The 55,739-nt window shown below is 67.4% G+C and carries 58 protein-coding genes (2 of these 58 cut by a window edge); 32 read left to right on the top strand and 26 right to left on the bottom strand.

Annotation, left to right across the window (positions count from 1 at the left end; translation table 11 throughout):
• The 3 genes from BLS81_RS01535 to BLS81_RS01525 all read left to right on the top strand — a co-directional run.
• On the top strand, positions 1-830 hold the 3' portion of the coding sequence (locus BLS81_RS01535; protein WP_093219842.1) for a LysR family transcriptional regulator. The gene continues 46 nt to the left of window position 1, outside the view; only the last 830 of its 876 coding nucleotides appear in the window; its start codon lies beyond the left edge, outside the window; it ends in the stop codon at positions 828-830.
• 283 nt (positions 831-1,113) lie between these two features.
• Positions 1,114-1,566, top strand: coding sequence for a MaoC family dehydratase (locus BLS81_RS01530; RefSeq protein WP_093219838.1), 453 nt, complete (start codon positions 1,114-1,116; stop codon positions 1,564-1,566).
• Complete coding sequence (locus BLS81_RS01525) at positions 1,563-2,444, top strand: HpcH/HpaI aldolase/citrate lyase family protein (RefSeq protein WP_093219836.1); 882 nt, start codon at positions 1,563-1,565, stop codon at positions 2,442-2,444. The genes BLS81_RS01530 and BLS81_RS01525 overlap by 4 nt, the downstream gene beginning before the upstream one ends.
• A gap of 7 nt (positions 2,445-2,451) precedes the next feature.
• Here BLS81_RS01525 and BLS81_RS01520 read toward each other — a convergent pair whose 3' ends face one another.
• From BLS81_RS01520 to BLS81_RS01510, 3 genes are all read right to left on the bottom strand, one after another.
• A complete protein-coding gene (locus tag BLS81_RS01520; RefSeq protein ID WP_176786976.1) occupies positions 2,452-3,579 on the bottom strand; it encodes a patatin-like phospholipase family protein in 1,128 nt (375 codons plus the stop codon).
• A 131-nt stretch (positions 3,580-3,710) separates the two neighbouring features.
• On the bottom strand, positions 3,711-4,811 hold the full coding sequence (aroB, locus tag BLS81_RS01515) for a 3-dehydroquinate synthase (RefSeq protein WP_093219831.1): 1,101 nt from the start codon (positions 4,809-4,811) through the stop codon (positions 3,711-3,713).
• On the bottom strand, positions 4,808-5,347 hold the full coding sequence (locus BLS81_RS01510) for a shikimate kinase (RefSeq protein ID WP_093219828.1): 540 nt from the start codon (positions 5,345-5,347) through the stop codon (positions 4,808-4,810). Before BLS81_RS01510 ends, aroB begins: the two co-directional genes overlap by 4 nt.
• Positions 5,348-5,431: 84 nt before the next feature.
• On the opposite strand from BLS81_RS01510, the gene BLS81_RS20605 reads away from it, so the two are divergent.
• From BLS81_RS20605 to BLS81_RS01495, 4 genes are all read left to right on the top strand, one after another.
• A complete protein-coding gene (locus BLS81_RS20605; RefSeq protein ID WP_176786975.1) occupies positions 5,432-5,569 on the top strand; it encodes a hypothetical protein in 138 nt (45 codons plus the stop codon).
• Positions 5,550-7,370, top strand: coding sequence for a hypothetical protein (locus BLS81_RS01505; RefSeq protein WP_093219826.1), 1,821 nt, complete (start codon positions 5,550-5,552; stop codon positions 7,368-7,370). The genes BLS81_RS20605 and BLS81_RS01505 overlap by 20 nt, the downstream gene beginning before the upstream one ends.
• On the top strand, positions 7,367-8,311 hold the full coding sequence (locus BLS81_RS01500) for a tyrosine-type recombinase/integrase (RefSeq protein WP_093219824.1): 945 nt from the start codon (positions 7,367-7,369) through the stop codon (positions 8,309-8,311). The genes BLS81_RS01505 and BLS81_RS01500 overlap by 4 nt, the downstream gene beginning before the upstream one ends.
• Positions 8,312-8,375: 64 nt before the next feature.
• Complete coding sequence (locus BLS81_RS01495) at positions 8,376-9,323, top strand: acetyl-CoA carboxylase carboxyltransferase subunit alpha (RefSeq protein WP_093219822.1); 948 nt, start codon at positions 8,376-8,378, stop codon at positions 9,321-9,323.
• 99 nt (positions 9,324-9,422) lie between these two features.
• On the opposite strand, the gene BLS81_RS01490 is transcribed toward BLS81_RS01495, so the two are convergent.
• Complete coding sequence (locus BLS81_RS01490) at positions 9,423-9,599, bottom strand: Flp family type IVb pilin (RefSeq protein WP_093219820.1); 177 nt, start codon at positions 9,597-9,599, stop codon at positions 9,423-9,425.
• Between the two features lie 248 nt (positions 9,600-9,847).
• On the opposite strand from BLS81_RS01490, the gene BLS81_RS01485 reads away from it, so the two are divergent.
• Positions 9,848-10,273, top strand: coding sequence for a (deoxy)nucleoside triphosphate pyrophosphohydrolase (locus tag BLS81_RS01485; RefSeq protein WP_256326018.1), 426 nt, complete (start codon positions 9,848-9,850; stop codon positions 10,271-10,273).
• 39 nt (positions 10,274-10,312) lie between these two features.
• Here BLS81_RS01485 and BLS81_RS01480 read toward each other — a convergent pair whose 3' ends face one another.
• The 14 genes from BLS81_RS01480 to BLS81_RS01420 all read right to left on the bottom strand — a co-directional run bounded on the left by BLS81_RS01480 (position 10,313) and on the right by BLS81_RS01420 (position 24,292).
• On the bottom strand, positions 10,313-11,482 hold the full coding sequence (locus tag BLS81_RS01480) for a pyridoxal phosphate-dependent aminotransferase (protein ID WP_093221684.1): 1,170 nt from the start codon (positions 11,480-11,482) through the stop codon (positions 10,313-10,315).
• A gap of 156 nt (positions 11,483-11,638) precedes the next feature.
• Positions 11,639-13,900 carry a glucans biosynthesis glucosyltransferase MdoH gene (mdoH, locus tag BLS81_RS01475; RefSeq protein WP_093219815.1) on the bottom strand — a complete coding sequence of 754 codons (2,262 nt, stop codon included), beginning with the start codon at positions 13,898-13,900 and terminating at the stop codon, positions 11,639-11,641.
• Positions 13,897-15,009, bottom strand: a complete 1,113-nt coding sequence (locus BLS81_RS01470) for a polysaccharide biosynthesis/export family protein (protein ID WP_093219812.1) — start codon at positions 15,007-15,009, stop codon at positions 13,897-13,899. The genes mdoH and BLS81_RS01470 overlap by 4 nt, the downstream gene beginning before the upstream one ends.
• Positions 15,006-16,184: a KpsE/RkpR family capsule polysaccharide export protein gene (locus tag BLS81_RS01465; protein WP_093219809.1), complete on the bottom strand. Its 1,179-nt coding sequence runs from the start codon at positions 16,182-16,184 to the stop codon at positions 15,006-15,008. The genes BLS81_RS01470 and BLS81_RS01465 overlap by 4 nt, the downstream gene beginning before the upstream one ends.
• Before the next feature lie 135 nt (positions 16,185-16,319).
• Complete coding sequence (locus BLS81_RS01460) at positions 16,320-18,779, bottom strand: TonB-dependent receptor (RefSeq protein ID WP_093219806.1); 2,460 nt, start codon at positions 18,777-18,779, stop codon at positions 16,320-16,322.
• Positions 18,755-19,723: a FecR family protein gene (locus tag BLS81_RS01455; RefSeq protein WP_093219804.1), complete on the bottom strand. Its 969-nt coding sequence runs from the start codon at positions 19,721-19,723 to the stop codon at positions 18,755-18,757. Before BLS81_RS01455 ends, BLS81_RS01460 begins: the two co-directional genes overlap by 25 nt.
• A gap of 24 nt (positions 19,724-19,747) precedes the next feature.
• Complete coding sequence (locus BLS81_RS01450; protein WP_093219801.1) at positions 19,748-20,269, bottom strand: RNA polymerase sigma factor; 522 nt, start codon at positions 20,267-20,269, stop codon at positions 19,748-19,750.
• Between the two features lie 75 nt (positions 20,270-20,344).
• The gene (locus BLS81_RS01445; RefSeq protein ID WP_093219798.1) at positions 20,345-20,869 is read right to left on the bottom strand and encodes a gamma carbonic anhydrase family protein; all 525 of its coding nucleotides are present in this window, start codon (positions 20,867-20,869) and stop codon (positions 20,345-20,347) included.
• Between the two features lie 57 nt (positions 20,870-20,926).
• A complete protein-coding gene (locus tag BLS81_RS01440; RefSeq protein ID WP_093219795.1) occupies positions 20,927-21,676 on the bottom strand; it encodes an HAD-IIB family hydrolase in 750 nt (249 codons plus the stop codon).
• Between the two features lie 104 nt (positions 21,677-21,780).
• Complete coding sequence (locus tag BLS81_RS01435) at positions 21,781-22,050, bottom strand: hypothetical protein (protein ID WP_093219792.1); 270 nt, start codon at positions 22,048-22,050, stop codon at positions 21,781-21,783.
• A 157-nt stretch (positions 22,051-22,207) separates the two neighbouring features.
• The gene (locus BLS81_RS01430; RefSeq protein ID WP_093219789.1) at positions 22,208-23,611 is read right to left on the bottom strand and encodes a M20/M25/M40 family metallo-hydrolase; all 1,404 of its coding nucleotides are present in this window, start codon (positions 23,609-23,611) and stop codon (positions 22,208-22,210) included.
• A 3-nt stretch (positions 23,612-23,614) separates the two neighbouring features.
• Positions 23,615-23,920 carry a PIN domain-containing protein gene (locus BLS81_RS01425; protein WP_143023264.1) on the bottom strand — a complete coding sequence of 102 codons (306 nt, stop codon included), beginning with the start codon at positions 23,918-23,920 and terminating at the stop codon, positions 23,615-23,617.
• Positions 23,874-24,050 (bottom strand): hypothetical protein, encoded by a 177-nt coding sequence (locus BLS81_RS20600; protein ID WP_176786974.1) that lies wholly within the window; start codon positions 24,048-24,050, stop codon positions 23,874-23,876. Before BLS81_RS20600 ends, BLS81_RS01425 begins: the two co-directional genes overlap by 47 nt.
• Positions 24,047-24,292 (bottom strand): hypothetical protein, encoded by a 246-nt coding sequence (locus BLS81_RS01420; RefSeq protein ID WP_093219784.1) that lies wholly within the window; start codon positions 24,290-24,292, stop codon positions 24,047-24,049. Before BLS81_RS01420 ends, BLS81_RS20600 begins: the two co-directional genes overlap by 4 nt.
• Positions 24,293-24,393: 101 nt before the next feature.
• Between BLS81_RS01420 and ettA the strand changes: the two genes are divergently transcribed.
• The 14 genes from ettA (at position 24,394) to BLS81_RS01350 (ending at position 39,207) form a co-directional block, all read left to right on the top strand.
• Positions 24,394-26,073 carry an energy-dependent translational throttle protein EttA gene (gene ettA, locus BLS81_RS01415; protein ID WP_093219783.1) on the top strand — a complete coding sequence of 560 codons (1,680 nt, stop codon included), beginning with the start codon at positions 24,394-24,396 and terminating at the stop codon, positions 26,071-26,073.
• Positions 26,074-26,280: 207 nt separating this feature from the next.
• A complete protein-coding gene (locus BLS81_RS01410) occupies positions 26,281-28,275 on the top strand; it encodes a lytic transglycosylase domain-containing protein (protein ID WP_093219780.1) in 1,995 nt (664 codons plus the stop codon).
• Positions 28,276-28,336: 61 nt separating this feature from the next.
• Positions 28,337-28,825 (top strand): GreA/GreB family elongation factor, encoded by a 489-nt coding sequence (locus tag BLS81_RS01405; RefSeq protein ID WP_093221681.1) that lies wholly within the window; start codon positions 28,337-28,339, stop codon positions 28,823-28,825.
• Positions 28,826-29,085: 260 nt separating this feature from the next.
• Positions 29,086-29,340 (top strand): acylphosphatase, encoded by a 255-nt coding sequence (locus tag BLS81_RS01400; RefSeq protein ID WP_371128237.1) that lies wholly within the window; start codon positions 29,086-29,088, stop codon positions 29,338-29,340.
• Positions 29,341-29,379: 39 nt separating this feature from the next.
• Positions 29,380-30,264, top strand: coding sequence for a 4-hydroxy-tetrahydrodipicolinate synthase (dapA, locus tag BLS81_RS01395; RefSeq protein WP_093219776.1), 885 nt, complete (start codon positions 29,380-29,382; stop codon positions 30,262-30,264).
• Between the two features lie 42 nt (positions 30,265-30,306).
• Positions 30,307-30,486 carry an antitoxin gene (locus BLS81_RS01390; RefSeq protein ID WP_093219773.1) on the top strand — a complete coding sequence of 60 codons (180 nt, stop codon included), beginning with the start codon at positions 30,307-30,309 and terminating at the stop codon, positions 30,484-30,486.
• Entirely contained in the window at positions 30,474-30,629 is a 156-nt protein-coding gene (locus BLS81_RS21005; RefSeq protein WP_256326017.1) for a type II toxin-antitoxin system RelE/ParE family toxin, read from the top strand. The genes BLS81_RS01390 and BLS81_RS21005 overlap by 13 nt, the downstream gene beginning before the upstream one ends.
• Positions 30,630-30,804: 175 nt before the next feature.
• Positions 30,805-31,287 carry an SsrA-binding protein SmpB gene (smpB, locus tag BLS81_RS01380; protein WP_093219770.1) on the top strand — a complete coding sequence of 161 codons (483 nt, stop codon included), beginning with the start codon at positions 30,805-30,807 and terminating at the stop codon, positions 31,285-31,287.
• Between the two features lie 2 nt (positions 31,288-31,289).
• Entirely contained in the window at positions 31,290-31,820 is a 531-nt protein-coding gene (locus BLS81_RS01375; protein ID WP_093219768.1) for a DUF2062 domain-containing protein, read from the top strand.
• A gap of 45 nt (positions 31,821-31,865) precedes the next feature.
• Positions 31,866-33,914, top strand: a complete 2,049-nt coding sequence (locus BLS81_RS01370) for a M13 family metallopeptidase (RefSeq protein WP_093219765.1) — start codon at positions 31,866-31,868, stop codon at positions 33,912-33,914.
• Positions 33,915-34,348: 434 nt separating this feature from the next.
• A complete protein-coding gene (locus BLS81_RS01365; protein WP_093219762.1) occupies positions 34,349-36,763 on the top strand; it encodes a hybrid sensor histidine kinase/response regulator in 2,415 nt (804 codons plus the stop codon).
• A gap of 16 nt (positions 36,764-36,779) precedes the next feature.
• Positions 36,780-37,133, top strand: coding sequence for a response regulator (locus tag BLS81_RS01360; RefSeq protein WP_093219759.1), 354 nt, complete (start codon positions 36,780-36,782; stop codon positions 37,131-37,133).
• 237 nt (positions 37,134-37,370) lie between these two features.
• Positions 37,371-38,459, top strand: coding sequence for a recombinase RecA (recA, locus tag BLS81_RS01355; RefSeq protein ID WP_371128236.1), 1,089 nt, complete (start codon positions 37,371-37,373; stop codon positions 38,457-38,459).
• A gap of 121 nt (positions 38,460-38,580) precedes the next feature.
• Entirely contained in the window at positions 38,581-39,207 is a 627-nt protein-coding gene (locus BLS81_RS01350) for a glutathione S-transferase family protein (protein ID WP_093219756.1), read from the top strand.
• Here BLS81_RS01350 and BLS81_RS01345 read toward each other — a convergent pair.
• Positions 39,198-40,514 carry a dicarboxylate/amino acid:cation symporter gene (locus BLS81_RS01345; RefSeq protein WP_093219754.1) on the bottom strand — a complete coding sequence of 439 codons (1,317 nt, stop codon included), beginning with the start codon at positions 40,512-40,514 and terminating at the stop codon, positions 39,198-39,200. The genes BLS81_RS01350 and BLS81_RS01345 overlap by 10 nt on opposite strands.
• Positions 40,515-40,588: 74 nt before the next feature.
• On the opposite strand from BLS81_RS01345, the gene BLS81_RS01340 reads away from it, so the two are divergent.
• A complete protein-coding gene (locus BLS81_RS01340) occupies positions 40,589-41,854 on the top strand; it encodes a M24 family metallopeptidase (protein ID WP_093219751.1) in 1,266 nt (421 codons plus the stop codon).
• A gap of 3 nt (positions 41,855-41,857) precedes the next feature.
• Here the strand turns inward: BLS81_RS01340 and BLS81_RS01335 are convergent, their stop codons facing one another.
• Positions 41,858-43,309, bottom strand: a complete 1,452-nt coding sequence (locus BLS81_RS01335) for a DUF1593 domain-containing protein (protein ID WP_256326016.1) — start codon at positions 43,307-43,309, stop codon at positions 41,858-41,860.
• Between the two features lie 148 nt (positions 43,310-43,457).
• Here BLS81_RS01335 and alaS point away from each other — a divergent pair, with 148 nt between their 5' ends.
• The 3 genes from alaS (at position 43,458) to BLS81_RS01320 (ending at position 47,490) form a co-directional block, all read left to right on the top strand.
• A complete protein-coding gene (gene alaS, locus BLS81_RS01330) occupies positions 43,458-46,118 on the top strand; it encodes an alanine--tRNA ligase (protein WP_093219745.1) in 2,661 nt (886 codons plus the stop codon).
• A gap of 225 nt (positions 46,119-46,343) precedes the next feature.
• Positions 46,344-46,565 carry a hypothetical protein gene (locus BLS81_RS01325; protein ID WP_093219743.1) on the top strand — a complete coding sequence of 74 codons (222 nt, stop codon included), beginning with the start codon at positions 46,344-46,346 and terminating at the stop codon, positions 46,563-46,565.
• 40 nt (positions 46,566-46,605) lie between these two features.
• Positions 46,606-47,490 (top strand): bestrophin family protein, encoded by an 885-nt coding sequence (locus BLS81_RS01320; RefSeq protein WP_093219740.1) that lies wholly within the window; start codon positions 46,606-46,608, stop codon positions 47,488-47,490.
• Positions 47,491-47,633: 143 nt separating this feature from the next.
• Here BLS81_RS01320 and rplI read toward each other — a convergent pair whose 3' ends face one another.
• From rplI to BLS81_RS01300, 4 genes are all read right to left on the bottom strand, one after another.
• Positions 47,634-48,224, bottom strand: a complete 591-nt coding sequence (rplI, locus tag BLS81_RS01315; protein WP_093219738.1) for a 50S ribosomal protein L9 — start codon at positions 48,222-48,224, stop codon at positions 47,634-47,636.
• A 12-nt stretch (positions 48,225-48,236) separates the two neighbouring features.
• Positions 48,237-48,461 (bottom strand): 30S ribosomal protein S18, encoded by a 225-nt coding sequence (gene rpsR, locus BLS81_RS01310; protein WP_010543816.1) that lies wholly within the window; start codon positions 48,459-48,461, stop codon positions 48,237-48,239.
• Positions 48,462-48,474: 13 nt separating this feature from the next.
• On the bottom strand, positions 48,475-48,903 hold the full coding sequence (gene rpsF / locus BLS81_RS01305; RefSeq protein WP_093219735.1) for a 30S ribosomal protein S6: 429 nt from the start codon (positions 48,901-48,903) through the stop codon (positions 48,475-48,477).
• Positions 48,904-49,057: 154 nt separating this feature from the next.
• The gene (locus BLS81_RS01300) at positions 49,058-49,441 is read right to left on the bottom strand and encodes an RcnB family protein (protein ID WP_093219733.1); all 384 of its coding nucleotides are present in this window, start codon (positions 49,439-49,441) and stop codon (positions 49,058-49,060) included.
• A 171-nt stretch (positions 49,442-49,612) separates the two neighbouring features.
• Between BLS81_RS01300 and fabD the strand changes: the two genes are divergently transcribed.
• From fabD to mltG, 6 genes are all read left to right on the top strand, one after another.
• Positions 49,613-50,548 (top strand): ACP S-malonyltransferase, encoded by a 936-nt coding sequence (gene fabD / locus BLS81_RS01295; protein ID WP_093219731.1) that lies wholly within the window; start codon positions 49,613-49,615, stop codon positions 50,546-50,548.
• Positions 50,549-50,630: 82 nt separating this feature from the next.
• A complete protein-coding gene (locus BLS81_RS01290) occupies positions 50,631-51,062 on the top strand; it encodes a GxxExxY protein (RefSeq protein ID WP_093219729.1) in 432 nt (143 codons plus the stop codon).
• A complete protein-coding gene (gene fabG, locus BLS81_RS01285; protein WP_093219726.1) occupies positions 51,062-51,799 on the top strand; it encodes a 3-oxoacyl-[acyl-carrier-protein] reductase in 738 nt (245 codons plus the stop codon). The genes BLS81_RS01290 and fabG overlap by 1 nt, the downstream gene beginning before the upstream one ends.
• Positions 51,800-51,917: 118 nt before the next feature.
• Positions 51,918-52,154: an acyl carrier protein gene (locus BLS81_RS01280; RefSeq protein ID WP_069207325.1), complete on the top strand. Its 237-nt coding sequence runs from the start codon at positions 51,918-51,920 to the stop codon at positions 52,152-52,154.
• Positions 52,155-52,289: 135 nt separating this feature from the next.
• Positions 52,290-53,549, top strand: a complete 1,260-nt coding sequence (gene fabF / locus BLS81_RS01275; protein ID WP_093221677.1) for a beta-ketoacyl-ACP synthase II — start codon at positions 52,290-52,292, stop codon at positions 53,547-53,549.
• A gap of 5 nt (positions 53,550-53,554) precedes the next feature.
• Complete coding sequence (gene mltG / locus BLS81_RS01270; protein WP_093219724.1) at positions 53,555-54,520, top strand: endolytic transglycosylase MltG; 966 nt, start codon at positions 53,555-53,557, stop codon at positions 54,518-54,520.
• Between the two features lie 345 nt (positions 54,521-54,865).
• Here mltG and eda read toward each other — a convergent pair whose 3' ends face one another.
• Both eda and BLS81_RS01260 read right to left on the bottom strand, forming a co-directional pair.
• Positions 54,866-55,474, bottom strand: coding sequence for a bifunctional 4-hydroxy-2-oxoglutarate aldolase/2-dehydro-3-deoxy-phosphogluconate aldolase (eda, locus tag BLS81_RS01265; protein WP_093219721.1), 609 nt, complete (start codon positions 55,472-55,474; stop codon positions 54,866-54,868).
• Positions 55,471-55,739, bottom strand: partial view of a glucokinase gene (locus BLS81_RS01260; protein WP_093221674.1) — the final stretch only. 700 nt of this gene lie beyond the right edge of the window; 269 of the gene's 969 nt are visible here — the last part of the coding sequence; its start codon lies beyond the right edge, outside the window — the gene reads right to left on this strand; it ends in the stop codon at positions 55,471-55,473. The genes eda and BLS81_RS01260 overlap by 4 nt, the downstream gene beginning before the upstream one ends.

Here is a 55,739-nt window from a genome sequence, read left to right as displayed (position 1 = left end):
GGCAGATCGCGCGCGCCGCCGTCCAGCTCGGCGTCGATGCCACGACGGTCACGCGGCGGATCCGCCGGCTCGAACAGGCGCTCGGCCACACGCTGTTCGAACAGCGCCGCGACGGGCAGCACTTGACCGAAATGGGCGAGCGGCTCGCCGCCAAGGCTGATGCGCTCGAGCGCGCGATGTCCGACGTGACCGAACAGGGCGCGCATCCGCTCGAAGGCGTGGTCCGGGTCAGCGCGTCGGAAGGGTTCGGCACGTGGTTCGTCGCGCCACGGCTCGGCGGGTTCAGCGCGGCCTATCCACGGCTGAACGTCGATCTGGTCGCGAACAGCGGCTTCCTCAGCCCGTCGCGGCGCGAGACCGACATTGCGATCGTGCTCGCGCGCCCGCGCAAAGGCCCGCTCGTCTCGCGGCGGCTGACCGATTATGCGCTGCGCCTCTACGCATCACGTGCCTATGTCGAGGGCGCGCCGATCGCCTCGAAGGCGGCGCTGCGCACGCATCCGCTGATCGGCTACATTCCCGATTTCCTCTACGCGCCCGAACTCGACTATCTCGAAGAGATCGATCCGCAATTGAGCCCGCGGCTGCGCTCGTCGAGCATCAACGCGCAGCATCGCATGGCGGCCGCCGGGGCGGGCGTGGCGGTGCTGCCCTGCTTCATCGGCGATACCGACCCCAACCTCGTCCGCGTGCTCGACGAGGTGCGAATCACCCGGTCGTTCTGGCTCGCCACCCATCGCGACGTGCTCGCGCTGCCGCGCACCCGCGCCTTTGTCGACTGGCTCGTCGGCGCGGCTACCGCCGATCGCGACGTGTTGCTCGGTCTCTGACGCGGTGGTTTGTTCAACTCCGTTCGTGCTGAGTAGGGATCGAGTAGCCCGCAGGGCGTATCGAGATCGCGTATCGAAGCACCGGGAGCCGCTCGCTGCTGTGCTTCGATACGGGCTCTCGATACGGCGCAAGCGCCTACTCGATCCCTACTCAGCACGAACGGTAAGGGGTCGCGATATTGGCTCGGGTGGAGAAGCAGCCCGATCGCCGCTATAGCTCGCGTTCAACACACATGAGGAGCAGGACCATGACCGGCAACCCAATCGCTGGAGGCCAGCGCTGATGGCCGGCCTGTGGTTCGACGAGTTGAGCATCGGCCAGGTCTTCCGCCACGCGATCCGGCGGACGGTCACGGAGACCGACAACCTGCTGTTCTCGACGCTGACCCACAACCCCGCGCAGCTTCACCTCGACGCCGAATATATGAAGGACAGCGGCTATGGCCGCATCCTCGTCAATTCGACCTTCACGCTTGGGCTGATGGTCGGCGTGTCGGTCGGCGACACCACGCTCGGCACCGCCATCGCCAATCTCGGCTGGGACGAGGTGCGCTTCCCCGCGCCGGTGTTCATCGGCGACACGCTGCGGATCGAAACCGAAGTCGCCGAACTGCGCGATTCGAAATCGCGCCCCGACGCCGGCATCGTCACCTTCCTCCACCGCGCCTACAACCAGCGCGACGAACTGGTCGCCTCGTGCCGCAGGTCGGGGCTGCAACGGAAAAAGCCGGTATGACGCCGCTGCGCTCGCTCCTGTTCGTTCCCGGCGATAACGATAAGAAACTCGCCAAGGTCGATGGCTGCGGCGCCGATGCGGTGATTCTCGATCTCGAGGATTCGGTCGCCCCCGCCAACAAACGCGCGGCGCGCGATCTGGTCGCCGCCTTCCTCAAGGCGCGCCCGCGCGCCGCTCGCACCGTGCAACTCTGGGTTCGCGTCAATCCGTTCGACACCGGCCTCACCGCCGACGATCTCGCCGCGATCGTCCCCGGCGATCCCGACGGCATCATGCAGCCCAAGATCGACGGCCCGGAGGATGTCCGTACGCTCTCCGGCCAACTCGACGCGCTGGAAGCCGGACACGGCCTTGCCGCCGGCACGATCCGCATCCTGCCGGTCGCGACCGAAACGCCGATTGCCCCGTTCCGGCTCGGTGATTTCGCCACCGCCGGGCTCGCGAGGCTGGCGGGTCTCACCTGGGGCGCGGAGGATTTGTCCGCAGCGCTCGGTGCCAGCACCAACCTCGGTCCGGACGGTACGTGGGCGTTCACCTATCAGATGGTGCGTTCGCTGACCTTACTCGCCGCGCATGCCGCCGGCGTTCCCGCCATCGACACGCTATACGTCGACTTCCGCGACGACGACGGGCTTCACGCCGCCAGCCGCGCCGCCCGCGCGGAAGGATTCTCGGGCCGCCTCGCGATCCACCCCGCGCAGGTCGCCGGCATCAACGCCGCCTTTTCGCCGAGCGACGAGGAGATCGCCTTCGCACGCCGCATCGTCGCGGCGTTCGAGGCCGAGCCGTCCGTCGGCACGATCGGGATTGACGGCAAAATGTACGACCTGCCGCACCTCAAGGCGGCGCGACGGACGCTTGCGATGGCGCGCGGCTGAGCCGGGATCAGGGCGCTTTCGCCGGTGCCTTCAACGACGCCGGCAAGTCCGCCCATGCCGTTCCCGCCACCATCCGCGCACGGCCAAGCTCGAACAGCGCCTGCATCGCCGGCTGGCGAAAGTCGAGCGACGAGGATGTCTCGTCAGGCGGCACCGCCGCAACGAAGGTCGCGACATGGTTCTGCTGGCCGAACGCCGCGACGGTGGCGAGCGAGGTGCGCTGGGTCGCCTTGCTCGCGGTGTCGAAGCTGCGCGATAGCAACGACAACAATGATCGCTTGGTGACCGCGAATTCGTCGTCCGCCTTGCCGTTGACCAGCACGTAGATGCTCCCGCCCGATGTCTGCCCGGGCGGCAGGATCAGCGCGGTGTCGGGCAGCGCGAAGAACGCGCCGATCGTGCTGCCATCAACATGGAGTTCGTGCGCGCGGTGGCTGCCCATCTGCGCGTCGATCATCACCGGCGGGAACACGCCGGGAATCGCCGCCGAGGCGGTGAGCACGGTCGCGAACAGGTCGCGCGCCGCCGGCCCGCCGCGCGCCGCGATCGCGCCCATGTCCCACACGACGAGATCCTGGCTGTCGAGATCGGTCGTTGCGACGAGCAGCCGCCGCCCGCGCGCCTGTTCGCGCGCCACCGCCGCCATCAGCGCGGGCGTGATGAAGCTGTCCACCAGCACGCGCAGCCGTTTGCCGGTGTAGATGCTGTCGCGGAACAGCGGGTGGACGAACGGAAACGGCAACAGGTGCGATGCCTCGCCGTCAGTGAAGCCCTTCCTCAGCTCGGCATCCCACTTCGGCCCGAGGAACGCGAACGGGGCGATCAGCGCGCCGGTGCTCACCCCCGTCACCACGCTGAACTCCGGCCGGGTGCCCGCCTGCGTCCAGCCGTACAGCACGCCAGCGCCGAACGCGCCATTCGCCCCGCCGCCCGACAGTGCGAGCATCGTCGGCGGGGTGCCGGCAGCGTCGGGCCGGAACATCGCGCGTACAGCGGGATCGTTGATCCCGTAGCGGACGTGCGGGAAGCCGACCGGGTAGGCGACGGCATGGTCGGCCTGCGTGAACGGCTCGCGCGGGATGGTGACGCATCCGCTCATGGTCAGCAGCGATGCGGCGAGGAGCGCACTCTTCAAGCCGGACTTTCGTGTATCACCGTTCGTCCTGAGCGAAGTCGAAGGACGTGTCCGGAGCGTTACGCCTGCGGCACGCACTTCGACTTCGCTCAGTGCGAACGGTTTGGGTAACGGCAGCCGCTCGTCCGGCATCACCGCGGCTGCGCGTCGAGAAACGCCTCTACCGCGCCGAGATCGACCACCTTGTCGACATAGCTCTCACCGATGTCGCGCGCGAGCAGGAAGGGCAGGGTGCCCGCATCCATCTTCTTGTCGTGAAGCATATGCCCAACCAGCGTCTTGCCGCTCGCACTGATCCCCGCCGCTGCGAGCCCGTCGGGCAGGCCGACCGCGCGCAGATGTTTGACCACGCGCGCGGCGGCGGCGTGCGGCGCGATCCCCTGCGCCGCCGAGAAACCATAAGCCAGCGCCATCCCCGCCGCGACGCCCTCACCGTGGAACAGCCGGTCCGAAAAGCCGGTCTCCGCCTCCAGCGCATGCCCAAAGGTATGGCCAAGGTTGAGCAACGCCCGCCGCCCGCGCGTCTCGCGCTCGTCCTCGGCGACGATTCGCGCCTTGGCGGCGACCGAATAGGCGATCGCATATTCGCGCGAGCGCAGATCGCCGGCGAGCAGCGCCGCGCCGTTCGCCTCGCACCATGCGAAGAAATCGGCATCGTCGATCAGTCCATATTTCACCACCTCGGCATAGCCGGCGCGCAGTTGGCGCGGCGGCAGCGTCTCGAGCACGATCGGGTCGATCAGCACCAAGGCGGGCTGGTGGAACGCGCCGATCAGGTTCTTGCCCGCCCGCGTGTTGATCGCGGTCTTGCCGCCCACCGACGAATCGACCTGCGCGAGCAAGGTGGTCGGCACCTGGACGAACCCGCAGCCGCGCTTCAGGATGCTGCACGCGAAGCCGACCAGATCGCCGATCACCCCGCCGCCAAGCGCGATGACATGATCGCCGCGCTCGACCCCAAGATCGAGCAACCGGTCGCTGAGCTGCTCCAGCATCGCCCAGCTCTTGGTCGATTCGCCCGGCGGCAGCACGATCGCCTCGCTGGCGATGCCCGCCGCCGCCAAGTTCGCGCGCAGCGCCGCGAGATGCGGCAGGACGTTCTCGTCGGTGACGATCGGCATCACCCGTCCGCGCGCGAGCGGCGCGAGGGCGGAGGCGGCGCGGGCGAGCAGCCCGGCCTCGACCACCACATCATAACTGCGTTCGCCGAGTCCGACGCGGACGGTCGTCATAATCCAATGGCCTTGAGGATGGCGTTGACAGTGGCATCGTGCGGCGCGTGCTGGCTGACGATGCGGAGGTGGGCCTGCGCGTAGATCGGATTGCGCACCCGTGCCAGCTCTTCCAGGATCTTGCGCGGGTCGCCTTCGCGCAACAGCGGACGGGTGTCGCGCCGCCCGACGCGCGCCACCAACACCTCGGGACTGGCATCGAGCCACACCGACAGCGTGTTGTTCAGGATCAGCGCGCGCGTCTCATCCTGGATGAAGGCGCCGCCGCCGGTCGCGATCACGCGCGGCTCGCCGGTGATGAGCCGCGCGATCACACGGCGTTCGCCGTCGCGAAAGTGCGCTTCGCCGAAGCGCGCGAAAATGTCGGAGACGGTCATCCCCGCCGCGGTTTCGATCTCGGTATCGGCATCGACGAAGGGTAAATGCAGCCGCTGCGCGAGGCGGCGGCCGACGGTCGACTTGCCCGCGCCCATCAGCCCGACGAGGACGATCGGCTGGCCGTGCCAGACAGGGGTGGGGGCGGGGCTTTGCAACATGGGAAACGGGCTATACAGCGCACCTGCCGCTCGGGCAAAAGGGCCTGCCGGGCCGGTTTCGCCCATTTGTTACAAGGTTTGCCAATGTCCCGCTCGCTGGTTGTGCTTCTGGTCGTGGTCGTCGTGCTCGTCGGCGGAATGTTTCTGCTCGCGGGCCGTGCGCACGAAAAGCCCCTGACCCATGTCGAGAAGGTTGTCACGCTTGCGAATCTCCAGGGCTGATCTTCCGCTCGTCGCATTGGCGGGGGTGATCGCGTTGGGCGTGGGGATACCCGCGCTCGGCCAGAATTCGCCGCAGTCGATCCTTCCGCCCGGGTTCGGCGAGCCGGCCCCAACGCCCTCGCCGCGCCCGTCTCCGCGCGAAACCGCGAGCGGTGGGGCGGTGGTCCGTACCGCGCCGACCCCGCTCGCGCCGCCGCTGCCGGACGGCAACGGCGCGCCGCCGCCGCTCCCGCTCGCCGCCGCGACGCCGACGCCGAGCGGCACGCCGACGCCCGGCGTGATCGCGATTCCGGTGCGGTACGACATGCCCGCCTATGCGCGCCGGTGGATCGGCCGGGTCGGCCCGATCGACCTCGCCGCCGGCGGTTTGCCCGCCACCGCGTTCGGCAACGCGCCCGGCCGGTATGTCGAGGCGCTGATGCGCGGGCTCAACCTGCCGATCGCCTCGCGCTGGATGTCGATCGCGCTGCGGCGCGCATTGGTGTCGCGCGTCGATACGCCCGTAGGCGTCAACGGCGCGGATTTCGCCGCCGAGCGGGCCTGGCTGTTGCTCCGCATGGGCGAATCGGTCGCCGGGCGCGCGGTGGTGCAGAGCGTCGATAATCAGGATTACACGCCCAAGCTCTATGAGATCGCGATGCAATCGGCGCTCGCCAATGGCGATCCGGCGGAGCTGTGCCCGATCGTCGATGGTGGCTATGCGCTCGGCTTCGAGCGCGGGTGGGTGCTGGCACGGGCGATGTGCGCCGGGCTGGCCGGCCTTCCCGGCAAGGCGCAGCCGCTGATCGCAGCCGCCGCCAAGAGTCGGGTCGCGACCGGGATCGACCTGCTGCTCGCGCAGAAGATCGCCGGCTCGGGGGCGCGCGGCCGACAGGCCGTGACGATCGAATGGGACGATGTCGATCGTCTCACCGCCTGGCGCTACGGCCTCGCGATGGCCTCGGCGACCGAGATCCCGGCACCGCTGCTCGACGGCGCCTCCCGAAACGTCATGGCGTGGCGCGCGCAGTCGCCGATGCTCGCGGCGCACGTTCGCGCGCCGGCCGCCGAGATCGCGGCGGCACGCGGCGTATTCTCCAGCGCGGCCTTGGTCGATCTCTACGGCGCGGTGACGGAAGAAGGCGACGATTCGCTGCCCGAAGCCGCGATCGCACGCGATCTCCAGACCGCCTATAGTGGTGGGGACGTGCCGACCCGGCTGGGGGCGATCAAGTCGCTGTGGGATGCGCCGAAGAGCGCGAGCGCGCGCTATGCGCGGCTGGTGCTGACGGCGGGTGCCGCGGCGCGCGTGCCGGTCGGTGCGCAAGGCGCGGACGCCGATCGGCTCGTCGCGTCGATGCTCGCGGCCGGGCATGACGTGACCGCGCAGAAGTGGCGCGGCGCAGTGGCGACCTCGAGCGATGCGTGGGCGATGCTCGCGCTCGCCGATCCCGAGGGGCGGCGCTACCGCTATTCGGCGGTCAGCAACTATGCCGGCGCCGGCGATGCGACGCTCAAGCGCAAGATGTTCTTCGCCGGCCTCGCCGGGCTGGGACGCCTGTCGGCCGGTGATGTCGAGCAGGGCGCGCAGACGCTCGACGTGCGGATCGGGCAGGAGAACGCCTGGACCCGCGCGCTCACCCGCGCCGCGACGGCGAACCAGCCGGGGACGGTGGTGTTGCTCGCGGCCGTCGGCATGCAGACGCCGGCGTGGTCGGGCGTGTCGCCCGAAGCGCTGTATCACATCGTCGCCGCGCTGCGCGCCGTTGGGTTGGAGGGCGAGGCGCGGATGATCGCCGCCGAGGCGATCGCGCGGCTTTGACCGATACGGCGCGGCCCGGCGCCGATCGCGCGCTGATCGAGCGGTTTCTCGAGATGATGGCGGCGGAGCGGGGTGCCGCCAGGAACACGCTCGCTGCCTATCGCAGCGATCTCGCGCTCGCGTCCGATGTCCTGAAAGGCGCGCTCGTGGCCGCGAGCGCCGCCGATCTCACCCGTCTTTCGGCGAGCTGGAGCGATCTCTCGCACGCCACCGTGGCGCGCAAATCCGCCGCGCTCCGGCGCTTCTTCGCCTTCCTCGCCGATGAAGGGCATCGCCCCGACGACCCCGGCGCGGCGCTACCCCGTCCCGGCACGCGGCGGCCGCTGCCCAAGGTGCTGAGCGTCGCTGATGTCGACCGGCTGTTCGCGGTGATCGCCGAGCGGCTCGCCGCCGACCCGCTCGACATCCGCGACCTGCGGCTCGCCGCCTTGGTCGAACTGCTCTACGGCTCGGGCTTGCGCGCCACGGAGCTGGTGTCGCTGCCGAGAAACGCGGTCGCGCCCGATCGGCCCTATTGCATCCTGCGCGGCAAGGGCGGGCGCGAACGGCTGGTCCCGATCTCGGATCGCGCGCGCGCCGCCGTCGCCGCGTGGCGCATGTATGTTCCCGCCGATCAGCCGTGGCTGTTCCCCTCGGGCAAGAGCTTCCTGTCGCGTGTGCGGCTGTTCCAGTTGCTGCGCGCGCTCGGCGCCGAGGCGGGTATCCCGCCCGACCGGATCAGCCCGCACGTGCTGCGTCACGCCTTCGCCACGCACCTGCTCGCCGGCGGCGCCGACCTGCGCGCGCTCCAGACGATGCTCGGCCATGCGGACATCGCCACTACCGAAATCTACACCCATGTCGATGCCAGCCGGCTGGTCAGCCTCGTCAACCAGCGCCATCCGCTCGCCGAGGCCCGCGCCCGCGCCGATGGGAAGCTGGCCTCGGTGAAGCCCGCGTGACCGCTACTCCTCGCATCACGAACCATTGCCAAGTTCGCGCCCACACCGTAACCGACGCGACCTGATGGCAACCTTCCTCGACTTCGAAAAGCCGATCGCGGAGCTCCAGGCTCGCATCGACGATCTGCGCGCAACCGCCGACGGCGGCACGGTGGATATCTCCGCCGATGTCGGGCGGCTCCAGGCCAAATCCGACAAGCTGCTGCGCGACACCTATGCCAAACTCACGCCGTGGCAGAAGACGCTCGTCGCCCGGCACGGCGAACGGCCGCATTTCCGCGATTATGTCGCCGGGCTGTTCGACGGGTTCATGCCGCTCGCCGGGGACCGCGGCTTCGGCGACGATCAGGCGATCCTCGGCGGCTTCGCGCGGTTTCGCGGCCAGCGGGTGATGGTGATCGGCCACGAAAAGGGCCATGACACCGCGACGCGCATCCGGCACAATTTCGGCTCGGGCAAGCCCGAGGGCTATCGCAAGGCGATTCGGCTGATGCAATTGGCCGATCGCTTCGGCCTGCCCGTGCTGACGCTGGTCGATACCTCGGGGGCGTTCCCCGGCGTTCAGGCCGAGGAGCGCGGCCAGGCCGAGGCGATCGCGCGCTCGACCGAGCAATGCCTCGCGCTCGGCGTGCCGATGATCGCGGCGATCGTGGGCGAGGGCGGCTCGGGCGGCGCGATCGCGCTCGCGGCGGCGAACCACGTTCTGATGTTCGAGAATGCGGTCTATTCGGTGATCTCGCCCGAGGGTTGCGCGGCGATCCTGTGGCGCACCAACGAACGCGCGGCGGACGCGGCCGAGGCGATGAAGGTGACCGCGCAGGATCTGAAGGGGCTGGGCGTGATCGACACGATCGTGCCTGAACCACTCGGCGGCGCCCACCGGGATCCGGTCGCGGCGATCGGTGCGCTGGGCAATGCGCTCGCCGAGTCGCTTGCTGAGTTGAGCGGGCTCGATGCCGACGCGCTGCGGCGGGCGCGGCGGGAGAAGTTTTTGGCGATGGGCCGCTTCTAATCGGCCAGATGAGAATTGCGCGGTCTTGAACGTTTCCGCGAATAAAACGGGCGGCGGAACGTTGTTCCGCCGCCCGATCTTCTTCCGAAGAGCTTGAGCTTACGCGCCCGTTGTCGTCTTCATATTCGACGAGACGTTCTCGAATGTGTTGGTGAGCTGCGTGCCGATGCCCTTCATGGCGGCAATCGCGGCAACCGCGATCAGGGCGGCGATCAGGCCGTATTCGATGGCGGTCGCGCCCTTGTTGTTCTTGATGAACTTGCGGATGCTCTGCATGTGTCCGGTCTCCAGTGGTTTAGTAGCTTCAGTTACCCGGCCGAACCGGATCTACCGGGCCAGCGAGAGCCGTCTAGGCGACCAGTCTTGATAAAAGTTTAAGCAGGGCCGGGAACTTTTCTGGTGCGGCGGCATTCCTGCCGCTCTGTGTTCTCGGGTTCGCCGTTTCGGCCACTTACACCTTGCTCTCGCCATCGATTTCCCGCTCTGGCGGAACGTTCTTGATATCGCATCGTGAAAGGCGGGGGGTGACAGCAAATAACGGCATCTTGCTCGTCGTCGCGGCGGCTCTGACCGATCCGCACGGACGTATCCTCGTTCAGCGCCGGTCCGCGGGCAGGGCGATGGCGGGGCTGTGGGAGTTTCCCGGCGGCAAGGTCGAATCTGGCGAGGCGCCCGAGGCCGCGCTGGTGCGCGAGCTGGCCGAGGAACTCGGCGTTGCCGTAGCGGCGGCGGATCTCACCGCGCTCGCCTTCGCCACCGCGCCGATTGGCGAACGCACGCTCTTGCTCTTGCTCTATCGGTGCGAGCGCTGGTCGGGTGCGCCGCGGCCGATCGACGCCGATGCGCTCGATTGGCGGCGCCCGGCCGCCTTGCGCGATCTGGCGATGCCGCCCGCCGATCTGCCGCTGGTGGAGGCGCTCGACGCGTTCGAGTCGCGCCGCCTCGGGTGAGGTATCGGGCGCGGTCGTCGCCGACCGCGCCCGGGTGCGTCAGGCTTTGATGATCTTGTCGAGCGCGGACCGGAACTTCGCCATGTCCTCCGCCGAACCGACCGTCACGCGGCTCATCGTGGGATAGGCGTCCCAGGACCGGCCGATCTGCACACCCTGCGCGACGAACGCGGCCTGCATCGCCTTGGGGTCTTTGCCAGCGCCCCAATCGACCATGAACATGTTCGCCTGCGACGGAATGTATTTCAGCCCGCGCTTCTTCAGGTGCGCGAACGTCTCCTCGCGAACCGCGATCATCTCGTTGCGACGCGCGGTGATCTTCTCGGCGAGCGGCAGCACGGCGGTACCGCACGCGACCGCGGTCATCGGCAGCATGTTGGTCACCTGTCCGCCGTCATAACGCATCATCTTCTTGTAGAGATCGGGATGCGCGATGGTGAGGCCGAGCCGCATCCCCGCCATGCCGAACAGCTTGGAGAAGGTCCGCATCACGATCACGTCGTTGCGCGTGCAGGCGAGCTTGGCGGCGCTCTGCGCGCCGGCGAAGTGGATGTACGCCTCGTCGACCAGCACCACCGAATCCTTCGGCTTGTTGGCGAGCAGCCACTCGATGTCCGCGATCGGCGTCAGCGTGCCGGTCGGGTTGTTGGGCGAGCAGATGTAATAGAGGCCGGCGTTGGGATCGGCGGCGAGCATCGCCTTCACGTCGTGGCGGTAATCGGCGGTGAGCGGCACCCGCGTCGGCTTGACGCTGAGCCACGCCGCCGTCCGCCAGCTCTGTTCATACGTCGGGTTCGCCGTCACCAGCCCCTTCTGCGGCGAGCAGAAGGTGATGACCGCGCGGTTGAGCGGGTCGCTCGACCCCGGCCAGGCGAGGATGCACTCGGGCGTGACGCCCTCGACCTGCGCGACCGCGGCGGCGAGCTTGGCATGTTCGTTGTCGGGTTCGTAGCGGTTGCCGACCGAGGCGATCGCGGCGGCCGCCTGCACACCTTCGGGGAAAGGCCCGGTCCAGCACTCGTTCGAGCCGATCCGCACCGCACCGACCAGCGCCTTGGCGGATTGCTGCGCCTGCGCACCGCTGGTGATGAACTGGCTGGCCGTCGCGCCCGCGCCGAGCAGCATCGCGATACGGCCGATCTGCCGGCGCGAATAGCCGCGGTCGTGAAGGTCTTCCCGCGCTTCGCGGTCGAGTAGATCGGTCGTCATCATGCGCTCCCTGTTTTTCCCGAATCGGACGGCCGCGCAGCTCCCGCCACGGCCGAACGACAGACGCTACCTGCGGAGCCAAGCTCCGGGTCCGCGAGTCGAGATCACACCACAGGATGCTGGCGCTGTCCAGATGATGAGAAATATATTCTCCCTTCAGGAAATCGAGCGCGCGCCGGAGCGGTGGAGCGCGTCGAAGCTCGCGCGGTCGCTGAGCGCAAGGTTCACTTCGGCGCGCTCGAGCCGGTCGGCACGGGCGATCTTCGCCAGCAGCCGCTCCGGCGGGTGTGCCCGCGCGCGCGTCTCGCGCCGGTGGCGGACGTAGAAGTCGGGGTCGCGCACCGCCGCCGCCACCGTCTCGCCCGCGCGCGGATCGGGCAGCACCGCCCGGAAGCGCGTCTCGTAGCGCTGAAGCGCAGTCACCACCTGCGGCACGTCGATTTCCTCGGGAATGCTGAACAGCTTGCGCGCCGCGAGCAGCGGAAACGTCCGGCTCGTCACCCGCGCGATCCACACGCTGAAGGTGAAACCGAGCAGGATCGGAGAATACCAAAGCACCAGGTCGAGCGGCTCGATCAGTCCGCCCGATACCGCCGAGAGCAGCACCTGCTGCGTCCACGGCACGGTCGCCAATTGCCACGCCATCAACGCCAGGCAGGCCGCGCCGAGCACGCTCACCCAGCCGAAATAGCGCACACAGTCGTGCCAGGGCAGCGGCTCGTCGCCGCGTGATTGCGTGTCCCAGTTGATGCCCTTTCGCTTCACCCACAGCCATAGGAAGCGGCTGATGAACGCCATCATCAACGGCGAGAAGAAGAACGAGAACAAAGTCTCCAGCACCACCGACCAGACGAGCTTGTCCTTGCCGCCGAACGTCCGCGCGCGTCCGCTCGCGATGTTGACGCCGATCGCGATCAGCCGGGGCAGGAACAGGAAGACGAGCGACGAGATCAGCAGCATCAGCATCGGCATCTCGATCGACCGCAAACTGCCGATCGCCAGCAGCCCATGCTGAAGGAAATTTATCATCCCATAGGCCGAAATCACCAGAAACGCCGCCCACAGCGGCGCTGAAAGATAGCCCATCGATCCGTTGATGAAGGTCTCGCGGTGGATCGAGCGCAGGCCGTTCAGGAACACGAAGCGTAAGTGCTGAAGGTTGCCCTGCATCCAGCGCCGCTCGCGGATCAGGAAGGCGAGGATGTTGGCGGGCATCTCCTCGTAACTGCCATCCATATCCGCGAGGAACCATACTTCATAACCGGCGCGCACGATCATCGCCGATTCGACGATGTCGTGGCTCAGCGGCTTGCCGCCCCACGGCTTGGGCCCGCTCAGCTCGGGCAGCAGGCAGTGGCGGACGAAGGGCGCCATGCGGATCATCGCGTTATGGCCGATGTAGCTGGCATTGCCCATGTACATCGCCTGGAGGCCGTAGGAGAATACCGAGCCGTAGAGCCGCGCGCCGAATTGCTGCATCCGCCCGAACAGGCTGGTGCGCAGGATCGGCCGGGGGTTGGTCTGGAGGATGCCGAGTCTGGCATTGCCCGCCATCATCCGCAACAGCGCGACGATCGCGTCGCCGTCCATCACGCTGTCGGCGTCCATCACCAGCATGTAGGTATAGTCGCCGCCCCACCGCCGGCAGAAATCGCCGATATTGCCGAGCTTGGCGTTCCGGTTGCTCGGTCGCCAGCGATAGAAGAACCGCCCGTGCGGGAAGCTCTCGCGCAGCGCGTGGATCGCCGCTTCCTCGGCGATCCGGTACGCGGGATCGCGACTGTCGGAGAGCAGGAAGGTATCGAAATGCCCCGCCAGATCGGGATGGCGGCGCGCGATCGACTGCCATGTCGCCGCGATCCCCGCCGCGACGCGGGGCACATCCTCGTGATAGACCGGAAAGACGATCGCGACGCGCGCATCCGCCGGCGGATCGCAGGCGGTGTGCGCCGGGTGCCACGGATTGCCCTTCGCGCCGCGCAGCATGTACCAGGTGCCGAGCATCATCTTGAAGAAATTGGCGGCGAGGAAGAATGTCATCACCCCGTACACCGCCAGATAGAGCTGATGCGTGACCGGCGGCATCTGCTGCGCGCGCAACATGATGTCGGACAGGAACAGGATGCCCGCCGTCATCGCGATCGTCAGCACCAGGCACACGCGCTGGCGATATTCCACCACCCGCTGCCAGCCCGGCTGCTCCACCGCCGGACCGCTCCTGAACGCCGCGCGCACATTGTGCTTCCACGACAGGTCGAGCCGTGGCGCGGCGAGCGATTGCCGGCGCGGCGGCGGTTGGAGCGGCGGGGCTTCGTCGGCGTCGAGCGTCGCGGCCAGCGCGTCCCAGCTCTCCACCCTGCGCCGGCGCGGCGCCTGGATGACGACGTGACGCAGATATTCCTCGAAGGGTGCGATCACTTGAGCACCTGCGCCGGCAGCGTCACCTGGAAGAGCAGCCCGATCACCTTCTGGATCGAGACGATCGGCGCTTCCGAGACATAGACGACGTCGCCATTATCGAGCGGGAAGTCCTGCGCGGCGACGAGCCCGGCGCCGCGCTTCCATGCGAAATCGTACAGCACCGGCTTGGCGCCCTCGCGCCGGCGCAGCACGAACACGGCATGGTCGTTGGCGGTATTGCCGTCGAGCCCGTTCGCCTCGGCGAGCGCCTCGGCAAGCGCGGGCTGCTTGGCGAAGCCGATCACGCCGTTGCGGCGCGTGCCCCCGCCGAGCATCGTCACCTCGACCGACGGCGCCTTGCGCACCACCACGCGGTCGCCGGGCTGGAGTGCGATCCGCTCCTCGAGCGCGGCCGCGACCGGGATTTCGACTGGGGCCGCGCCTTCGCGCAGCACGGCCACCCGCACCGCCGCGCGTGTGGCGGAGAGATCGCCGGCGCCGAGCGTCGCATTGCCGTCGCCGAGCGCCTGCGTCACCGCCTGCGCGAGCGTGACGCCCGCCGCCGACCAGCCGACCGTACGCGGCTGGCCGACCGCACCGGTGACGAGAATGTCGCTGTGCGGCGAGGCGCTTACCTTCACCAGCGCGCTTGGCCGCTGAAGAATTCGCAGCGTGACATAGCGCGCCGCGACCGCCTGCTGCGCCTGCGCGAGCGTCATGCCCGCAAGCGCCAGCCGCCCGGCATAGGGCAGGATCACCGTCCCGTCGTTCGCCAGCGTGAAGCTGCCGAGGTCGATCTGGTTTGGCCCGCCCGCCATACCCGCGCCGCTACCCGGCCAGGGCGAGAAGCTCCACACGCTCACCGCCGCGACGTCGCCCGGCGCGAAGCGGAATTCGGGCGCCAGCGCCGCCCCGCCCAGCCGCGCGAGCGCGTTGGCAAGCGCCGTGTCGCGCTCCAGCGCGGTGCGCTCGCGCGCCGCCGCGGCGAGTTCCGGCGTCACCGCGACGACGTCGACTTCGGGCGCCTTGCGCATCGTCCCCGCCGAGGGGCCGCCGCCGGGCAGCGCCGAACAGGCCGATAGCGCGAGCAGCGACGCGACGGTGGCGGTCCGCAACCGCGCGCTCATCGGATCAGCCCCCACAGCAGCAGGGTCGCGAGCAGCACGCCGCCGATCCACATCAGCCGCTCCGGCCCCTCCGGCGTCTGCGGTTCGGACGGGCTGCTGATGACGTTGAGATAATAGCGATTCTTCTCCGCCGCCGCCTGCGCCTCCTGAAGCGCGAGGTTGGCTTGCCCGAGCAACGTGATATTGTTGTCGCGGCTGACGAGCAGCTTCTCGTAGCGCGACGAACTGCGCGCCATCGCCGGGAAGCTCTTCGCGGTGGTGGCGATATCCTGCCGTACCGATCGCGTCGCGCTCGCGAGATTCTCGACCTGCGGGTTGTTGGGCGTTGCCGCCGAAAGCGCCTGGCCTTGCGATTTCAGCTCGGTCGCCTTCATCGTCAGGCTGTTCATCAGCGCGAGGTTGGAGAGGTAGAGTTCCTTGGGGTCATAGGTGCCGGTCTGGTTGCGGAACTGCGCCAGCGCGGCCAGATCGCTGCGCAACGCCGCCTCGATCGCCGCCTTGCGCGCCACCGCGCTCTGGAGGAAATCGCCCTGCTGCTGCGCGTTCATCGCGTCCATGTGCGCGATCGCGGCGGCGAGCAGCACCTTGGTCAGCCGGGTCGCATAGGCCGCGTCCCATGCGCTGACGTTGAGCGCGACGATCCCGCTCTTCTGGTCGATCTTCACATCGACCTGCTTCTGGAAATAGCGCCATAGCGCCACGTCGTTGGTGCGGAAGCCCGTCGCCACCCCGCCGAACCGGCCGATCGGATCGCCCTTGCCGAAATTCTCGGCGAGGGCGAGCGGCGTCTCGACCTTGCGGAACGCGTCCCACGAGGCGAAATATTCCTTGAGGATATACCCGCCCTGTTCCGAACTGTCGCCAGATGCGCCGGACAGGAGCGAGGACAGGCTTGGCCCGTTTTGCTTGGGATTGAGCACCATCAGCGCGGCGGTCGATGTATAGACCGGCGCCGCGATCACCCCGAAATACAACACGGACGCCACGTTTGGCACGACCACCGCCGCAAGGAACAGCGGACGCCGTAGCAACCGCCCGAACCACGAAGGCTGGGCGGCGGGCGCGGGGTCGGGAGTCTTGGCCTCGGGCGCTGCGCGTGGCGGGAGCGGGAAGGGCGTCGTCTCGGCGGGCCGGCTATCCTCGCGGAGCCGTTTCGCCTCGGCATAGAATGTCATTGGGATACTCCTGTATTCCTCCCATGACGGACCCGTGCGGCGGAACCCTTGGTCGATCGTCAATTTTCGAAAGGCGGCGTCGAAGCCCCGTGCCCGCACGCGGCCTCCCGCGCACCGGACACGGATGCAAGTGCGTCAGAACGAAAGGTCGAAGCCCAGCCGCACCGTCCTCGGCCGCAGCGGCGTGATCTGCGACCGTCCGGTCGCGAACGGGGTGCCGAGCGCGAAGCGGTTGCCGATCGCGTCGCCGATGTTGGTGACGCCGAGCGTCACCCCCATCGCCGAGGTGCCGATACGCAGCGTCGCCGCGCTGTCGGCATAGTCGCCTTGTTCCGCCCCCAGCACGGGCCCGACGCCGATCCGCGACTGGCCGACATAGCGCCCCCAGCCGCCCAGATGCAGCATGAGGTCGTCGTGCAGACGATGCTGCCAGTCGATTCCGAGCCGCGCCGTCACCCGCGCGACATTGGGGATACGGTCGATCCCGCCCGGTCCGATCCACCCGCTCACCAGCGTGGCGTTCGGGCCGCCGGTCGTGCTGGTCAGCCCCGGCGTCAGCAGCGCGATCAGCGCGCGATACGACGCGCTCGGTTCCGTCACGCGGCCGTCATTGAACGCGACCGAGGCGTCGAGCCGAAGCCCCGGCACCGGCCGCCAGCCGAGCGTCGCCGCCACCGACCAGATCCGCCCGTTGCCGATATTGTCGGTCGACGGAAGCCCGGAATTATCGAGAAAGTCCGCCTGAATATCTCGCCAGTCGGTATGCGATACCGCCAGCGCGAGGTCGAACGGGCTGCGGCCGGCCACACCGTAGCGCACCCCCGCCTCCGCCGTCATCACCCGGTCGCCGCGGAACCGGCGCACGAAGCCGCTGTCGATGGCAAGCCCGCCGGGCCGGAAGCCCTCCTGATATTTCGCGTAGAGCGCGACATCGGGCAGCGGCGTGGCCAGCAGCGCGAGCGAGGGCAGGACGCGGGTCGCGTCGCGCGCGCTGACGATCCGCGCGCGTTCGGCCGCCTCGACCAGCGTGAGCGCGACCGGCGCATCGGTCGCCGATCCCGCGAGCCGCGTCCGTGAGATTCGTCCGCCCGCGGTCGCGGTAAGCCACGGCGTCAGCCGATAGCTCGCCTCGCCGTACAGCGTCATCTCGGAAACGCGGTTGTCGACCCCGGTCAGCGGCGCGCGCGGGTTGCCGGCCGGGGTGTTGAACGCGCGGTCGAGTCGCGTCTCGTTATGCAGATAGCTCGCGCCGATCACCCAGCCGAAGCGGTCGTGCAGCGGCTGCCAGACCCGCGCCTCGCCGGTGACGAGATTCGTGGTGTTGCGCTGGACGAACACGCGCGGGTCACCGCCTGGGGGCGTGGCATCATACCGCTCGGTCAGCCGCTGGCCGATCACCGCGCCGGTCGCGCGGAAGCGGAGCGCGCCGCTCTCCTTGGCGATCACCGCCTGCCCGAGCCGGTACGACGTGTCGAACCCCTCGGCCACCGGACTGTTGCGCACCAGCCGCGCGCCGCCGGCGTCAGCGTATTGGCTGTCGTCGCCGTGCGTGTCCTGAACGATGCCGCCGAGGTCGGTCGTCCAGCCGCCGCCGAGATCGATCCGCAGCGTCGCGCGGCCGCCCGCGATGTTGGTCCGGTTGATGTCGTCGCGGTGGCGCAGCGGATTGTCGATATAGCCGCCATCGCTCACGCCATAGCCGACCAGCCGCAGCGCCGCGCGCTCGCCGGCGATCGGCAGGTTGAGCGCCCCGGCGAGATCGCCGCTCGGCGCGCCATGCTCGGTGAGCGATACCCCGGTCAGGATCGAACCGCCGGTCGCGCCGAGCACCGGCGCGTTCGGCACCGTGCGGATGATCCCGCCGAGCGAACCGGCGCCGTACAGCGTCCCCTGCGGCCCCTCCAGCACTTCGACCGACTGGATATCGTACAGCCGAAGATCGGGATCGGGCGCGTTGTAGCTCAGCCGCGCGTCGCCGAGATATTGCCCCACCGTCGCCTGGGTCGGGCCGGTGAAGCTCGAATCGGCGATGCCGCGGATGAACAGCTTGTTGCGCCCCGCGCCGAGATAAGTCGAGGACACCGTCGCCAGCCGCGACAGCACCGCGTCGGTACCGCCCGCGCCGCCGAACGTGAGATCGGCGCCGTCGACCACGGATACCGCGCCGGCATAATCGCGCAGCCGCAGGTCGCGCTTGGAGGCGACGACGATGACCGTGCGCTCGGTGGCCTCGGCCGGCGGGGACGCGCGCGGGGGCAGGGGGCGGGGCTTCGGCTTGGGCCGCGCCGCGACCCGCACCCGCCAGACGCCGGGCACGACCTCGACCGCCTCGGCACCGGTATCGCGCAGCAGCCGCCGCAGCGCCGACGCGACCGGAACGCTGGCGCGCAGCGCGGGCACACGACGTTGCCACAGGCTCGCGTCATCGACGCTCACGCTTACGCTCGCCTGCCGCCCAAGCGCAGCGAGTGCATCGGCGAGCCGCCCCGCAGGCAGATCAAGCACGGGGGCGCGCGCCGCCAGCGCGGGCGACGCGGAGGTGAGCGCGAGCGCGGCGAGACCGGCCCGGATCAAGGCGATGCGAGCAACCGCCATTTCGCCCCTTCGCGCTTCGCGCGCACCCCGATCAGCGCCGCCAGCCGTGGGAACACCGCCCGCGCGCCGCCTTCGAGCTGGACGACGCCGCGCACCGGTCGCGTCTCGATCGCGCCGTCGACGCTCACCGTCACACCAAGCGTCCGCGCGAGGTCGGTCGCGACTTCGGACAATTCGGTGCCGTCATATTGAAGCTGCCCCTGCGACCAGCCCCCGACCGCGCCTTGGGCGACGTTCGCCAGTCGCACGTCGTTCGATCCGTCACGCGCGCGCAGGCTGCGGCCGGCGGTGACGCGCACCGCCACGCCGCCGCGCCGCCAGTCGATCTCACCTTCCGAAACCGCGACCCGGGTCGTGTCGCTCTCGCGCACGATATCGAAGCGCGTGCCGATATCGACGACCCACGCGGTGCCGACGCGCACGCTGAAGGGCCGCGCGGCATCGTGCTTCACCGTGAACAACGCCTCGCCGCGTGCTAGCGACAGCGCGCGCGCATCGCGCCCGCCGACGATCAGCCGTGTGCCACCGTTGAGCTTCACCTCGCTGCCATCGGCGAGCGCGATCGTGCGCTGCACGCCTGGCGCGGTCTCATAGACCTGCGATGCCGCCGTGCCGCCGCGCATGTCGATACCGATCACCGCCGCCAAAGATGCCGCCACCGCCGCGCCGGCCCAGGCCCAGCGGCGCGGCGCGGCGCGGCGTGCGGGAGCTTCGACCGTATGCGGCTGGACCCGCGCGGCTGGCGTGCGCGGCTTCGCCCGCGCCATCAGTGCCGCGCCATCGGCGAGCGCGGTCTCGGCTTCGTGATAGGCGTCGGCGTGCGCCGGAGCCGCGCCGAGCCAGTCGCTGAACGCCTCCCAGTCGGCGAACGCGGGGTCGCTGACGCGCACCGCCCAGGCGATGGCCGCTTCGGATATCGGATCGGGATCGGGTGCGCTGGTCATCGTCTCACCCTTATGACGGAGTCGTCATGCCGGACCCTTATCCAGCGTCGCACGAAATTCGATCAGTGCGCGCGTCGCCCGGCGCAAGTCGCTTTCGACCGTGCTGAGGCTCACCCCGAGTTCCTCGGCGATCACACGCTGCGGCACGCCCTCGACCCGGTGGCGGACCAGCACCCGCTCGGCGCGCGGCCCCAACGGCGCGAGCGCGGCGCGCGCCGCCTCGAGCGTTTCGCGCCCGATCAGCATCCGCTCGCTGCCCGGATCGTCCGATCGGCCGACGATCGTCGGCCCGACCGCCTCGCTCCAACTCCGTTCGCGTGCGGTCGCCTGCCGCTGCGACCGGTAGCGGTCGAGCATCAGGTTGTTGGCGGCGCGGTATAGATAGGCGAGCGGTTGGCCGACCGGCCCGGCCGGCGCGTCGCGCACGCGCAGCCACAGATCCTGCAAAAGATCCTCCGCCGCGTCGCCGGCGCCATGCGCGCGCAGGAAGCCGAGCAGCAGTGCGCGGTTCGCCAGAAAGACGGCTTCTAGGCCCGCCGCGTTCATCCCAATCCCACATCATCCGCCGCGATCGGCCCGGCGCAGATACGCGGCACTGCGCCGCGCAGCAACCCGCCTCGCTCAGTCGATCCGCACCAGCGCGCCCGCGAACCGCCGCGCCTTTTCGACATAGCTCGCCGCCGATGCGCCGATCCCCGCGATCTGCTCTTCGTTCAACGCGCGCACCGCCCGCGCGGGGCTGCCGACGATCAGGCTAAGCGGCGGGAAGCTCTTGCCCTCGGTAACGAGCGCGCCGGCCCCGACGAGCGATCCGGCGCCGATCACCGCGTGGTTGAGGACGCGCGCGCCCATGCCGATCAGCACGCCATCCTCGATCGTGCAGCCATGCAGGATCGCGTGATGGCCGATCGTGCAGTCTGCCCCCACCGTCAACGGCGCGCCAGGATCGGAGTGGAGCATCGCCCCCTCCTGCACGTTGCTCCGCGCGCCGATGTCGATGGTGGTGTTGTCGGCCCGGATCACCGCCCCGAACCAGACGCTCACCTGTTCGCCGAGCCGAACGTCGCCGATCACCTCCGCGCTAGGCGCGATCCACACACCTTCGCCGAGCTTGGGCTGCTGCCCCTCGAAGGCGTAAAGCGGCATCGGCGTTCCTCCAGAGCCAACGTCGCCCCGGCGTCGGCCAGGGCGACGGTCAAAGCGTCAGGCCTTCAGGCAGGCGATCACCGCGGTGATCGCCACCGACGTGTCGGCAACATCACGCACCTTGATCGAATCGATCCCCGCCGCGCGGACGGGGTCGTCGTTGCCGCCGGGATAGATCGCATCGCCCATGAACAGGATGTTCTCGAACGCGATGCCGGCATTGTCGCACAGCCGGCGCATGCCATAGGCCTTGTCGATGCCCTTGCGGGTGATATCAACCGAGGTCGCGCCGCCAATGTTGATCGAATGGTCGGGGATCATCGTGCGCAGGATCGCCTGCAACTGGCGGCGCTTCTCCTGCTTGGGATCCCAATGTTCCTTGGCCTCGAGCGGCGCCTGCTGGCCGAGCGCCGACAGCGTGATCTGGCTGCCGCGATCCTCGATCCGCTCGCCCCAGGTCTGCTCGCCGCCGAACCCGGCTTGATCCCACGCCTTGTTAAGCGCGTCGAGCACCTGGTCGCGCTCCTCGGGGGTGAAGGCGTCGTTATAAATCGTGTTCCAGACACCGTCCTGGAAACGGAACAGCTTGGTGCCCGTCGTCGGCATGATGAACAGCCGTTCGAGCTTGGCGTCCGGCTGCATCCGCCCGACCACCTGCTTCTCGAACTGCGGCCAGTCGCCGCCGGAAATAACCGCGACCTGCGCCACGTCGAGCAGATTCTTGAGCAGTACGGACATTTCCTCGCCGATCGGCTGCTTGCTCTCGGCGAGCGTCCCGTCGAGATCGAAGGCAATCATGGTCTTCATCGTGTACCCCCCAGCGGCGAAAAGAACCTATCCGTAAAAAGGGCGCCCCGAACCGGAGCGCCCTTCATAACCGTGGCCGCCACGCGGGGCGGCCCCGACGATCGTTACTTGGTAACGTTGTCAGCCTTGGCGTCGCCCTCGGCGCGGACGTTGTCGGCCGTGTCGTGCGCGTTGTCGGCTGCGTTCGAGAGCATGTCCGAAGCGGCAGCGTTCGAGGTGTTGTCAGCCATCGCGTCCATGTTGTCGGCGGCCGAATCGATGTTGTCGGCGACCATGTCGGCGTTGTTCTCGATGGCGGCGGCTTCCGGGTTCTTGTTGCAGGCGGCGAGCGACATCAGGCCGGCGGCGACGAGAACAAGGGCGATTTTCTTCATGCGGTTGCTCCCAAAGCAGTCTGTATTTTCGCGGCCAGCCCGATGCCGTCGCGAAGCGAAGTGTAACCAACGCGAAGCCGTAACGTTCCATATCGCATTCATATCCCTGGATCGGGATAGCGTGGTTATGGTGCGTTACGTCTTGCGCGCGCTGGCTTTATTGCGCTGCGGGCGCTGGCGCAATCTCTTCCGGCGCATCCGCGACGACGGCGAGCATTGCAGTCCAGGCGGCGACGTTCTGGCGCAACTGTTCGGGATCGATCCGGTCGAGCGTATCCTCGGGCGTGTGATGCCAGTCGAAATAGCGCAGCGCCGATTGGTGGAGGTCGATTCCAGCTACGCCGAGCGCGAGCGTCGGCTCGACATCGGTGCCGCCATGCACCGCGTCGCGCCCGCGCAGCACGCCGATCGGCGCGAGCGCGACCGCGAGCCGATCCTCGACCGGCTTGGCGCTGGCGGCGAAGCTGGTGCTGAACTTCCACACCTGGTCCGATCCTGAATCCGATTCCGCGGCGAGCGCGTGGCGTTCGTCGGCGTGCGCCTTGGCATAGGCGATGCCGCCGAACCCGCCGGTCTCCTCATCGCCGAACCACACCACGCGGATCGTGCGGCGGTGCTTGCCCGCCTCCATCAGCCGCTTGGCCGCCGCCGCGGTGATCGCGATGCCGGCGCCGTCGTCGATCGCGCCGGTGCCGAGATCCCAGCTATCGAGATGCCCGCCGATCGTGATGATGCCCGCCTTGGGGTCGGTGCCCGGCACCTCGGCCACGACGTTGCCCGACGTGCGCGTGCCGACGAACTTCGGCGTCAACGTCAGGTGAAGCGTCACCGGCTTGCCGAGCTTGATCATCCGTTCGAGATTCTCCGCGTCGGCGACCGAAAGCGCGGCGGCGGGGATCGGCGCGACGCCGGCCGCGAAATTTGTGGTGCCGGTATGCGGCCCACGGCCGTGATCGGTACCGATCGAGCGGATCACGATCGCCGCCGCGCCCTTCTTGGCGGCGGCGGTCGGGCCGAGGAAGCGGGCGATGCCGTTGGTGCCATAGCCCGATCCGTCCTGCGTCGGCTGCATCGCGTTCGACACGAAGGCGATCTTGCCCGCGAGGCTGCCGTCGGGCGCGAGCAGCAGATCGTTGATCGTCTCGAAATACACGACCGGCGCGGTCAGCCCGGACGCCGGGGTTGCGCCCGAATTGCCGAGCGCGGTGAGGCGCAGCGGCTGCGGGAAGGGGGCGACCACCTCGGCGCTCTCCGCACCGCGCTCCCAGACGTTGTGGAGTTCATAAGGCTCGACGCGGACGTTCTTGAAACCGAGGCTCTTGAGCTTCGCCACCGCCCAGTCACGCGCCCGCGCTTCCTGCGCGGAACCGTCCGGGCGGGGGCCGATCTCGGTGGTGATCCCCGATACGATGTCCCATGCGACATCGTCCTTCAGCGCGGCATCGCGAAGCGCCGCCACCTTGGCATCGGGCGCGACGGGCGCCGGCATGACGCGCTGCGCCAGCGCGGCGGCGGGGAAAGTGAGGGCACAGCAGAGCAACGCGAGGCGCAAAGGGGTCATGGATTATCCCGATATGGCAGGCAGAATGGGCGAAAGCCCGAGCGAACGCGCCGCCCGATACTGCTGGCGGTCCGAAGTCAGTAAGGGATGATCGAGCCGCTCCGCAATCGCGATGTGGATCGCATCTGGAAATTTCAATGCGAGCGAAGCGCGCCCGGTCAGCACGATCGCGCGATCCAGATCCCCAGGCATCACATCGACGCGCTTCCAATCGGCTACCACACGCTGAAGGTGTCGGATGCGCTCGGCCGCGTCGTCGTCGCTAGTGCTTGGCGCGGGTTCGCGCGGAGATGGCTGACACGGCTTCACCGAAGCCGAACGCGCTGTACATCAGCGATGTGTCATCGGTCACGGCTGCGAGAATCGGATCGACATCGATATCGCCGAGAACGAGGCCAGCAATGACGCCGGCATCCAAGTACAACGTGGTACCGCTCAATGATCGGCCGCGTCGCGCAAGCCCCGGATCAGCGCGGCCGCGTCGTGAACTCGGATCGGCGCCATCGCAGCGCGCGCGGCGGCGAGGACTTCGAGGTCGATCGGCCCTCGTTTGCGGGCCCGCAACGCCGTCAACTCCGCAGCCGGTTTGCCATCGCGCACGAACACCACCTCGTCGCCGCGCTCCAGCGCGTCGAGCCAAGGTTCGCTTTCGCCGTTCACCGGAATTTCGAGCCGCTCCATCGTGCCAGTCTAGCCCCCCGCGCGTCCGTTGCCAATCGGCCCCGACATCCCTAAATGCTCAGCCAAATCCCGCAATCTTCAGCCCCGGAGCACGACCCCGAATGGCCGTCCAATATTCCTATGTCATGAAGGGCCTGACCAAGACCTTCCCGGGCGCAGCCAAGCCCGTTCTCAACAACATCCACCTCCAGTTCCTGCCCGACGCCAAGATCGCGATCATCGGCCCCAACGGCTCGGGCAAGTCGACGCTCATGAAGATCATGGGCGGGATCGATCAGGATTACACCGGCGAGGCTTGGGCCGCCGAAGGCATCAAGGTCGGCTATCTGCCGCAGGAGCCGCAGCTCGATCCCACGAAGGACGTGATCGGCAACGTGCGCGACGGCGCCGGTCCGATCGCGGACATGCTGGCGCGCTTCAACGCGATCTCGGCCGAAATGGGCGATCCCAAGGACGATACCGATTTCGACGCGCTGATGGAGGAGATGGGCGAACTCCAGGCCAAGATCGATGCGGCGGACGGCTGGAGCCTCGACAGCCAGCTCGAACAGGCGATGGAGGCGTTGCGTTGCCCGCCCGGCGACAGCCCGGTCACCAATCTCTCTGGCGGCGAGAAGCGCCGCGTCGCTTTGTGCAAGCTGCTGCTCGAAAAGCCCGACATCCTGCTGCTCGACGAGCCGACCAACCACCTCGACGCCGAGAGCGTGCAGTGGCTTGAGAACTTCCTCAAGGATTACACCGGCAACGTCATCCTCGTCACCCACGATCGTTACTTCCTCGACAACGTCGTCAACTGGGTGCTCGAACTCGATCGCGGCCGCTATTACACCTACGAGAGCAACTATTCGGGCTATCTCGAAAAGAAATCTCAGCGTCTGGCGCAGGAAGAGCGTGAGGAGCAGGGCAAGCAGAAGGCGATCGCCGACGAGCTGGCCTGGATGCGCCAGACCCCCAAGGCCCGTCAGACCAAGTCCAAGGCGCGTATCCGTGCGTTCGACGAGCTGATGGCGGCGCAGGAGAACCGTTCGATCGGCAAGGCGCAGATCCTCATCCAGATCCCCGAGCGGCTTGGCGGCAAGGTGATCGAGGCCAAGGGGCTGACCAAATCGTACGGCGACAAGTTGCTGTTCGAGAACCTCGATTTCACGCTGCCGCCCGGCGGCATCGTCGGCGTGATCGGCCCCAACGGCGCGGGCAAATCGACCCTGTTCAAGCTCATCACCGGGCAGGAACAGCCCGATGAGGGTACGCTGGAAGTCGGTTCGACCGTGCGGCTCGGCTATGTCGATCAGTCACGCGACGATCTCGATCCGAACAAGAACGTCTGGGAGGAAATCTCGGACGGTCTCGACGTGTTCCGCTTCGGCAAGCAGGAACTCGGCACGCGCGCCTATGTCGGCGCCTTCAACTTCAAGGGGCAGGACCAGCAGAAGAAGGTCGGTCAGCTCTCGGGCGGTGAACGCAACCGCGTCCACATGGCCAAGATGCTCAAGGAGGGCGGCAACGTCCTGCTGCTCGACGAACCGACCAACGATCTCGACGTCGAGACGCTGCGTGCGCTTGAAGAGGCGCTGGAGAGTTTCGCTGGTTGCGCTGTGGTCATCAGCCACGATCGCTTCTTCCTCGATCGCCTTGCCACGCACATTCTCGCGTTCGAGGGCAACAGCCATGTCGAATGGTTCGAGGGCAATTTCGAAAGCTACGAGGAAGACAAGCGCCGCCGGCTTGGTGACGCGGCCGATCGCCCGACCCGCCTGGCGTACAAGAAGCTGACGCGCTGAGCGCGCGGGCTGGCGGTCGGAGCGTGTTCGTCTCGATCGCCAGCCCGTCTTCGCCTTGCTGCGGACCGGTGCTGAAATCCTGCGCCGTGGCGCGGCGTGTTATCGCGCGCCACGCCGCACCGATCCGGTCGCACGCCCGACCAACCGCCCGCCGCATTTTCACTTTTGATACGAGACAACTTAGCGTCGCTTCCTTATAGTGACGACATGGTTCCAGCCGTGGTGAAATTCGCGTTGCTCGCCGCCGGCGCATCCGGCGCCTTCGCCGTTGCCGGTGTCGCGCAGGAGCAACTCGGCTGGGGGCGCGCCACCCAGGCGTTGAGCCAGCAGGACCCGGCGCGGGGTGCTGCGCTGTCCGCCGCGATTGCGCAGTGGAAATCGCTTCAGCAGACCAGCGGCTACCCGTTCGAAAGCTACGCCAATTTCCTGATCGCGCACCCCGGTTGGCCCGCCGAAATGTCGCTGCGCCGCGCCGCCGAGCGCGCGATCGACGGCACCACCCCGGTCTCGCCGACCACGGCGGTCGCGTTCTTCCGCCGCTTCGCGCCGCTCACCGGCGCGGGCAAGGTCCGCTTCGCCGAGGCGCTCGCCGCATCGGGCTATCGTGACGAGGCGAATCTCGCCGCGCGCAACGCCTGGGTGTCGGGCAATCTCGCCGTCACCGACGAGGCGAAGATCATCACCGGCTTTTCGGGCGCGCTGACCCAGGCCGATCAAGACACCCGCATGGACATGCTGTTGTGGCAGGGCGCCACCTCGGCCGCGCAGCGCCAGCTCGCGCTCACCAGTGCGGGGCGGCGGCCGGTGTTCGCGGCGCGGCTCGCGTTCCGCACCAATGCGCCCGACGCCGCCGCACAGGCCGCATCGACGCAAAGCTGGGGCATGGCCGATCCGGGCTGGCTCGCCGATCGCGCGGCGTGGCTGCGCAACAACGGCGGCTTCGGCGCGCGCGAACTGCTCGCCCGGCGGCCCGCGCTCGCGACGCGCCCGGCCAATGTCGAGGCGTGGTACGAGGCGCTGCTCACCAACGCGCGCGGCGCGGCGGCGGACGCGCAATATGCCACCGCCTATGACATCGCCCGCCAGGTCGATGACGCGTACCCCGCCGGCACCGACGTCAGCGAACGCCCCTACGGAGAGCGCGACGATTACACGAGCCTCGTCTGGCTCGCCGGCCAGACCGCGCTCAAGCAGCTCGGCCGCGCCGCCGATGCGAGCTCGCTGTTCGCGCGCTACGCGCACGCCTCGAAATCGCCGACCACCCAGTCGAAGGGCTATTATTGGGCGGGTCGCGCCGCCGAAGCCGCCGGCCAGCGCGACGTCGCCACGGGCTATTACAATCAGGCCGCCGGTTTCCCGGATATGTTCTACGGCCAACTCGCCACCGAACGGCTCGGCCGCGTCCTCGCCGCGCCGGCCGTGCCGGTTATGCGCCCGGTCGATCCGGCCGTGCGCGCGGCCTTCTACAGCCGCGAGACGGTGCGCGCCGCGCAATATCTCGGCACCGCCGGCAATTGGCAGGATCAGAGCGCGTTCGTCCGCCAGATCGCCACCGACGCCAAGACCGACAGCGATCACGTCCTCGCCACCGAACTCTCGCGCACGCTCGGCCGCCCCGATCTCGGCGTGATGGTCGGCCGCAGCGCGCTCCAGAACGGGCTCAGCGATTATTCGACGGTCGGCTTCCCGACCGTGCGCGTGCCCGCCAGCGCGAATGACGATTGGGTGATGGTCCACGCCATCGCCCGGCAGGAAAGCCAGTTCGATCGCGCGGCGATCAGCCATGCCGGCGCGCGCGGGCTGATGCAGTTGATGCCCGGCACCGCGCGCGAAACCGCGACCAAGCTCGGCGTCGGCTATGACGCGAACAACCTCACCGCCGATACCGACTACAACATCATGGTCGGATCGGCCTATTTTGCGCGGATCTACAATCTGTTCGGCAGCTATCCGCTCGCCGTCGCGGCGTACAATGCCGGGCCGGGCAACGTGAACAAATGGCTGCGCGCCAATGGCGATCCGCGCACCGGCAGCGTCGATATCGTCGATTGGATCGAGGCGATCCCGATCTACGAGACGCGCAATTACGTCCAGCGCGTGCTCGAAAACGCGGTGGTGTATGATCTCATGAACCCGCAGCACGCGCGCTCGCGCGGCGTGAACCGGATAAGCTGGTATCTCGGCAAGGGCCGTCCCGGCTGATCCACGCCGCCGGGCCGCGGGCGATGACAGTGTGGGCGGCGCGCGCTATCACGCCGCGCCTATGACCGATCGACCCAATTACATCACCCCCGCCGGCTATGCGGTGCTGCGCGCGGAATATGACGCGCTGCTCGGCGACGAGCGCCCCAAACTGGTCGATGTCATCGCCTGGGCGGCGGGCAATGGCGACCGTTCGGAAAACGGCGACTATATCTATGGCCGCAAGCGCCTGCGCGAGATCGACCGGCGGCTCGGCTTCCTCGCGCGGCGGATGAAGGCCGCTAAGATCGTGGATCCTTCAGCACAAGCCGACCGCACCCGCATCTGGTTCGGCGCGACCGCCACCATCGTCGATGAGGACGATGTCGAGCGCGTGCTGACGCTGGTGGGAGACGACGAGACCGACGCCGGGGCAGGGCGGATCGGCTGGAACGCGCCGGTCGCCAGCGCTTTACGCGGCGCGGCCGTCGGCGACCTGCGCCGCGTGATGCTGCCAGCGGGCGAGCGCGAGTATGAGGTGCTCGCGATTTCGTATCCGGCGCCTGAATGAGAAGGGGAATGGCGATAGCATGACGACGTGATCGCAAGTATTTCCCCGATCGCCGCAAGAGACGCTCATGCGCCGGGCGGCGATCCGCAAATCGAGTCAGCCTCCACCCAAGCGACCGGCGTACCCCGCTTTGCGACAAGCCGCTCGAGGCTCTATGGTCTTGTCGGCGGCGCGTGCTACGCGTCGCCGGCGGCGCGTGCGGTGCGCGGGCCCAGTGCAAGGGAAGTCAGGTCGTAATGCAAGTCGTTCAGCGCGTTTTCGTGAGTGGCAAGGTTCAGAATATCGGGTTCCGTGATTGGTCGGTGCGCCGCGCGCGCGATTTCGGAGTCTCGGGCTGGGTGCGCAACCTGCGCGATGGCCGGGTCGAACTGCTCGTCGCCGGTGAGGAAACCGCGGTCGATGGCATGATCGAGGCGGTCCGCGAGGGGCCGGAGAAGGCGCGGATCGACAATGTCGAGGCTCGCGCGGATACCGAGCGCGCGCCGAAGGGCTTCACCAAGCGGTTCACCGCCTAAAGGCTTTCGTTTCGCCGTCCGCGCGGCTAGGGCGGCGCCATGTTCACAGGCTCGATCCCAGCGCTCGTCACCCCCTTCGCCGAAGACGGCAGCTTCGTGGAGGGGGCGTTCCGCGATTTCGTCGAATGGCAGATCGCGGAAGGCTCGTCCGCGTTGGTGCCGTGCGGCACCACCGGCGAATCCGCGACGATGGATTTCGAGGAGCATTTCCGCGTCGTGAAGGTGTGCGTCGATCAGGCGCGTGGCCGCGTGCCGGTGATCGCCGGCGCGGGCAGCAACGACACGCGCGTCGCGATCCGCAACATCAAGGCGGCGAAGGACGCTGGCGCCGATTGCGCGCTGATGGTCCCGCCCTATTACAATCGCCCGAGCCAGGAGGGCATCTTTCGCCACTTCGTCGCGATCGTCGAGGCGTGCGATCTGCCGGTGCTGCTCTACAACGTGCCCGGCCGCACCGTCACCGATATCCTGCCGGAAACGATGGGCCGGCTCGCCAGGGCGTTCCCCGACAGCATCGTCGGGGTCAAGGACGCGACCGGTGCGCTCGCCCGGGTCTCGCAGCAGCGCGCGGCCTGCGGCCCTGCCTTCGCGCAACTCTCGGGCAACGATGAAACAGCGCTCGCCTTCAACGCGATGGGCGGGGTGGGGTGCATCTCGGTGACGGCCAACGTCGCGCCGCGTCTGTGCGCCGAATTCCAGGCCGCCACCGACGACGAGGATTACACCGCCGCGCTCGGCCTTCACGACCGGCTGTTCGCGCTCCACCTGGCGATGTTTACAGACGCCTCGCCCGGGCCGGTGAAATACGCGGTGTCGAAGGTCATCCCCGGCTTCCCCACCGCCCTGCGCCTGCCGATGACCTGGCCCAGCGAAGCGGCACGGGCGGCAGTGGATGCGGCGATGGCGGCGGCTGGGATCGCCTGAGGAGGCTGGCCCGATCGACGACCTCATGATAACCAGCGAGGCATGAACGTCGAGCGCCCCATTTATGAACGCCCGAACACAGACGCCGAAGCCGCCGCGGATGCGCGTGCGAGAGCGGATATCGCTGCCGGCCGCGTGATTGATCACGCTGAGGTCATGGCCTGGTTGTCCAAGTGGGGCACACCCCAAGAAGTGCCCGCGCCGCTCGAATGGTTCAAATAGTCTGGACGCAGGAAGCGGTTGCCAATCTCGATCTGATTCGCCGCTATATCCAGCAGTTCGATCCCGAAGCCGCGCGTCGCATGGCGCTCCGGTTGATCCGGGCTTGCGACAGCTTGCAGGCGTTTCCCAACCGAGGGCGGTGAGTGTCGGGTGACTGTCGCGAACTCACGATTATTCCGCCCTATGTCATCCGCTACGACGTAAGCGGCGATGAGGTCTATATCCTCAGCATCCGACATGGCGCACGGCTTACGGACTGAAGGCGCACCAACTCCGGCCTTCCCATCGCCGGCACCGCGCCCTACATGCCCGTCTCTTATGGCCCGTCCCAAACCCCCCGCTTTCGAAAAGACCAAGATCGTCGCCGAGAACCGGCGCGCGCGGTACGATTATTCTATCGAGACGGTGTACGAGGCCGGCATCGCGCTGACCGGGACCGAGGTGAAATCGCTGCGCTCGGGCACCGGCTCGATCGCGGAGAGCTATGCCGAGGTGAGCGACGGGCAGGTCTGGCTCATCAACTCGAACGTGCCCGAGTTCAGCCACGGCAACCGCTTCAACCATGAGCCGAAGCGCCCGCGCAAATTGCTGCTCCATGAGCGCGAGATCAACAAGATGCACGGTGCAGTCGCGCGCCAGGGCATGACGCTCGTGCCGCTGATGATCTACTTCAACTCGAAGGGCCGCGCGAAGGTCGAACTCGCGCTCGCCAAGGGCAAGAAGGATCACGACAAGCGCGAGGCGACCAAGGAGCGTGACTGGAAGCGCGAGCAGGGCCGCCTGATGCGCGATCGCGGCTGACGATGTTCGCGAGGGCCGCCGCCTGGGCGCACCGCAACCTGCCCACCCGCGAGAGCCTCGAGCGCAGCCGCTTGCTCCGCCCGGTCGCGCACCGGGTGCTCGCGCCCGCTTTGTGGCGGTTCACCCGCCGCTCGGTGCCGCGCGGCGTCGCGCTCGGCATGGTGACCGGCATCCTGTTCCCGGTCGCGCAGGTGCCGCTGTCGGCATTGCTCGCGCTGCCGGTACGCGCCAACATCCCGACCGCGGCGCTCACCACCTTCATCACCAACCCGCTCACCACGCCGCCATTGTGGGTCGCGGCCTATTGGATCGGCAGCCGCCTGCTCCGTTACGAGGGGGCGAGCGTGCGCGCCGGCGAGGGCTGGCTGCACTGGCTGGTCTCGCAGGCGGGGCCGTCGCTGGTCGTCGGGCTGCTCACCATCACCGCTGTCTTCGCGGTGACGGGCTTCGCCGCGAGCGCGCTCGGCTGGCGCTGGTGGATCGTGCGCAAGTGGCGCGCCCGCGCGCTGCGCCGGGCTGGACCAGCTCTGTAACATTCGCGTAGAACACCGCATCCAAACGGTTTTTCGGGGTGCGTCATGTTCAGATCCTCTACCCTCGCGGCGCTGCTGTCCGCCACGATCCTGGCCGGCTTCGCGCTCAGCCCGGTCGCCAGCCAGACCGCGGCTCCCGCCGCCGCGCCGGGCGCCAAGCCGCAGTTCGGCACCTTCGGCTTCGATGAGGCGGGGATGGACCGCTCGGTCGCGCCCGGCGACGATTTCTACCGCTACGGCAACGGCACCTGGGCCAAGACCACGCCGATCCCGGCCGACAAATCGAACTACGGGTCGTTCAACCTGCTCTCCGACCTGTCCGAGGCGCGCACGCGCGGCATCCTCGAAGCTGCCGCGAAAGACCCGGCCTCGAAGATCGGCACCGCCTACGCCACCTTCCTCGATCGGCCCGCGATCGACGCCAAGGGCCTCGCGCCGATCCAGCCGTGGCTCGGCAAGATCAAGGCGCTCGCCACGCGCGGCGGCTATGCGGCGCTAGTTGCGGAGGCCGCCCGCGCCGGCATCGACGGTCCGTTCGCGAGCGGCGTCAATCAGGACGACAAGAACCCCGAAGTCTATGCGCTGGGCCTTCAGCAATCGGGGCTGGGCCTGCCCGATCGCGATTATTATCTGAGCAAGGATGCCAAACTCGCCGAGGCCAAAGCCGCGTATCAGACGCACATCGCCAAGATGCTCACGCTCGCCGGCGAGCCCAATGCCGAGGGCCGCGCCAAGGCGATCGTCGATTATGAGACCCAGATCGCCACGATAAGCTGGACCCGCACCGAAAGCCGCGACGCCGACAAGACCTACAACAAGCTCACCGTCGCCGCGCTCGCCAAGTCCGCGCCGGGATTCGATTTCGCCACGTATTTCGCCGTCATCGGCGCGCCGGTCGATAGCGTCATCGTCGCGCAGCCGAGCGCCGTCACCGGTATCGCCAAGCTGATCGCCGCCGCGCCGCTCGGCGTGCTGCGCGATCAACTGCTGGTCCGCTCGCTCGATGCCTATGCCGACGTACTCCCCAAGGCGTTCGACGACGCGCATTTCGCTTTCTACGGCACCATCCTGTCGGGCACGCCCGAGCAGGAGGCGCGGTGGAAGCGCGCGGTGCAATTCACCACCGGCGCGATCGATGACGAGATCAGCAAGCTCTACGTCGCCAAATATTTCCCGCCCGAGACCAAGGCGGCGGCCGATGCGCTCGTCCACAACATCATCGCCGCGATGGACGCGCGCATCGACAAGCTCGATTGGATGACACCCGAGACCAAGCGCCGCGCCCATGCCAAGCTCGCCGCCTTCACCCCCAAGATCGGCTATCCGAGCCAGTGGAAGGATTACAGCGGCCTCACCATCACGGCGGGCGACGCGTTCGGCAACGCATGGCGCGCCAATGCATTCAGCCACGCCTATAACGTCGGCCATCTCGGCAAGCCGATCCAGCGCTGGGAGTGGGGGATGACGCCGATGGAGGTCAACGCCTACGCCAACCCGCCGATGGTCGAGATCGTCTTCCCGGCCGCGATCCTCCAGCCGCCGTTCTTCGATCCCGCTGCCGATCCGGCGGTGAATTATGGCGGCATCGGCGCGGTGATCGGCCACGAACTGACGCATCATTTCGACGATCAGGGCGCCAAGTACAACGAACACGGTCAGCTCGCGAGCTGGTGGACGCCCGCCGACGTCTCGGCGTTCAACGCGCGCACCGAGGCGCTGGCCAAGGAATATGACGCCTATGAGCCGTTGCCGGGCGTGCACCTCAACGGCCACCTCACGCTCGGCGAGAACACCGCCGATCTCGGCGGGCTGACGATCGCCTACGATGCCTATCGCGCCTCGCTCGCCGGGAAGGCGCCGCCGGTGATCGACGGGTTCAGCGCCGACCAGCGCTTCTATCTCGGCTGGGCGCAAGTGTGGCGGCGCAACTATCGCGAGGCGAATCTGCGCCAGCGGTTGCTCACCGATCCGCACAGCCCGTCCGAACAGCGCGGAAACATCGTGCGCAACCTCGATCCGTGGTATGGCGCGTTCAAGCCCAAGCCGGGCCAGAAACTGTACCTCACGCCCGAACAGCGCGTGCGGATCTGGTAGCAGGACGTAACGTATCCCAATCCGGCGTTCCCGCGAAAGCGGGAACCCAGAGCCAAGCAGAACACGATCTACGGTTCTTGCTACTCTGGACTCCCGCTTTCGCGGGGGAACCAAGTTAAAAAAATCGGGTGACGATCCATTCACCCGTTCGTGCTGAGTAGAGATCGAGTAGGGCCGAAGGCCGGTATCGAAATGAGCAGGTGAACATGCCCCCGGCATGTTCAGGATCATCTGGGGGATGATCCGACCTGCTCATCGTATCGAACCACAGGTTGCGCGCGGGGCGTGTGCTTCGATACGCCACCTCGATATGCCTGCTGCGCAGGCTACTCGGCGGCTACTCAGCACGAACGGAGTTGTATTGGCAGCGACTGATCATCGCACGCCGATATGTGATAGCCTCGCAGCCCAACCCTAGCCAAAGAAGGATAAGAATGGCCAGCCTTCCTATCCTCAAGTCCGCCGACTCGAACCCAACCCGCGACGCGGCGCTGATCGCCGGCGCCACCGGCATAGCCGCCGCGCTGGTGATCCTCGGGCTGCTCGGCAACATCACCATCGCTGCCGCCTTCCTCGCCACCGCGATCGTCGGGGGCGGCGGGATGATCGTCTTCCGGCGCCTGTTCCCGTCCAGCGCGGGCGAGGGCGCCGAACCCGATTGGGCGCTCGCGCGCACGCTCGCCGCCGCCAGCGCCGATGCGGTCGCGGTCACCGATCGGGCGGGGCGGCTGGTCTGCGCCAACGATCACTATGAAGCGCTGTTCGGCGGCTTCCCGACCCCGCCCGGTCTGCCGTTCGACGGCGACGGGGCCGAGCGGATCGGAGTCGCCGGGCGCCGCGCCTGGCGGGACGGCACCGCCACGCTCGACCGGCTGGTCACGCGCGGCGCCAGTGTCGTCGCGGATATCGCCTGCGCGGGCGAGGACGGGGATCTGCTCGTGTGGCGCTTCCGCCAGACCATGCGGGTCAATCTCGCCGCCACCGTCGAGGAACTGGTGGCCGGGCGTATCGGCGAACAATTCGGCCGCGCTGGCATCATGGTCACGCTGATCGGGCATGACGGCCGGGTCATCGCCGCCAACAGCGTGCTGCGCGCGCGCGCGATGGGGCATGCCGATGCCGCGATCACCGGCCGCGACTTCGCGCGCTTCCTCATCACCGACGAGCGCGGCCTCGTGCGTTTCGAGCGTGAGGGGATGCTCAAGAACCCGCTGCGCGTCTTGCAGATCCCCTTCGTCGAGGGTGACGACGCGCCGATGCTGGTCGCGCTGATCGATGAGGAGCAGAGCGGCGCGCCCGCCGTCGGCGCGAGCGCCAGCGCGCACGTCCAGACGCTCGTCGCGCTGATGCCGTTCGGCGTCGCGCTGGTCGGCAACGACGGGCGGTTCCTCCAGATGAACGAGTCGTTCGCGCGCGCCGCCTTGGTCGATCCCGCCGCGCCGCCGGTCTATCCGGGCGATCTCGTCGTGCGCGAGGACAAGGGTGTCCTCGCGGATGCGGTGCGCCGTTTCGCGAGCGGCGCGACCCATTCGACCGATCTCGCCATCCGTCTCAAGGATCACCCCGACGAGCCGGTCGCGCTGTCGATCGCCGGCGCGCGGGGCTTGGGCGATGCGGCGGTGCTGCTGAGCCTCAAGGACAATGGCGAGGAGACCCGGCTCAAGCGCGAAGTGGCGCAGGCCACCAAGATGCAGGCGGTCGGCCAGCTCGCCGGTGGCGTCGCGCATGATTTCAACAACATCCTCACCGCGATCATCGGCCACTGCGATCTGATGCTGATGCGCCATTCGCCCGGCGACAGCGACTATGACGACATCCAGCAGGTCCGCGCCAATTCGAACCGCGCCGCCTCGCTCACCCGGCAGTTGCTCGCTTTCTCGCGCCAGCAGACGCTGCGCCCGCAGGTGCTGCAACTGCCCGACGTCGTCTCGGAGGTATCGCAACTGCTCAAGCGGCTGCTCGGCGAGAGCATCACGCTCAAGGTGAAGCATGGCCGCAATCTCGCGCCGGTGCGTGCTGATCCGGGGCAGCTCGAACAGGTGGTCGTCAATCTCGCCGTCAATGCGCGCGATGCGATGCTTGCCAAGCCGCCCAAGGGCGGCGCGGTGCTCTCGATCCGCACCTTCGCGATGACGGCGAGCGACGTGCGGCGAATGGGCTCGGATATCCTGCCGGTCGGCGATTATGTCGGTCTGGAGGTGTCCGATAACGGTGCCGGCATTCCGCCCGATGTTCTGCCCAAGATTTTCGAACCGTTCTTCACCACCAAGGATGTCGGGAAGGGCACCGGGCTCGGTCTTTCGACCGTGTACGGCATCGTCAAGCAATCAGGCGGCTACATCTTCGCCGATTCGAAGCCCGGGCAGGGGGCGGTGTTCAGCATCTATCTCCCCGTCCATACCGCGTCCGCGCCCGTCGCCGATCCGGTGATCGCGCCGCCGGGCAAGCCGCTCGATCTGTGGGGCAGCGGCACGATTCTGCTCGTCGAGGACGAGGACATGGTCCGCGCCGTCGCCGAACGCGCGCTCACCCGGCAGGGTTATACCGTGCTCGGTGCCGAGCATGGCGAGGCGGCGCTCGAACTGCTCGCCAGCCACCCGCGCCCCGATCTGCTCGTCTCCGACGTGATGATGCCGCTGATGGACGGCCCGACGATGGTGCGCCACGCCCGCAAACTTTATCCCGACCTGCCGATCCTGTTCATGTCGGGCTATGCCGAGGAGACGTTGCGCAAGTCGATCGACCTCGAAAACGTGGCCTTCCTCGCCAAACCCTTTTCCGTGCAGCAACTTGCCGAGGCGGTGCGCGCGATGATGGGGGCGAAAGGGCTTGGCGCGGACGCGAGTTGATGGTTATGGACCCGTCATGACCGCACCCCGCAATATCCTGATCGTCGAGGACGAACCCCTGATCGCGATGATGCTCGAGGATTTTCTCGAGGTTCTCGACAAGGTTCCGGTCGGCACCGCCGATTGCGTGTCGGTCGCGATGGGTCTCATCGAAGCCGGCGGCATCGACGCGGCGATCCTCGATCTCAATCTGCGCGGCGGCGAAACCAGCCTGCCGATCGCGGACGCGCTCGCGGCGGCGGGCATCCCGTTCGTCTTCGCCACCGGCGGCTCGCACGACAGCGTCGCCGAACGCTTTCACGATCGCCCGTCGCTCGCCAAACCGTTCACGATGGACGGGGTGAGCAAGGCGCTGGACGCACTGGCCTAAACCCGTTACCCCGGCGAAGGCCGGGGCCGCTGCGTGTGCGGCGGAACACCTGCAACACGCCACCCCGTCCGCCCTGAGCGAAGTCGCGGGGCGTGCCACGGTCATCCCTCGATCACGTGCCCATGCGCAGCCCAACAAATCTACCGTTCCACTCTTGTTCCAGCAGAACAAATAGGATACGTCGCTTCCAACACGCATTGAATGCGCGGGCACATCGGTTTAGCGACGGAGGCTATCGTGGCGGCATCACTGAAGGTCATCGACACCAAAATGGCAGCTTCCAACACAAAGGCCGCGGATGAGCGGCAGAAGGCGCTCGACGCGGCGCTTGCACAGATCGACCGCGCGTTTGGTAAGGGCTCGGCGATGCGGCTCGGCTCCAAGGAGACGATGCAGGTCGAGGCGATCTCGACCGGGTCGCTCGGGCTCGACATCGCGCTCGGCGTCGGCGGCCTGCCGCGCGGCCGCGTGATCGAGATCTACGGCCCGGAAAGCTCGGGCAAGACCACGCTCGCGCTGCACGTCATTGCCGAGGCGCAGAAGACCGGCGGCACCGCCGCGTTCGTCGATGCCGAACACGCGCTCGATCCGGTCTATGCTAAGAAGCTCGGGGTCAACATCGACGAGCTGATCGTCTCGCAGCCCGACACCGGCGAGCAGGCGCTCGAGATCGTCGATACGCTCGTGCGCTCGAACGCGATCGACGTGCTGGTGGTCGATTCGGTGGCGGCGCTGGTGCCGCGCGCCGAAATCGAGGGCGAGATGGGCGACAGCCACGTCGGCCTGCAGGCGCGCCTGATGTCGCAGAGCCTGCGCAAGCTCACCGGCTCGATCAGCCGTTCGCGCTGCATGGTGATCTTCATCAACCAGCTCCGCATGAAGATCGGCGTGATGTACGGCAACCCGGAGACCACCACCGGGGGCAACGCGCTGAAATTCTACGCGAGCGTCCGTCTCGACATCCGCCGCACCGGCCAGATCAAGGATCGCGAGGAGATCATCGGCAACACCACGCGCGTCAAGGTCGTCAAGAACAAGGTCGCGCCGCCGTTCAAGCAGGTGGAGTTCGACATCATGTACGGGCAGGGCGTCTCCAAGATCGGCGAGATCCTCGATCTCGGCGTCAAGGCCGGACTCGTCGAGAAATCGGGCGCGTGGTTCAGCTACGACAGCGTCAGGATCGGTCAGGGCCGCGAAAACTCGAAGAATTTCCTCAAGGAAAACACCGAGATGTGCGAGCGTCTCGAAAAAGCCATCCGCAGCCGTACCGACAAAGTCGCCGAAGAGATGATGGCCGGCCCCGAGGATGACGACATCGACATGTGAGCGAGCTTGCTGAAATTCGAAGCGGCGTTCATCCAGACGCCGCAAAGCCCGGAAAGGCCCGCCCCTGTGGCGGGCCTTTCAGTATGCCGGAACCGATCGCCTTCGTCCGCGCTTGAGTTTCATGACGATCACCGTTCACCATCTCGAGAACTCCCGCTCGCAGCGCATCCTGTGGCTGCTCGAAGAGCTGGGCCTGCCCTATGAAATCCGCCGCTACGCCCGCGATCCCAAGACGATGCTCGCGCCCGAAGCGCTCAAGCGCCTCCACCCGCTCGGCAAGTCGCCGATGATCGAGGACGACGGCCGCATCCTCGTCGAGACCGGCGCGATCGTCGAATATCTCGTCGAAAAAGGCGACGGTCGGTTCGCCGCCCCCGCACACCGCGACGCGGCGCTGCGCTACCGCCAGTTCCTCCACTATGCCGAAGGCTCGCTGATGCCGCCGCTGTTCGTGCTGCTCGTGCTCGGCCGCGTGCCGCTGTTCGGCCGCACTGCGCGTCGGCGATTCCGGCCGATGGTCGATGTGCATCTCGATTATGTCGAAACCGTCCTCGCGACGCAGCCGTGGTTTGCTGGCGACACGATCTCCGCCGCCGACGTGATGATGAGCTTCCCGCTCGAGGCCGCGCGCAGCCGCGCCGGACTCGATGAGTCGCGGCCCGCCACGATCGCCTGGCTCGATCGCATCCACGCGCGCCCGGCCTATCAGGCCGCGCTCGCCAAAGGCGGGCCCTACGCTTACGCGTGACGCGTGAAGCCGTGGCTCGGCGCATGCGGCGGCTCGATCTCGGCCGGCGCGGGCGGCTCGAGATCGCCCTCCCAGCGCGCGACCACGCTCGCCGCGATCGCATTGCCGACGACGTTGGTCGCCGAGCGGCCCATGTCGAGGAACTGGTCGACCCCGATGATGAGCAGCAGCCCCGCCTCCGGAATGCCGAACTGACCGAGCGTCGCCGCGATCACGACGAGGCTCGCGCGCGGCACGCCGGCGATCCCCTTCGACGTCACCATCAGCGTCAGCAGCATCGCGATCTGCGTGCCCAGCGTGAGCTGGATGCCATAGGCCTTGGCGATGAACAGCGACGCGAACGTCATGTACATCATCGACCCGTCGAGATTGAACGAATAGCCGAGCGGCAGCACGAAACTGGCGATCTTGGCAGGCACGCCGAACCGGTCGAGCGCTTCCAGCGTGCGCGGGAACGCCGCTTCGGATGAGGCGGTCGAGAAGGCGAGCAGCGCCGGTTCGCGGATGTAGCGGAGTAACATCCCCGCGCGCCGGCCGATCACCGCAAACGCGAGCGCACCGAGCACGATCCACAAAGTCGCCAGCCCGAAATAGACGCTGCCCATGAAATAGGCGAGCTTGAAGATCAGCCCCGGCCCATGTTCGGTCAGCGCGGCGGTGATCGCCGAGAATACCGCGATCGGCGCCAGCCGCATGACGTAATCGGTGATCTGCAACATCACGGCGGCCAGCCCCTCGGCGGCCGTAACCAGCGGCGCCGCGCGCTCGCCGACGGCGGTGATCGCCACACCGAAGAACGCCGAGAAGATCACGATCTGGAGGATCTCGTTGGTCGCCATCGCGTCGACGATCGAACTCGGCACGATATGCGTGATGATCTTGGCGACATCGAATCCGCTCGCGTCGAGCCCGACCGCGGCGTTGACCGGGGGCGGCGTGAGATGCGGGCTGAGCCCGAGCGTGTCGCCGAAATCCGAGGTGAGGTGGAACAGCAACAGCCCGAGCGTCAGCGAAACCAGGCTGGCGCCGATGAACCACCCGACCGACTTCAACCCGACCCGCCCGAGCGCGCCGGTATCCCCCATGTGCGCGATACCCACGACCAGCGTCGAAAACACCAGGGGCGCGATGATCATCTTGATGAGGCGCAGGAACACCGTCGTCAGGATCGAGAACCAGCCGGCGATGCCCTTGAGCCGCGCGGCCGCGTCGGGTGAGCCGTCATCAATACCGGCGTGGATCGTCCAGCCGAGCACGATGCCGAGCACCAGCCCGCCGAGGATGTACCACGTCAACCGCTTCGCCAAGTCTATTCTCCCGCTGGCCCCGTCTATAGCGAAGGGCATTGCCCCGGCGCCGTCAAGCGTCCTATCGGGTTCCGATGCAGCAAAATATTTTCCTGGGCCGCCGTGGAGTGTTGAAGACGGTGGGGGCGTTGCCCTTGCTCGCCGCGGCGCATGCCGTTCGCGCGGCCGAGCCAGATCTCGCCGGCCTCGCCGACATCACCAAGGACGCGGCGCCGATATCGGCCGCCGAACGGCTCGCCCGCGTTGCACGCGCGCAGGCGCTGATGAAGGCGAACGGCATCGGCGCGGTGCTGGTCGAGGCAGGATCGTCGCTGATCTATTTCACCGGCGTCGCATGGCATCGCAGCGAGCGGCTGACCGCCGCGGTCCTGCCGGCCGAGGGCGATCCGTGCATCGTCACCCCGTTCTTCGAGGAACCCTCGGTCCGCCAGACGCTCGCCATTCCGTGCGATGTGCGTGTGTGGCAGGAAGACGAAGACCCGCTCAAGCTCGTCGCCGGCTTCCTACGCGAGCGTGGTCTCGCCAGCCGCGCGGTCGGCATCGAGGAGACGGTGCGCTACTTCGCGGTCGATGGTCTCGCGCGCGCCATGCCCGACGCCAGGATCGTTTCGGCCAATCCGGTCGTGCGCGGCTGCCGGATGGTCAAGACCGCGCCCGAGATCGCGCTGATGCAGCGTGCGACCGACGTGACGATCGCCGCCTATCGTTGGGTGTATCCGCGCGTCGAGAAAGGCATGACGCGCGAGCAGATCGCCGCGCTGATGAACGCCGCGACCCGCAAGCTTGGTGGCGATCCCGAATTCGCGCTGGTGCTGATCGGCGAGGCGGCGGCCTATCCGCACGGCAGCCGTGCGCCGCAGGTGGTCGCGGACGGGCAGGTGGTGCTGATGGATTGCGGCTGCACCGTTCAGGGCTATCAATCCGATGTGTCGCGCACCTTCGTGTTCGGCACCGCGAGCAAGGACCAGCGCACCGTCTGGGACCATGTCCGCGCCGGCCAGGCCAAGGCGTTCGCGGCGGCGCGGATCGGCACGCCGGCGGGCGCGGTCGATGATGCGGTGCGCGGCTTCTACGAGACCCTCGGCTATGGCCCGCGCTACCGGATGCCGGGCCTGTCGCACCGCACCGGCCACGGGATCGGGCTCGACGGGCACGAGCCCGTCAACCTCGTCCACGGCGAGACGATGCCGCTCGCCGCCGGCATGTGCTTCTCCGATGAGCCGGGGCTTTACCTGCCGGGCAAGTTCGGCGTCCGGCTCGAGGATTGTTTCCACATGACCCCGGGCGGTCCGAAGTGGTTTTCGGTGCCGCCCGTTTCGATCGACGCGCCGCTGGGGTGACGGTCAGGGCGTGATCGTCACGATCACGCGCTTGTAGCGGGTCAGCGGCGGCGTGCCCTTGTCGGTCACCCGCACGATGAAATGCGCCTCGCGCGGCTCGCTCACCTTGGGCGCGGTGAAGTCGACCGTGTGGATGTTGGCGGCGATGCCGTTGAGGATCGGCGTCTGCCAATGGCCGATCTCCTGATAGTGGAACCACTGGAAGCTCAGGCTGTCGCCATCGGGGTCGGTGCTGTCGACCGCGCTTAGCACGAACCGCTCGCCCGATTTCACCGTCAGCCGATTCGGCCCGCTCAGCCGCACCTCGGGCGGGTGGTTGGCCTCAGCGAATGGGCGCACCGTCCAAGCGATGCGGGCGGCGAAGTCGTTCTGGAAATCGTCGCGCCAGCGCCAGATCCCGGCGCGGAAATCCTTGATCTGCCGGTCGTCTGGAACCGAGGCGCGGCCGAACTCGCGTGCGACCTGCGGGGTGAAGCTGTCGATCGCGTTGGTCCAGATCGGGCGCGTCTCCGGTTCAATCACGACCCCGCTGAACCCGCTCGGGTCGGTCGTCGCGACCGGCGGGGTGTAGAGTTCGTACCGGCCGCCCCAGCCGCCCCAATCGGGATGGTCGGGGTTGCTGAGGCCATTGGGGATCAGCGACAGGAAGGCGGGCGTGTCGCCCTCCATGCCATAGGAGACGTCCGGGTACATCGCGCCGAGCGGCCCGTGCCCCTGCTGAATGTTGTCGCGCAGCCACGCATTGCTGATCGTGCGGTTGTCGCCGCCGTCGATCAGCGTGTGGATGCCGGTCCAGGTGCCCGCGCCATAGCCGCCGGGGCTGACGACATAGAACAGATCGGGGAAAGTCTTGCGCAGCCATGCGCCGGCATCGTCCTGATCGGAGATGGTATAGACCCGCAGCTTGGCGATCAGGCGCCGGGCCACCTCGGGCGAGCGCGTTTCCCGGATCGTGGACAGCGCCTGCGCGAGCGTGTTGACGCCGCCCCAGACCGAAATCCACAGCGGGCGCGGATCGTTGCGCTCCAATGCCTCGACGATCAGCCGCGACCCGGCCGTGTCCTTGCCGGTACCGACCGCCGCCATGCCATAGCCCGGCTGGCCCTCGCGAACGAGCGCGCGCAGACGGTCGGCCGTCGGATATCCGGCCTCGTGCTTCGCCAGGTTCGGCTGAACCTTGGCATAGGCCTGGATGATGCGGCGGATCGAATCGGGATGGATGGCTGTCTTCATGTGGACGGAGGTCGTCGCGACCAGCCCTTCGAGGTCGATCTCGTTCGCATAGAGCAACAGCCGGACGAAGGATTGCGTGTCGTCGGGGTCGGCCTCGATGTCGCTCAGCACGATCATGCGGTGCCGCTCGGTCGGCGCCGGCAGCGGGGCCTGTGCGGTCGCTGGCATGACCGGAACGGCGAGCGGCATCATGGTCGCAAGCAGGATCGCCAGTTTTCGCAACGTCTTCTCTCCCTGTGGTGTTCATGGCGCCGGGCGGCGGCGGTGCCTTACAACCGGTGGATCGCGGTTGCCAGTGAAGCCAGGATGCACGGTTCGCCGCAGCAGCGCCACGCTTGAGAAGATACGCGGCCTCGCCTAAGTCGGCGGGATGATCTCGACCAACGACATTCGCCGCAGCTTCCTCGACTATTTCGAGCGCGAGGGGCATGCCCGCATCCCGTCCGCGCCGCTGGTGCCGCAGAACGATCCGACGCTGATGTTCGTGAACGCGGGCATGGTGCCGTTCAAGAACGTCTTCACCGGGTTGGAATCGCGCGCATATTCGACCGCGACCTCCTCGCAGAAGTGCGTGCGCGCGGGCGGCAAGCACAACGATCTCGACAATGTCGGCTACACCGCGCGGCATCACACTTTCTTCGAGATGCTCGGCAACTTCTCGTTCGGCGATTATTTCAAGGAACGCGCGATCACGCTCGCCTGGAACCTGCTCACCAAGGAGTGGGGTATCCCGGCGGAGAAGCTGACCGTCACCGTGTATCACACCGATGACGAGGCGTTCGATCTGTGGCGCAAGATCGCCGGCCTGCCCGAGGACCGTATCATCCGCATCGCCACCAACGACAATTTCTGGTCGATGGGCGACACCGGTCCGTGCGGCCCGTGCAGCGAGATCTTCTACGATCACGGCGACCATATCTGGGGCGGCCCGCCGGGAAGCCCGGAGGAAGACGGCGATCGCTTCGTCGAGATCTGGAACCTCGTGTTCATGCAGTATGAGCAGGTGGACAAGGCTACCCGGCTCGATCTGCCGCGCCCGTCGATCGACACCGGCATGGGGCTGGAGCGGATCGCCGCGGTGTTGCAGGGCGTCACCGACAATTACGACACCGACACGTTCAAGGCGCTGATCGCCGCCTCTACCGCGCTGACCGGCACCAAGGCCGAGGGCGAGGCCAAGGCCAGCCACCGTGTCATCGCCGATCATCTGCGCTCGTCGGGCTTCCTCGTTGCCGATGGCGTGCTGCCGGCCAACGAGGGCCGGGGCTATGTGCTGCGCCGGATCATGCGGCGTGCGATGCGCCACGCGCATCTGCTTGGCGCGAAAGATCCGCTGATGCACCGGCTCGTGCCCTCGCTGGTCGCCGAAATGGGCGCGGCCTTCCCCGAACTGGTGCGCGCGCAGCCGTTGATCGAAGCGACGCTGCTCCAGGAGGAGACTCAGTTCCGCCGCACGCTGACCAACGGCCTGCGCCTGCTCGACGAGGCGACCGCCGGGTTCGGCGAGGGGGCGGTCTTGCCGGGCGAGACCGCGTTCAAGCTCTACGACACGTTCGGTTTCCCTTACGATCTGACCGAGGACGCTCTGCGCGCCAAGGGCTTCACGGTCGATCGCGCCGGCTTCGACGCGGCGATGGCCGAGCAGAAGCGACAGGCGCGCGCGGCCTGGAAGGGTTCGGGCCAGCGCGCGTCCGACGACCTGTGGTTCGACATCGCCGAGGCGTTCGGCAGCACCGAGTTCATCGGCTATGCGACTGACGCGGGCGAGGCTCAGGTGATCGCGATCGTCAAGGACGGTGCCCGCGTCGAACGCGCCGAGGCCGGCGAGACCGTTGATATCCTCGTCAACCAGACGCCCTTCTACGGTGAGAGCGGCGGCCAGATGGGTGACGCCGGCACGATCACCGGCGACACTGTTTCGATCCGTGTCGAGGATACCGCCAAGCCGCTCGGGCGCCTGTTCTCGCATCGTTCGCACATCGACAGTGGTGCGATCACGGTTGGCGATACCGTCCGGCTCGCGATCGACGTCGAGCGCCGCGCCCGCATCCGCGCCAACCATAGCGCGACGCACCTGCTGCACGCGGCGTTGCGGCGGCGGCTGGGCGGGCATGTCACGCAAAAGGGCAGCCTCGTCGCCGAGGACCGGTTGCGCTTCGACTTCTCGCACAACAGCGCGATGACCCCGCAGGAGATCGCCGACGTCGAGGCGGACGTGAACCGTCACATTCGCAGCAACGACGCGGTGACGACGCGGTTGATGACGCCCGACGACGCGATCGCGGCCGGCGCAATGGCGCTGTTCGGCGAAAAATATGGCGAAGAGGTGCGCGTGCTCTCGATGGGCCGCGACGAGGACGCCAGCTTTTCGGTCGAACTGTGCGGCGGTACGCACGTCAACGCGCTAGGCGACATCGCCTTGTTCGAGATCGTCTCGGAGAGCGCGGTGTCGAGCGGTGTCCGGCGGATCGAGGCGCTCACCGGCGAAGCGGCGCGCGCCTACCTCAGCGCTCGCGACGAGAAGCTGCGCGAGGCGGCGGCTGCGTTGAAGGCGACCCCCGAGGACGTGCCGGCGCGCGTGGCCGCGCTGGTCGAGGAGCGCCGCAAGCTCGAACGCGAACTCGCCGAGGCAAAGAAAGCGCTCGCGCTCAGCGGCGGCGCGGGTGCCGCGCCGGCGGGGCCGGAGCAGATCGGCGGCGTCAACTTCGTCGGCCAGGTCATCGAGGGTCTCGATCCCAAGTCGCTGCGCGGCGCGGTTGATGATGTGAAGGGCCGGATCGGTTCGGGCGTGGCGATGATCGTCGCGGTCAACGAAGGCCGTGCCTCGGTCGCGGTCGGGCTGACCGCCGACGTTGCGGCGTCGCGCAGCGCGGTCGATCTGCTGCGCGTCGCCGTCGCGGTGCTCGGCGGGCAGGGCGGCGGTGGCCGGCCCGATATGGCGCAAGGCGGCGGCCCCGACGGCGCGAAGGCGGCCGACGCGGTCGCGGCGGTGCGGGCCGCGCTCGCCGAGGAACATGCTCCGGCGGCGTAAACGAACCGTCGCCCCGGCGCAGGCCGGGGCCGCTTCGTGCCTTGGCGACCGGCTCCCATCAAACGCAGCAGCCCCGGCCTGCGCGGGGCGATGCTCGCACATTCATCCCCGCGCAGGCACGTCCCACCGTTATGCTGCGGCGCAGCAATAAAACGTAACGGCCAGTTTACGCAGCACCTCTTCGGACATCCCTATCTTGTCGGGCCTGACAACAAGGAGATGCCCATGCAGCCGTTCGACAAACGTGACCGCCACGCCCTGCTGGAAACCTGGCGCGGGTCGTGGAAGTTCTTGATGTTCGGCATCGCCGTGCTCGCGTATTTGGTCGCGATCGAGCGTCCCCAATGGTTCGTGCTGCGTCCCGCCACCGGCACCGCGATCGCGCTTGCCAGTGCCGCCGAGGCCGCGCCCGCGAAGAAGGGCGCCATCGATCCGGCCAAGCCGTGATAGGCACGACTTGTCCCGTTTGTTTCGCAGTTGAGGCTCTATGATCGTTACCGCCGTTCCCGGCGCCAAGCAGGTGATCCGGGAAGTCTGGAAGCCGCTCGCGGTGCTGTTCGTCTGGGACGTCACCGTGACCGTGACCTATTATTGGCTGCCGTTCACCGCGCCGTCGCTCCCGCTCACATTGTTCGGCTCCGCGCTCGCGCTGGTGCTCGGGTTTCGCAGCAACTCGGCCTATCAGCGCTGGTGGGAAGGGCGCGGCCTGTGGGGGGCGATGATCAACGCCAGCCGCAGCCTCGCCCGGCAGGCGCGCAACTTTCTGCCCGACGAGGCGACCGACCTTAAGCGGACGATCGTTCTGCGGCAGATCGCTTACGTTAACGCGCTACGCTGCCAGTTGCGGCGGCAGAAGCCTGATGACGACGTGCTGCGCTTCTTGTCCGAAGGCGAAGCGACGCCCGCGCTGAAGCGCACCAATGTCGCCAACGGCATCGTCGAGGGTACCGGGCATCGCATCGATCTCGCCCGCCGTCAGGGGTTGATCGACACGATCCAGCAATCGGCGATGGAAAGCGTGCTGGTCGATATCGCCAATGCGCAGGGCGGGATGGAGCGGCTCAAGAACACGCCGCTTCCCAACCAGTATCGCTTCTTCCCGATGGTGTTCACGCATCTGGTCTGCATCCTGCTGCCGATCGGTCTGGTCGAGACGCTGGGGTTCGCGACGCCGCTCGGATCGTCGATCGTCGGGCTGATGTTCCTCGCCATCCTCGCGATCGGCGACGATCTGGTCGATCCGTTCGCCAACACGCTCCACGACGTACCGCTTTCGGCGATGTGCCGCACGATCGAGATCGATCTGTTGCAGGCGATCGGCGACCAGGCGCCCGCGCCGCTCGCGCCCGACAAGGACGGCGTGCTCTGGTGAGCTATACGTCACCCCGGCGCAAGCTGGGGTGGCAAGCGCGCTTGCCGAGAGAGATGCCAGCTTGCGCTGGCATGACGCGTAAAACGAAAAGGGCCGCCCGGATCTCTCCGGGCGGCCCTTTCCGTAACCAACGGCGAAGGCGATCAGCCCTCGGCCGGTTCCTCGGCCGAAACCTCGGCGGTGGCACCCGGCTCCGCGTTGGGATCGTAAGCCTCGACGAAGCCGGCCTCGTCCTTCTCGAACATCGCCGACATGACATCGACGCCCTGCGCCTGCATCTCGGCCTCTTCGGGCGAACGCGCGATGTTGATCTTGACCGTCACCGACACCTCGGGGTGCAGCGCGACCTTGACCTCGTACAGACCGATCGCCTTGATCGGCTTGTTGAGCACGATCGCCGACTTCGCGACCTTGTGGCCTTCGGCCTCGAGCGCCTCGATCAGATCGCGAACCGCGACCGAACCGTAGAGCTGGCCGGTGTTCGACGACTGGCGGATCAGCGTGATCGTCAGGCCGTCGATCGTCTTCGACTCCTTCTCGGCCTCGCTGCGCTTCGCGGCGTTCTCGGCCACGATGCGCTCACGGTTCTTCTCGAACACCTTGCGGTTGGCTTCGTTCGAACGAAGCGCCTTCTTGTTCGGCAGCAGGTAGTTACGGGCGAAACCGTCCTTCACCTTCACCACGTCGCCGATGTTGCCGAGCTTTTCGACTCGTTCCAGCAGGATCACATCCATGTGGGTCGCTCCTTACTTAACGATGTAGGGCAGCAGGCCCAGATGACGGGCGCGCTTGATCGCCTGAGCGAGTTCGCGCTGCTTCTTCGCGCTCACCGAGGTGATGCGCGAGGGGACGATCTTGCCACGCTCGGACACGAAGCCCTGGAGCAACCGAACGTCCTTATAGTCGATCCGGGGAGCGTCCTTCGCGGAGAACGGGCAGCTCTTGCGGCGGCGGAAAAATGGGCGTGCCATTGTCTATAACTCCTTATTCGCCGTCGAAATCGCGACGCGGGCGCTCGCTGCGCTCACCACGGTCGGGGCGATCGCCGCCACGGCCACCTTCACGGTCGCCACGACGCTCGCGGTCGCGCTCGCTCTTGCGCATCATCACGGTCGGCCCGGCTTCGAGCTCGTCGACCTTGACGGTCATGTAGCGGATGATGTCTTCGTTGATCTGGATCTGGCGCTCCAGCTCGACGACGACCGAGCCGGGGGCGTCGATCTCGAGCATCACATAATGCGCCTTGCGGTTCTTCGCGATCTTGTACGCGAGGCTGCGGAGACCCCAGGTCTCGGTCTTGACGACCCGACCGTTGTTGTCCTGAATGATCTTGGTGGCGGTTTCCGCCAGTGCATCCACCTGCGCCTGTGCCAGATCCTGGCGCGCAAGGAACACATGCTCGTACAGAGCCATGCGTGCATTACCTTATCTTGGCCGATCGCTGACGCCCGCACCATGCGAACGCCCCTCCGGCTGTCGTCTTCAATAGCAACCGGGGCGGAAAGCGTGTGCTTCCCACCCCGGAGTGCGTTTCCTTAGCGATTTTCGCGGCGGAAGCAAGCGCTCCTTAGTTGAACGCGCCCGCGAGGACGGCGCCGATCAGCCCGCTCGACAGTGCGACGAGCACCGCGTCATTGCCCGAGCGGACCCAATGGTAGCCGCGCGGCGGCGCGTAGAGGCGGCGGCCGCGATACGCGCGCCAGTCTCTGATCTCGCGGTAATTCTGCGCATAGCGGCGATCGAAGCGCTGGCCCTTGTTCCAGCGGCGGTAATTGTTGCGGTTGTTGACCACCGTGCGGTTCGTCACGACGGTGCGTCCATGTGGCCCTTCACGGACGACGGTGGTGCGGCGCTCCTGGTGATCGCGGCGGCCCTGCGCCTCGGCGGGCGCGATCGCGATCGGGCTGGCGAGGATCGAGGTTGCCAGCGCGGCGAGGATGAACTTTTTCACGTTTCAGCTCCTGTTTTTCAACGGCGCCTTCTCCCGGCGTCGAGAGCAATCTAGGATGCGATTGTATCAGGCCCGTCCCGACGAGAACGGTAAAGGGTCGCAAAGTGTCCCGGCTTGCGTAAGTTCGTTCAGGTTTCTACGGCGACGCGCCTGATCTGAAGGACATCAACGATGCGGGCATTCATTTTTCCGGGGCAGGGCAGTCAGGCGGTCGGGATGGGCAAGGCGCTCGCCGACGCCAGCGCCGTGGCGCGCGAGGTGTTCCAGGAGGTCGATGACGCGCTCGGCCAGCATCTCTTCCGGCTGATGGCCGAAGGGCCGGCCGAGGAGTTGATGCTCACCGAGAATTCACAGGCCGCGATCATGGCGAATGCGATCGCCACGTTGCGCGTGCTGGAGAAGGAAGGTGGCGTCCGGCTCGCCGACAAGGCCGATTATGTCGCCGGCCACTCGCTCGGCGAATATACCGCGCTATGCGCGGCGGGCGCGCTCGATCTGCCGACGACGGCGCTGCTGCTCAAGCATCGCGGCCTCGCGATGCAGGCCGCAGTCCCGGTCGGTGAGGGTGCGATGGCGGCGCTCCTCGGCGCCGATCTGGCGAAGGCGCGCATCATCGCCAACGCGGCGAGCGAGGGCGAGGTGTGCACCGTTGCCAACGACAATGATCCGTCGCAGGTCGTGCTGTCGGGCGCCAAGGGCGCGATCGACCGCGTCGTCGCGATCGCCAAGGAGTTCGGGGCGAAGAAGGCGGTGCTGTTGCCGGTGTCGGCGCCGTTCCACTGCCCGTTGATGCAACCTGCCGCCGACGCGATGGAGAAGGCGCTGGCCGAGGCGCGGATCGACGCGCCGCTGGTGCCGGTGTTCGCCAACGTGACCGCGACCCCGGTCAGCGACCCCGACACGATCCGCCGTCTGCTCGTCGAACAGGTGACCGGCATGGTGCGCTGGCGCGAATCGGTGCTGGCGATGGCGGACACCGGCGTCGCACGATTCGTCGAATTCGGCGCCAAGGTGCTGACCGCGATGGTCAAGCGAACCGCGGCGGATGTGGAAACGGTCAGCATCGTGACGATGGACGATATCGAGGCGCTGGCGAAGACGCTATGATCGCTTCTTCCCCGACGGGACGGTAGGATCGACGAGAGGAAGGATGTTCGCGCAGAGGCGCAGAGGACGCGGAGGGGTTGCGGTGCAGGATATCGATCAGATCACCCGCGACGTCATCGATCTGGCGATCCGCATTCATCGCGACCTCGGGCCGGGACTGCTCGAAAGTGTCTATGAGGCAGTTCTGGCAGGTAAACTGGCTGCGCAGGGCCATCGCGTCGAGCGTCAGAAGGCGATCGGCATCGAATTCGAGGGCATGCGGTTCGACTCGGCGTTCCGTATCGACCTGATGATCGACGAGCGCTTGATCATCGAGATCAAGTCTGCCGAAAAGCTCAGTCCCGTTCATGCCAAACAGGTGCTGACGTATTTGCGGCTTACCAAGCAGCCCGTCGGGCTGCTTCTGAACTTCGGCGGAGAGACGCTCAAGGAAGGCGTGCGACGGTTGGTCAACAACTACACGCCCTCTGCGTCCTCTGCGCCTCTGCGCGAACAAAATTCAAGGAGCAACTGATGTTCGACCTTACAGGTATGACGGCGCTGGTGACCGGCGCGAGCGGGGGGATCGGGTCGGCGATCGCACAGGCGCTGGCCGCGCAGGGTGCGCGGCTGGCGGTTTCGGGGTCCAACGCCGACAAGCTCGAGGCGTTTCGCGCTAGTCTCGGTGGTGAGCATGTCGCGCTGCCCTGCGATCTGTCCGATGCGGCGGCAGTCGACGCGCTGGTGCCGCAGGCCGTGGCGGCGCTCGGCAAGCTCGACATCCTCGTCAACAATGCCGGCGTGACCCGCGACAACCTCATCCTGCGCATGAAGGATGACGAGTGGGATCAGGTGATCCGCGTCAATCTCGAAGCCGCGTTCCGCCTGATGCGTGCGGCCGCCAAGCCGATGATGAAGGCGCGCTTCGGCCGCATCATCTCGATCACCTCGATCGTCGGCACGACGGGCAATCCGGGCCAGGCGAACTATGCCGCCTCCAAGGCGGGCATTGTCGGCATGTCCAAGGCGCTAGGGCAGGAGCTCGCGGCGCGGAACATCACCGTCAACTGCGTCGCGCCCGGCTTCATCCGCACCGCGATGACCGACGTTCTGCCCGACGCTCAGAAGGACGCGCTCAACGCGAAGATACCGGCGGGCAAGATGGGCGAGGGGGCTGACATCGGCGCGGCCGTCGTCTATCTGGCCAGCAAGGAAGCGGGATACGTCACCGGCCAGACGTTGCATGTCAACGGCGGCATGGCGATGATCTGACGGGTCGGGTGGCGCTTCGGCGCCGCCCCGAAACATCACAGCCCCTTGCGCGGGCCGGAACCGCGCTCTACGTGCAAACCGGTATTTAGACCCCACACTTCATGAGAGGGACATGAACATGAGCGAGACTGCCGATCGCGTAAAGAAGATCGTCGTCGAGCACCTCGGCGTCGAAGCCGATAAGGTGACGGAGGATGCGAGCTTCATCGATGATCTGGGCGCCGACAGCCTCGATATCGTTGAGCTGGTGATGGCGTTCGAAGAGGAGTTCGAGGTCGAAATCCCGGACGACGCCGCCGAGAAGATCGCGACCGTCAAGGATGCGATCACCTTCATCGACGAGCATAAGGGCTGATCGAGCGGGCGCCGCCTGCGCGCGGTGCCCGGCCCGTATCGGGGCCTGAAGACATAGGATCGGCTCCCCGTCCCAGGGTTCGCACAGGGGCGGGGAGCCGTTTCGTTTTGAAGAGCAATAGAAACGGAGATGGCCATGCGCCGTGTCGTCGTAACCGGATTGGGCCTTGTCACGCCGCTGGGCGCGGATGTCGAGACCGCGTGGAGCAACCTCATCGCCGCGAAATCGGGCGCGGGCACGATCACGCGCTTCGACGCGACCGATTTTCAGATGAACTATGCGTGTGAGGTCAAGCCGGCCGATCACGAATATGGCTTCGATCCGGGCAAGCGCGTCGACCACAAGGTCCAGCGTCAGGTTGATCCGTTCATCGTCTATGGCATCGACGCCGCCGGTCAGGCGATCGAGGATGCCGGCCTTACGGACATGAGCGAGGAAGAGCGTTTCCGCGCCGGTTGCTCGATCGGCGCGGGCATCGGCGGTCTGCCGGGTATTGAAAGCGAATCTTTGGTGCTCGCCGCCAAGGGGCCGAAGCGCGTTTCGCCGCATTTCGTGCATGGCCGGCTCATCAACCTGATCTCGGGCCAGGTCTCGATCAAATACGGGCTGATGGGCCCGAACCACGCGGTCGTCACCGCCTGCTCGACCGGCGCGCACTCGATCGGGGACGCGGCGCGGATGATCGCGATGGACGATGCCGACGTGATGCTCGCCGGCGGTTCGGAGGGCGCGATCTGCCCGATCGGCATCGCCGGCTTCGCACAGGCGCGCGCGCTTTCGACCGGCTTCCGCGACGAGCCATGGCGCGGCAGCCGCCCGTATGACCGCGACCGCGACGGCTTCGTGATGGGCGAAGGCGCGGGCGTCGTCGTGCTCGAGGAATATGAACATGCCAAGGCGCGCGGCGCGAAAATCTATGCCGAGGTGATCGGCTACGGCCTGTCGGGCGACGCGTATCACGTCACGGCGCCCCATCCCGAAGGCTCGGGCGCGTTCCGCTCGATGCAGATGGCGATGCGCAAGTCCGGCCTCGCGCTCGAGGACATCGACTATATCAACGCGCATGGCACTTCGACCCCGCTCGGCGACGAGCTCGAACTCGGCGCGGTGCGGCGGCTATTCGGCAGCGCGCTCGACGGCGTTTCGATGTCATCGACGAAGTCGGCGATCGGGCATCTGCTCGGCGGCGCGGGTGCGGTGGAGAGCATCTTCTGCATCCTCGCGCTGCGCGACCAGATCGTCCCGCCGACGCTCAACCTCGACAATCCGAGCGAGAATTGCGTCGGCGTCGACCTCGTTCCGCACAAGGCCAAGGAACGTAAGGTCAAGGCGGTGCTCAACAACTCGTTCGGCTTTGGCGGCACCAACGCCTCGCTGGTGATGAAGGCGATCTAGGCGAAGTGCGCAAGCTCGGTTGCCTCACGCTGCTGATCGTCCTGGCGGCGATCATCGGCTTCTTTGGCGTGCTGCATATGTGGTCGGGGCGCGGGCCGCTCACGCACAACGTCACCGTCACGGTGGCGCAGGGCAGCACGCTGGCCGGGGCATCCGAGCAATTGCAAAAGGCGGGGGCGATCACCTCGGCGAGCCGCTTCCGCATTCTCGCCAAGGTGCTGGGGACGAGCGCGCCGATCAAGGCGGGCGAGTATCGCATCCCCGCACATCTCAGCCAGGCCGATATCCTCAAGCTGCTTCAGGGCGGTCGCACGCTCCAGCGTTTCGTGACGATTCCCGAGGGGTTGCCTTCGGTGATCGTCCGCGACGTGTTGATGAAGGCGACCGAACTCAAGGGCGATGTCGTGGTGCCGGTCGAGGGGAGCGTGCTGCCCGACAGCTACAGCTTCGATCGCGGCGATACCCGTGCTGGCATGGTCGCGCGGATGCAGAAGGCGATGAACCGCTACCTCGCCGACGCATGGGCCAAGCGCGCGCCGGGGATCGTCGTGAAGACGCCGCGCGAGGCGCTGATCCTGGCGTCGATCGTCGAGAAGGAAACCGGCAAGCCGAGCGAGCGCAGCATGGTCGCGGCGGTCTATTCGAACCGGCTCAAGCGCGGCATGATGCTCCAGGCCGACCCGACGATCATCTATCCGCACACGTTCGGGCGTCCGCTCGGCCGGCGCATTCCGCCGCCGTGGATTCGCGAGGTCAATGCCTACAACACCTATGCGATGGTGGGGCTGCCAAGCGGCCCGATCTGCAACCCCGGACGCGCGAGCATCGACGCGGTGCTCAACCCGGCGCGATCCAACGCCCTGTACTTCGTCGCGGACGGATCGGGCGGGCATGTCTTCGCCGACACGCTCGAACAGCATAATGCCAATGTGATGAAGTGGCGCGCGTTCCGGAAGGAACACGGGATCTAACCGGGCGGGACCATCCCCCGTTCGTCCTGAGCGCAGGCGAAGGACGTGCCCGACGCGGATCGCTCGTGACACGCCCTTCGACTTCGCTCAGGGCGAACGGGGGTTTGGTGCCTCGAAAACCCACCACTGCGCCGGGCGCACCAACGCCGCAGTGCCTTGGAACGGCGTAACACCGATGAGGACGTGGCGCGCCTTCCGGACGGGACACGGGACAAGGGCGCTGCACACCCTCTGCCGTTCGTCCTGAGCGCAGTCGAAGGGCGTGCCCCAAGCGGTTCACCCGAGGCATGTCCTTCGACCGCGCTCAGGACGAACGGTGTTCTCGTCCTGGCAAAGCCGGACGTATCAGCCCCGCAGCGCCACCGCCGCACGCGCCTTGGCTTCGATCTCCGCGGGAGTACCGCCGAGCACCCAGCTTCCGCCGACGCACAGCACCGGATCGAACCCGAGCCATTCGGGCGCGGTCGCCTCGGTGATGCCGCCGGTCGGACAGAAGCTGCACTGGTTGAACGGCGCGGCGAGCGCCTTTAACGCGGGCAGCCCACCCGCCGCCATCGCCGGGAAGAACTTGAAGTGCGTGAGGCCGAGATCGAGCCCGAGCATGATGTCGGCGGCGTTGGCGGTGCCGGGCAGGAACGGTACGCCGCTATCGATGATCGGGCGCGCGAGGCGTTCGGTGAGGCCGGGGGAGACGATGAACTCGGCGCCCGCGTCCATCGCCTGTGCGAACTGGTCGGGGTTGATGACCGTCCCGGCACCGACGATTGCGCCCGGCACCTGCTTCATCTCGCGGATCGCATCGAGCGCGGCGGGGGTGCGCAGCGTCACTTCCAGGACGCGGATGCCGCCGGCGACGAGCGCCTCGGCGACGGGCCGTGCGGTCGCGGCGTCGTCGATCACGATGACCGGGATGACGGGGGCGATCTGCATCAGCTCGCGGACGGTATAGCTCATTGGTGATGCTCCTGGGCAAAGGCGGCCGCGGCACCGAAAAGGCCGGGCTGGGGATGGGTGATGAGCTTGACGGGCAGCGCCTGCATCATCGCGCGGAACCGGCCCTTGGCGGCGAAACGCTCGGCGAACCCCGATCGGACGATATGATCCTTGATGCGCAGTCCCAGCCCGCCGGCGATGACGACGGCTTTCGCGCCCTGGCAGATCGCGCGGTCGCCAGCAGTGGCGCCGAGCGCGAGGCAGAAGCGGTCGAGCGCGGCGAGCG

The sequence above is a fragment of the Sphingomonas sp. NFR15 genome, assembly GCF_900103265.1.
GTDB lineage: Bacteria > Pseudomonadota > Alphaproteobacteria > Sphingomonadales > Sphingomonadaceae > Sphingomonas > Sphingomonas pollutisoli.
This window is presented reverse-complemented; position numbering and strand designations above follow the sequence as displayed.

Coding starts and splice junctions, on each gene's coding strand:
- BLS81_RS01325 (WP_093219743.1), top strand. CDS start 46,344: ATGCAGCCGTTCGACAAACGTGACCGCCACGCCCTGCTGGAAACCTGG.
- BLS81_RS01495 (WP_093219822.1), top strand. CDS start 8,376: ATGGCAACCTTCCTCGACTTCGAAAAGCCGATCGCGGAGCTCCAGGCT.
- BLS81_RS01480 (WP_093221684.1), bottom strand. CDS start 11,482: ATGACGACCGATCTACTCGACCGCGAAGCGCGGGAAGACCTTCACGAC.
- BLS81_RS01350 (WP_093219756.1), top strand. CDS start 38,581: ATGACGATCACCGTTCACCATCTCGAGAACTCCCGCTCGCAGCGCATC.
- BLS81_RS01430 (WP_093219789.1), bottom strand. CDS start 23,611: ATGACCCCTTTGCGCCTCGCGTTGCTCTGCTGTGCCCTCACTTTCCCC.
- fabF (WP_093221677.1), top strand. CDS start 52,290: ATGCGCCGTGTCGTCGTAACCGGATTGGGCCTTGTCACGCCGCTGGGC.
- BLS81_RS01440 (WP_093219795.1), bottom strand. CDS start 21,676: ATGAAGACCATGATTGCCTTCGATCTCGACGGGACGCTCGCCGAGAGC.
- ettA (WP_093219783.1), top strand. CDS start 24,394: ATGGCCGTCCAATATTCCTATGTCATGAAGGGCCTGACCAAGACCTTC.
- BLS81_RS01470 (WP_093219812.1), bottom strand. CDS start 15,009: ATGAGCGCGCGGTTGCGGACCGCCACCGTCGCGTCGCTGCTCGCGCTA.
- BLS81_RS01360 (WP_093219759.1), top strand. CDS start 36,780: ATGACCGCACCCCGCAATATCCTGATCGTCGAGGACGAACCCCTGATC.
- BLS81_RS01455 (WP_093219804.1), bottom strand. CDS start 19,723: ATGACCAGCGCACCCGATCCCGATCCGATATCCGAAGCGGCCATCGCC.
- eda (WP_093219721.1), bottom strand. CDS start 55,474: ATGAGCTATACCGTCCGCGAGCTGATGCAGATCGCCCCCGTCATCCCG.
- dapA (WP_093219776.1), top strand. CDS start 29,380: ATGTTCACAGGCTCGATCCCAGCGCTCGTCACCCCCTTCGCCGAAGAC.
- BLS81_RS01465 (WP_093219809.1), bottom strand. CDS start 16,184: ATGACATTCTATGCCGAGGCGAAACGGCTCCGCGAGGATAGCCGGCCC.
- BLS81_RS01365 (WP_093219762.1), top strand. CDS start 34,349: ATGGCCAGCCTTCCTATCCTCAAGTCCGCCGACTCGAACCCAACCCGC.
- BLS81_RS01435 (WP_093219792.1), bottom strand. CDS start 22,050: ATGAAGAAAATCGCCCTTGTTCTCGTCGCCGCCGGCCTGATGTCGCTC.
- BLS81_RS01525 (WP_093219836.1), top strand. CDS start 1,563: ATGACGCCGCTGCGCTCGCTCCTGTTCGTTCCCGGCGATAACGATAAG.
- BLS81_RS01490 (WP_093219820.1), bottom strand. CDS start 9,599: ATGCAGAGCATCCGCAAGTTCATCAAGAACAACAAGGGCGCGACCGCC.
- BLS81_RS01320 (WP_093219740.1), top strand. CDS start 46,606: ATGATCGTTACCGCCGTTCCCGGCGCCAAGCAGGTGATCCGGGAAGTC.
- BLS81_RS01530 (WP_093219838.1), top strand. CDS start 1,114: ATGGCCGGCCTGTGGTTCGACGAGTTGAGCATCGGCCAGGTCTTCCGC.
- BLS81_RS01370 (WP_093219765.1), top strand. CDS start 31,866: ATGTTCAGATCCTCTACCCTCGCGGCGCTGCTGTCCGCCACGATCCTG.
- BLS81_RS01450 (WP_093219801.1), bottom strand. CDS start 20,269: ATGAACGCGGCGGGCCTAGAAGCCGTCTTTCTGGCGAACCGCGCACTG.
- BLS81_RS01280 (WP_069207325.1), top strand. CDS start 51,918: ATGAGCGAGACTGCCGATCGCGTAAAGAAGATCGTCGTCGAGCACCTC.
- BLS81_RS01390 (WP_093219773.1), top strand. CDS start 30,307: ATGAACGTCGAGCGCCCCATTTATGAACGCCCGAACACAGACGCCGAA.
- aroB (WP_093219831.1), bottom strand. CDS start 4,811: ATGACGACCGTCCGCGTCGGACTCGGCGAACGCAGTTATGATGTGGTG.
- rpsF (WP_093219735.1), bottom strand. CDS start 48,903: ATGGCTCTGTACGAGCATGTGTTCCTTGCGCGCCAGGATCTGGCACAG.
- fabD (WP_093219731.1), top strand. CDS start 49,613: ATGCGGGCATTCATTTTTCCGGGGCAGGGCAGTCAGGCGGTCGGGATG.
- BLS81_RS01410 (WP_093219780.1), top strand. CDS start 26,281: ATGGTTCCAGCCGTGGTGAAATTCGCGTTGCTCGCCGCCGGCGCATCC.
- alaS (WP_093219745.1), top strand. CDS start 43,458: ATGATCTCGACCAACGACATTCGCCGCAGCTTCCTCGACTATTTCGAG.
- BLS81_RS01460 (WP_093219806.1), bottom strand. CDS start 18,779: ATGGCGGTTGCTCGCATCGCCTTGATCCGGGCCGGTCTCGCCGCGCTC.
- BLS81_RS20605 (WP_176786975.1), top strand. CDS start 5,432: ATGTCCCGCTCGCTGGTTGTGCTTCTGGTCGTGGTCGTCGTGCTCGTC.
- BLS81_RS01340 (WP_093219751.1), top strand. CDS start 40,589: ATGCAGCAAAATATTTTCCTGGGCCGCCGTGGAGTGTTGAAGACGGTG.
- fabG (WP_093219726.1), top strand. CDS start 51,062: ATGTTCGACCTTACAGGTATGACGGCGCTGGTGACCGGCGCGAGCGGG.
- smpB (WP_093219770.1), top strand. CDS start 30,805: ATGGCCCGTCCCAAACCCCCCGCTTTCGAAAAGACCAAGATCGTCGCC.
- BLS81_RS01375 (WP_093219768.1), top strand. CDS start 31,290: ATGTTCGCGAGGGCCGCCGCCTGGGCGCACCGCAACCTGCCCACCCGC.
- rplI (WP_093219738.1), bottom strand. CDS start 48,224: ATGGATGTGATCCTGCTGGAACGAGTCGAAAAGCTCGGCAACATCGGC.
- BLS81_RS01405 (WP_093221681.1), top strand. CDS start 28,337: ATGACCGATCGACCCAATTACATCACCCCCGCCGGCTATGCGGTGCTG.
- BLS81_RS01445 (WP_093219798.1), bottom strand. CDS start 20,869: ATGCCGCTTTACGCCTTCGAGGGGCAGCAGCCCAAGCTCGGCGAAGGT.
- rpsR (WP_010543816.1), bottom strand. CDS start 48,461: ATGGCACGCCCATTTTTCCGCCGCCGCAAGAGCTGCCCGTTCTCCGCG.
- BLS81_RS01510 (WP_093219828.1), bottom strand. CDS start 5,347: ATGTTGCAAAGCCCCGCCCCCACCCCTGTCTGGCACGGCCAGCCGATC.
- BLS81_RS01420 (WP_093219784.1), bottom strand. CDS start 24,292: ATGGAGCGGCTCGAAATTCCGGTGAACGGCGAAAGCGAACCTTGGCTC.
- BLS81_RS21005 (WP_256326017.1), top strand. CDS start 30,474: ATGGTTCAAATAGTCTGGACGCAGGAAGCGGTTGCCAATCTCGATCTG.